This window comes from Comamonas antarctica (assembly GCF_013363755.1).
Classification (GTDB): Bacteria; Pseudomonadota; Gammaproteobacteria; order Burkholderiales; family Burkholderiaceae_C; genus Comamonas; species Comamonas antarctica.
This window is the reverse complement of sequence record NZ_CP054840.1, coordinates 2,492,707-2,548,466: the sequence shown is the minus strand read 5'-3', so window position 1 is coordinate 2,548,466 and position 55,760 is coordinate 2,492,707. Positions and strand designations below refer to the sequence as shown.

Genomic DNA, 55,760 nt, shown 5'->3' with positions numbered 1-55,760 from the left:
GCCTCGATCTTCCGCGAGAACAACAGCCGCTACATGGCGCTGAAGTTCAACGTCGAGAACCGCGATATCGGCTCGGTGGTCAAGGACACGCTGGCGGCCTTCAAGGCCAACGTCAAGGTGCCCGAAGGCTACCAGGCGGTCTGGGGCGGCGAGTGGGAGAACCAGCAGCGCGCCTCGCAGCGCCTGCAGGTGGTGGTGCCGCTGTCGCTGCTGATCGTGTTCGGCCTGCTGTTCGGCGCGCTGGGCCAGGCGCGCAGCTCCTGCGTGATCCTGCTGTGCGCGCCGTTCGTGATGGTTGGCGGCATCGCCGCGCTGCACCTCACCGGCATCGAGCTGTCGATCAGCGCCGCCATCGGCTTCATCGCGCTGCTGGGCCAGGTCGCGCTGGCCGGCCTGCTGGTGATCTCGGCGGTGGAGACGCTGCGCCGCGAGGGCCTGCCGCTCAAGCAGGCGCTGGTGCAGGGCACGGCCGAGCGCATGCGCTCGGTGCTGCTGGTCGCCACGCTGGCGCTGCTGGGCCTGCTGCCGATGGCGCTGTCCACGGGCGTGGGCAGCGAGACCCAGCGCCCCTTTGCCTCGGTGATCGTCGGCGGCATGCTGGTGCTGCCGGTGGTTGCGCTCGTGCTGCTGCCCGTGCTCTATGCCTGGCTCGGCCCCAAGACCTTGAAGAAACCGGATGAGTTGGATGAAAGCCATTAAGTCTATTGCGGCCGCCGTGGCGGTCCTCTGCGCCGGCGCCTGCCTGGCTGCCGCCCCGGCGGCAGCGGCTCCTGCGGCGCAAGCTCCCGCCGCTGCCGCGCCGGCCGCGCCGGCCTCCGCGCTGCCCGCGTCGCTGGGCCTGGTCGAATACCTGGCGCTGGTGCGCAGCTACCACCCGACGCTGCGCGCCATGCCGCTGCGCCAGCGCATGGAACAGGCCGACGTGCAGACCGCGTCGACCTGGGCCAATCCCAGCGTGCACTACTCGCGCAAGCCCGAGGAAAAGGAGTGGGGCGTGGAGCAGCCGCTGCCGATCTTCGGCCAGATCGGCATGCGCAAGGAAGCGGCCCAGCTCGCGGGCGCGACCGGCGAGGCCGAACGTGCGGCCCAGGTCCAGGAGATCATGAGCGAAGCCGCGCAGCGCTTTGCGCAGCTGCTGCTCGAACAGCAGAAGCTGGCGGCGAAGGAGCAGGCCATGGCGCAGCTCGACCAGGCCGTGAAGATCGTGCAGGGGCAGATCCAGCTGGGTGCGCGCAGCCGCTACGATGGCACGCGCGTGGACCTGCAGCGCGCGCAGATGCAGGTGCAGCTCGAGCAGCAGCAGGCGCAGACGCTGGCTGCGCGCGCCGCGCTGGCGCAGCTGGTGGCGCTGCCGAACTGGTCGCCCGAAGCCGTGGGCAGCCTGCTGCCCGCGCCGCTCGCCCAGGAGCAGAATTTCGATGCGATGTGGCTGCAGGCGCAGCCGCGGCTGCCGGCGCTGCAGGCCGCGCATGCCAAGGTGGTGCAGGCCGAGCAGTTCACGCGCCAGCAGGCGCGCGAAGCCTTGCCCACGCCCACCGTGGGCGTCACGCGCGTGCGCGGCCGCCAGGAGAGCTATGGCTACAACCAGCTCGTGGTTTCGGTCGAACTGCCGCTCTTCGACCGCAAGCAGGGTCCCATTGAACGCGCGCGCCTCGAACACGCGCAGGCCTTGCTCGAAGAAGACGCCGCGCAGTTGCAGGCACGCCAGCAGCTGCAGCAGGCGCTGCGCCAGCGCGACCTGCTGCGCAAGTCGCTGCAGGCCTTCGAGTCGCGCGGCCTGAGCCAGCTCGCGCCGCTGCGCCAGATGGCGCAGGATTCCTATCGCCTGGGCCAGAGCTCCATCATGGAGTGGCTCGACGCGATGGAATCGGTCTCCACGCACCAGCAGGAGTATCTGGACCTGACGCTGCAGATGTGGCAAGCCGAATGGCAGCTCGATGCGGCGCGCGGCCAGCTGCCCCTGACCGATGGGGTCGTGGGCACGGGCTGCGTGGCGCCGGCCTGTTTATAGTGCGAGGTCCTGCTTCAGCCGTTGTTCCGCCCATGCCGCGCTTTCTCATCATCGAAGACGATACCCAGAACGCCCGTTTCCTGGCCGAAGGCATGCGCGAGCTGCAGGCCGAGGTCTGCGTCTGCGCCGACGGCGTGCAGGGGCTGACCCAGGCCGTGACGGGCCACTGGGATGCGATCGTGCTGGACCGCATGCTGCCCGACGGCTTCGACGGCCTGAAGATCCTGCAGGCGCTGCGCGGCATGGGCAACACCACGCCGGTGCTGGTGCTGAGCGCGCTGTCGGCCACTGATGAGCGCGTGCGCTGCCTCAAGGCCGGCTGCGACGACTACCTGACCAAGCCGTTCGCGTTCTCCGAGCTGCAGGCGCGCCTCGAGGCGCTGCTGCGCCGAGTGCAGTCGGCGGCGCCGGCGCCGGTGCTCGAGGTCGGCGACCTGCGCCTCGACCTGCTGAGCCGCCATGCCGAGCGCGCCGGGCGCACGCTGATGCTGCAGCCGCGCGAGTTCCGGCTGCTCGCGTTTCTCGCGCGCCATGTCGACCAGACCGTCACGCGCACCATGCTGCTCGAATCGGTCTGGGACTACCGCTTCGATCCGCAGACGAATGTGATCGACGTGCACATCAGCCGGCTGCGCAACAAGGTCGACAAGGGCTTCGAGCAGCCGCTGATCCACACCGTGCGCGGTGTCGGCTACTGCCTGTCCACGCAGACGCCCGCGCCATGAAGGCGGTGACATCGGCCGGGCGCGCCTGGAGCTCGATGGCGTTTCGCCTGGCGCTGGTCTACGGCGGCCTGCTGCTGCTGACGCTGATCGTGGTGCTGACCATCTTCTATGTGCAGATGGTCTCGGTGTTCAGCCACCGCATCGACCAGGAGGCCAAGCTGGACCTGCAGCGCCTGCAGCAGCACGCGCTGCAGTATGGCGAGGATTCGCTGCGCCGCGAGATCGACCGCATGCTCAGCGATGGCGTCGACACCCAGACCGAGATCGCCATCCTGACCGATGCGGCCAACAACTACCTGGCCGGCAATGCGCGCATCCTGCCGCGGCGCACGCTCAGCACCTTCGGGCTGCGCGAGCTTCGTCTCGAGCGCCACGGCCGCGCAATGACCGGCCGCGTGGCCGTGGCCCAGCTGCCCAGCGGCAACCTGCTGATCGTCGGCCGCGACCTGGACGCGCTCGAGGACATTGAACAGCGCTTCATGAGCGCCAGCCTCACGGCGGTAGTGATCGTGCTGATCCTGGCGCTGTCGGGCAGCGTGGCGTTTCGCCGCCTGGTCGACGACCGCGCCGCGAGCATCCGCCACACCATGCTGCAAGTGGCCAACGGCGACCTGGGCCAGCGCATTCCGCTGACCGAGGGCAACGATGAATTCACCCAGCTGGGCCGCGACATCAACCGCATGCTCGAGCAGATCGAGCAGCTGATGGACGGCGTGCGCCATGTCTCCAACACCATTGCGCACAACCTGCGCACGCCGCTCACGCGCGTGCTGCTGCAGCTGCGCACCGCGCGCCACCTCGGCGGGCAGGAGCAGCAGCGCCTGCTCGAGCATCTGGAGCAGGAAGTGCAGGGCCTCGGCACGGTGTTCGACAAGCTGCTGCAGATCGCCGAGCTTGAATCGGGCATGCGGCGCCAGGAATTCACGGTGGTCGACATCCCCGGCCTGCTGGCCGACATCGCCGACCTGTATGCGCCCGTGGCCGAAGAAACCGGCTGCCGCCTTGAAGTCGCCGTCGACGGCCATCCCTGCGCGCTGGGGGACGGCGACCTGCTGGCCAATGCGCTGGCCAACCTGGTGGAAAACGCGCTCAAGTACGCGTGTTCCGAAGAGGGCGGCCAGATCCGCATCATGGCCTGGCAGCAGGGCGATGTGGTCGAGCTGCGCCTGCAGGACAACGGCCCGGGCGTGCCGCCGCAGCGCCTGCCCCACCTCACCGACCGCTTCTACCGGGCGCACGAGCAGCAGCCCGGCCACGGCCTCGGCCTGTCGAGCGTGCAGGCCATCGTGCAGCTGCACAACGGCACGCTGCAGTTCGCCAATCTCGATCCGGGTTTCGAGGTGCTGCTGCGCCTGCCAGCGGCCGCGGGCGCGGAGCGCCTCGCGCAAGTCACGCTCCCAGCATCCGCCAGCTTCTGAGCCTCGCAGCCGCGCGCGTGCGCCAGCGGGCCCTTGAAGGCGCAGCTGCGACTGCCGGCTCCTGCATCGCGGGCGCAGGGCGGCATTGCCAGGCGGCGCTGGCGTCCAGCGCCGTCAGCTGTATCCAGACCGCCGACGGCGCGCGCCAGCTCTGGCCGGCGCGCAACTGCAGCCGCACCCCGGCCACGTGATCGATACCGGCCAGCGCCGAGCTGCACAGGTGCAGCGTGCCGGCGGCGCAGAACAGTTCGTCGCCCGCGGCAAGCGCGCGCGTGAGGGTCTGGCCGGCGGCCAGGCGGGCAGAGGATGGGGCAGGGGTGAAGGAGCTCATGGGAACACGCGAACGCAGGCTGTTATGGTCCGCCAAGCGTATGCCGTGGCTGCTTTGCGCAACAGGCACAGCGGTGGGCATGCAGCACCGCAGCAGCAGCGATTCGCATCCTCTGTTATGGTCCGATTCCGGTCCATCTGTATCTGTTGCGCAACAGTGCGCAGGCGCATGATGGTGTGCCCATCTCCGCCCGCGATTTCCTCCATGCTGCTGCCCACTGCTTCCTCCCCCGACAAGGCCCTGCCGCTGTACCAGCGCATTGCCGCCGATTACGCCCACGCCATGGCCATGGGAACGCTGCAGGCCGGCGAGCGCATGCCTTCCGTGCGCGCGCTGATGCAGCGCCATGCCGTGAGCCTGTCCACGGCCCTGCAGATGCTGCGCCATCTCGAAGCCGGTGGCCACCTGGAGGCGCGCCAGCGCGTTGGCTACTTCGTGCGCAACGCCGAGGACCGCGCGCTCGCGCCGCCGCGCGAACCCGACCTGAGCCAGCCCGTCGAAGGGCTGGATCCGGCGCATTTCATTGGCATCAACGCGCATATCTCGCTGCTGCTCGAGCAGGGCCGGCAGGCGCATGTGCACACCGATATCGGCGGCTGCACGCCGCCGCCCGGGCTGTTCGACCACCAGGCGCTGAATCGCGTGGCCACCCGGCTGCTGCGCGAGGATCCCACCCTGCTGGTGCAGGGCCGCTCGCTGCTGGCCAATCAGGGCAACCACCCGGACTTCCAGCAGACGATGGCGCGGCACGCGCTCGCGTCGGGCATCCGCATCGCGCCCGCCGACGTGCTGTCGACCACCGGCAACTCCGAAGCCGTGAGCCTGGCGCTGGCCGCGGTGTGCGCGCCCGGCGACATGGTGGCCGTGGAGTCGCCCACCTACTACGGCCTGCTGCAGGTCGTCGAGTCGCTGCAGCTGCAGACGCTGGAGATACCCTGCAGCCCGCGCACCGGCATGTCGATCGAGGCGCTGGAACTGGCCTTCCAGACCCAGCCGCGGCTCAAGGCCGTGGTGGTGGTGCCGGAGCTGCAGATGCCGCTGGGCGCGCGCATGCCCGACGCACACAAGGCACGTCTGGTGGCGCTGTGCGCGGCGCATGGCGCGGCGCTGATCGAGGACGATTCCTATGGGCTGTTCGTCGAAAGCGAGCAGCCGGTCAGGGCGCTCAAGGCCTGGGACGGCACGGGCCAGGTGATCTACTGCCAGGCCTTCAACAAAAGCCTCGCGCCCGGGCTGCGCCAGGGCTGGATGAACGGCGGGCGCTGGCATGGCCGCGTGCAGATGCTCAAGTTCGCGCAAAGCCGCAATACGCAGACGCTGGCGCAGCGCCTGGTCGCCGAAGTACTGGGCTCGCCCATGCACCAGCGCAGCCTGGCGCGGCTCAAGCAGCAGCTGCGCGCGCAGCGCGAAGGCATGGCGCGGCTGGTGGCGCGCCACTTCCCCGTGGGCACGCGGCTGAGCCTGCCGCCCGGGGGCCTGTGCCTGTGGCTGGAACTGCCCGAAGGCTTCTCCAGCGCCGCGCTGTTCACGACCGCACTGGCCCAGGGCATCCGCATCGCGCCCGGCAGCATGTTCTCGAACTCGGGACGCTACGAGCACTGCCTGCGCCTGGCCTGCACGCATCCGGTGACACCGGCGCTGGAGGAGGTGTGCCGCACGCTGGGGGCGATGGCGTGCGTGCAGCTGGGGCAGGGCGTGCGGGCGTAGGAAGTTCCGTTCGTACTGAGCCTGTCGAAGTACGTCTTTACGCCAGTCTTTGCTCTATGCCCAACGCTGCATTGTTTTCATGAGCCCAGGCCGTCCATGGTTCGACGGGCCCGCCGAGAGAGGTTCACCACGAACGGGTTTTTGCCGCTCGTACTGAGCTTGGCTCCCGTTCGTACTGAGCCTGCTTCCCGTTCGTACTGAGCCTGTCGAAGTACGTCCTCACCCCCGGTTCTTCAACAGTGCCGACCCGCTGCTCGTCATCGCCAGCTCATGCGTGGTCTGCAGCAGCGCGGGCCCCAGGGCCTCCATGCGTTCCTCGGTCAAGCGCATCAGCGGGCCCGCAATGGTCACCACACCGATGACCGGGCCGTTGCCGCGGCGGATCGGCGCGGCCATGGCGCTCATGCCCGGCGCGAAGACTTCGACGATGCGGCTGAAACCATTGTTGCGCGTGTTTTCCAGGTGGGCCAGCAGCGCCTTCACGGTGGTGGGCGCGTTGGGGCCGAAGTCCGCAGGTTGGCCGAAGCCCTGGCGCGAGACCAGGGCCAGCGCCTGTTCGTCGCTCATGGTGGCCAGCCAGGCGTGGCCCGCGGCGCTGCAGGACAGGTTGACCGACAGGCCCATGTCGGGGTCGTAGCGCAGGCCGCGCAGCGCGCCCTGGGCCTTGGCGACAAAGGTCAATTCGTCGCCATCGACCACGCCCAGGCGCACCAGCTCGCCCGACTCCGCGGCGAGATGGTCGAGCAGCGGCTGGGCGATGTCGACGATGCCGCTGGCGCTCAGGAAGCCCAGCCCCAGCGAGACCAGCTTGATGGTCAGCATGTAGTTGCCCTGGCTGTGCTCCTGGCGCACGTAGCCGCAGCGGCTCAGCTCCGCGAGCAGGCGGTGGGTGGCGCTCAGCGGCATGTCGAGTTCCGCGGCCAGGCTCGAGATGGCTTTGCCTTCGGGATGGATGGCGAGATGTTCGAGGACTTTGAAACTGCGTTCCAGGATGTTGCTCATGGCAAGGACTTTCGGTCAGGGCAGGCAGGCGCCATGCCCATCTTTGTACGAGAAATGCGAATGAAATGATAAAGGGTTTCTACTGTGGAATCAGTTTCCACTTTTTAATTACCATCCGTATCAATCGCTGGGCCGATTGTGCCCGGCTCCCTTGGTAGTTCCCCTGGAGGTGTTTCCATGCGCATTCCTGTCCGCTTTGCCCTGGCCGCTGGCCTGTCCATGCTTCTTGCCCTGCCTGCGATGGCGCAGCAGGAACGCGTGATCCGTTTCGGCCATCTGAACAATGCCGACCATCCCGTGAGCTTCGGCGTCAAGCGCTTCGGCGAAATCTTGGCCACCAAGAGCGGCGGCAAGATGAAGGTCATGGAGTTCCCGGCCTCGCAGCTCGGCAACGAGATGCAGCAGCAATCGGCGCTGCAGGGCGGCGTGCAGCAGATGTCGGCGCCTGCCACCACCTCGCTGGCCGGCATCGTCAAGGAATTCGGCCTGGTCGACTTCCCGTTCGCCGTCGCCAACTATGCACAGGCCGACGCGCTGCTCGACGGCCCGCTGGGCCAGGCGCTGATTGCCAAGCTGCCGGAAAAGGGCCTGGTGGCATTGGGCTACTGGGACCTGGGCTTTCGCAACGTCACCAACAGCAAGCGCGCGATCACCAAGCCCGAGGACTTCGACGGCCTGAAGCTGCGCGTGATTCCCAACCCGGTGTTCCTCGACACCTTCAAGGCCTTCAAGGCCAACCCCGTGCCGATGCCGTTTGCCGAGCTCTACGGCGCGCTCGAGGCGCGTGCCGTCGACGGCCAGGAGAACCCGTTCGCGGTGATCCTGTCGAACAAGTTCTACGAAGTGCAGAAGTTCGTCAGCGCCACCAACCATGTCTATGCGGCCAACATCGTGCTGGTCAGCAAGAAGTTCTGGGACCAGCTCACGCCCGCCGAGCAGAAGATGATGCACGAGGCCGCCGACGAGTCGCGCGGCTACCAGCGCCAAGTCAGCCGCGCCGCCGCGCAAAAGGCCGTGGGCGAACTCCAGGCCAAGGGCCTGCAATACAACGAAGTTTCCCCTGCCGAACAAAAGCGCATGCAGCAGATCGCCAAGCCGGTGATCGACCGTTTCGCCGCAACCTATGACCCCGCCATCGTCAAGCTCTACAACGACGAGCTGGCCCGCATCCGCAAGTGAACCCAGGCAGCGCAGCATGAAAATTCTTGTTCTCAACGGTCCCAACCTGAACCTGTTCGGACGGCGTGAACCGCACATCTACGGCACCACCACGCTGGCGCAGATCAACGAGCGCCTTGAAAAGCTCGCCCAGGAGCTCGGCGTGACGCTGGAGATCATCCAGTCCAACCACGAAGGCGCGCTGATCGACTTCCTGCACGCCAACATCGACAGCGCACAGGGCGCGCTGGTGAACCCCGCCGGGCTCACCCAGCACGGCGTGCCGCTGCACGATGCGATCAAGGCCATGCCGTTCCCGGTCATCGAAGTGCACATGTCGAACATCGCCGCGCGCGAAGCCTGGCGCGTGCACTCGATCATCTCGCCGGCGGTGAAGGCCACGGTGCAGGGCTTCGGTCCGCATTCCTACTTTGCCGGCCTGCGTGCGCTGGTCGAAAGCCTGCGCGAAGCCGCCAAGGCCTGAGGCTTCGGCGCTCCGGCCCTGCACGCCTGCCGCGGGCGCCAGGGCTGCCGCCCAACCAAGCAAGGGGAATGACATGAATCTATGGATCGACCGCGCCTGCCGCGGTCTGGAGGCGGTGATTGCCGCCATGCTGGCCTTCATGGTCGTGCTGGTGTTCGGCAACGTGGTGCTGCGCTACCTCTTCAATTCGGGCATCACGGTGTCCGAGGAGGTCTCGCGCTGGCTGTTCATCTGGATGACCTTCCTGGGCGCCATTGTCGCGCTGCGCGAGCACGGCCATCTGGGAGTCGACATGGTGGTGCAGCGCCTGCCGGCCTGGGCCAAGAAGCTCTGCCTGGCGCTGGGCCATGTGCTGATGCTTTTCATCCTGTGGCTGCTGCTGCAGGGCAGCCTGGCGCAAACGCGCATCAACTGGGACGTCACGGCACCGACCACGGGCGCCTCGATGGCGATCGTCTATCTCTCCTGCGTAGTGTTCGCGGTGTGCGCCGGCTTCCTGCTGCTGCTCGACCTGTGGCGCCTGCTCACGGGACAGCTGGACGAGAACGAACTGGTGATGGTGCAGGAATCGGAAGAAGCGGTGCAGTTGCAGCAGATCCTCGCGGCCGAAGCCGGCGAACTGCCCGCGGCGGCTGCGCACGTCCGGAAAGGTGAAAAATGACGATCTTTGTTTTTGTCGGCGCGTTGCTGCTGGCCATGGCCATGGGCATTCCGATCGCGTTCTCGCTGCTGGCCAGCGGCGTGGCGCTGATGTGGCATCTGGACCTGTTCGATCCGCAGATCCTGGCGCAGAACCTGATCGGCGGCGCCGACAGCTTCCCGCTGCTGGCCGTGCCGTTCTTCATGCTGGCCGGCGAGATCATGAACGTCGGCGGCCTGTCGCGGCGCATCGTCGACTTCGCGCTGGCCGTGGTCGGCCATGTGAAGGGCGGGCTGGGCTACGTGACCATCATGGCCGGCTGCCTGCTGTCGGCGCTGTCGGGGTCGGCCGTGGCCGATGCCGCCGCGCTCACCGCGCTGCTGCTGCCGATGATGACCCGCGCCGGCCATGACAAGGCGCGCGCCGGCGGCCTGATCGCGGCCACGGGCGTGATCGGCCCGGTGATCCCGCCGAGCATCGGCCTGGTGATCTTCGGCGTGGCGGCCAACGTGTCGATCTCCAAGCTGTTCCTGGCCGCCATCGTGCCGGGCCTGCTGATCGGCGGCGCGCTGTGGGTCACCTGGGCCTACCTGGTGCGCAAGGAAAAGATCGTGCCGCCGCCGCGCAAGTCGGGCGCCGAGATCCTGCAGGCGGCGCGCAAGGCACTGTGGGCGCTGCTGCTGCCGGTGATCATCCTGGTCGGCCTGCGCATGGGGGTGTTCACGCCCACCGAAGCCGCCGTGGTCGCCGCGGTCTATGCGCTGTTCGTGTCGGCCGTGATCTACCGCGAGATCACCTGGGCCAAGCTCTACGCCATTTTCGTGGCCGCGGCCAAGACCAGCGCCATCGTGATGTTCCTGATCGCCGCGGCCATGGTCAGCGCCTGGCTGATCACGGTTGCCGACCTGCCCTCCAAGGTGGTCGCGCTGCTGCAGCCCTACATGGACAACAAGATCCTGCTGATGGTCGCGATCATGGTGCTGGTGATGCTGGTGGGAACGGCCATGGACATGACGCCGACCATTTTGATCCTGACGCCGGTGCTGATGCCGGTGGTCAATGCCGCGGGCATCGACCCGGTCTACTTCGGCGTGATGTTCATCATCAACAACTCCATCGGGCTGGTGACGCCGCCCGTGGGCACGGTGCTCAACGTGGTGGCGGGCGTGGGCAAGATGTCAATGGACGATGTCACGCGCGGCGTCGTGCCCTTCATGCTCGCGCAGTTCGCGATCATGTTTGCGATGGTGATCTTCCCCTGGCTGGTCACCGGCCCGGCGAAGTTCTTCTACCGCTGAGCCCCAAACGCGCCGCGCCGCCCCTGCTGGCGGCGCGGCGCGGGCGTTTCCCGCAAGCGTTGAAACACGCGCAAGATCAAGCGTAATTGGTCTATCCAAACCGGCGTCCAGGTGCTACAACGGCAACATACGGCAAGCGAATGCCTTGCAACTGAGCCGCACTTTCGCCTTGGGGTGTGGCCGCGGGAGGTCGTATGGATGTCATCAGCAATTCGGCTGCGCGGTACGTGAGGCTGCGCGAAGAGGAGATGTCGGTCGACGAGTACCTGGCCCTGTGCCAGCGTGATCCCACAGCCTACGACACCGCGGCCCAGCGCATGCTGCGCGCCATGGGCGATCCGGTCATGGTGGACACGCGCAACGACCCGCGCCTGTCGCGGCTGTTTGCCAACAAGACGATCAGGCGTTACCCCGCATTTTCCGAGTTCTATGGCATGGAGGACTCCATCGAGCAGGTGGTGAGCTTCTTCCGCCACGCGGGCCAGGGGCTGGAGGAGCGCAAGCAGATCCTCTACCTGCTCGGGCCCGTGGGCGGCGGCAAGAGCTCGATTGCCGAGCGCCTCAAGTACCTGATGCAGAAGGTGCCCTTCTATGCGCTCAAGGGCTCGCCGGTCAATGAATCGCCGCTGGGCCTGTTCGACCCGATGGAGGACGGGCCGGTGCTCGAGGAGCAGTTCGGCATTCCGCGGCGCGCGCTCCAGCATGTGCTGTCGCCCTGGGCCGTGAAGCGGCTGGACGAGCTCGGCGGCGACATCCGCCAGTTCCGCATCGTCAAACGCTATCCGAGCATCCTCAAGCAGCTGGCGATCGCCAAGACCGAGCCCGGCGACGAGAACAACCAGGACATCTCCAGCCTGGTCGGCAAGGTCGACATCCGCAAGCTCGAGAACTACGCCCAGGACGACACCGATGCCTACAGCTACTCGGGCGGCCTGTGCCTGGCCAACCAGGGTCTGCTGGAATTCGTCGAGATGTTCAAGGCGCCGATCAAGGTACTGCACCCGCTGCTCACGGCCACGCAGGAGGGCAATTACAAGGGCACCGAAGGCTTTGGCGCGATTCCGTTCGATGGCATGGTGCTGGCGCACAGCAACGAGAGCGAGTGGAAGGCGTTTCGCAACAACCGCAACAACGAGGCGTTTCTCGACCGCATCTACATCGTCAAGGTGCCGTACTGCCTGCGCGTGTCGGAGGAAGTGAAGATCTACGAGAAGCTGATCCGCGAATCCTCGCTGGCGCATGCCGTCTGCGCGCCCGGCACGCTGAAGATGATGGCCCAGTTCGCGGTGCTCACGCGCCTGGTCGAGCCCGAGAATTCCAGCATCTTCAGCAAGATGCAGGTCTACGACGGCGAAAGCCTCAAGGACACCGATCCGCGCGCCAAGAGCTACCAGGAGTATCGCGATTTCGCCGGCGTCGATGAAGGCATGTCCGGCATCTCCACGCGCTTCGCGTTCAAGATCCTGTCGCGCGTCTTCAACTACGACAGCACCGAGGTCGCGGCCAATCCGGTGCACCTGATGTATGTGCTCGAGCAGCAGATCGAGCGCGAGCAGTTCCCGGCGGAGCTCGAGACCAAGTACACCGGCTACATCAAGGAGTACCTGTCGCCGCACTACGCGGAGTTCATCGGCAAGGAGATCCAGACCGCCTACCTCGAGAGCTACAGCGAGTACGGCCAGAACATCTTCGACCGCTATGTGACCTACGCCGACTACTGGATCCAGGACAACGAGTACCGCGACAACGACACCGGCGAGTCCTTCGACCGCGCCGCGCTCAACGCCGAGCTCGAGAAGATCGAGAAACCCGCGGGCGTGGCCAATCCCAAGGACTTCCGCAACGAGATCGTCAACTTCGTGCTGCGTGCCCGCGCCAACAACCAGGGCAAGAACCCGGCGTGGACCAGCTATGAGAAGCTGCGGCTGGTCATAGAGAAGAAGATGTTCTCCAACACCGAGGAGCTGCTGCCCGTGATCAGCTTCAACGCCAAGGCCAGCGCCGAGGACGCGCGCAAGCACGAGGACTTCGTGCTGCGCATGGAAGCCAAGGGCTACACGCGCAAGCAGGTGCGCCTGCTGTGCGAGTGGTACCTGCGCGTGCGCAAGAGCAGTTGAGCAGTTGAACGGCACGCCGCTGGCGCACGCGCCGGCCCATGGAGGGGGCACAGATGGCTCTGCATATCATCGACCGCAGGCTCTCCGGCAAGAACAAGTCGGTGGGCAACCGCGAGCGCTTCGTGCGCCGCTACAAGCAGCAGATCGCCGAGGCGGTGCAGCGCGCCGTCGGCAAGCGCGAGATCCGGCATATCGAGCAGGCCGAGACCGTCACCATCCCGCGCAAGGACATCCGCGAGCCGCTGTTTCGCCATGGGCAAGGCGGCGTCTCCGATACCGTGCATCCGGGCAACAGCGAGCATGTGCGCGGCGACCGCATCGCGCGGCCGCAGGGCGGGGCCGGCAGCGGCTCGGGATCGCAGGCGAGCAACAGCGGCGAGGGCGACGACGACTTCACCTTCACGCTGTCCAAGGAAGAGTTCATGGAGCTGTTCTTCGAGGACCTGGCACTGCCGCGCCTGCTGCGCACGCACATCGCCAGCACCCAGCAGTACCGCCTGCGCCGCGCCGGCTACAGCCATGACGGCACGCCGCAGAACCTGGCGCTGCTGCGCACCATGGGCGGTGCGCTGGGCCGGCGCATCGCGCTGACCCGGGCGCCGCAGCGCGAACTCAAGCAGCTGCAGGCGCAGCTCGAAGCGCTGCTGGAGCAGGACGACGGCACCAGCGAGCCGCTGATCGAGTTGCGCCAGCGCATCGAGGCGTTGCAGGCGCGCATCGCGCGGGTCGCGTTTCTCGACCCCATCGACCTGCGCTTTCGCAGCCGCACGCGCGTGCCCGATCCCAGCAACCAGGCCGTGATGTTCTGCCTGATGGATGTCTCCGGCTCGATGGACCAGGCGCGCAAGGACCTGGCCAAGCGCTTCTTCATCCTGCTGTACCTGTTTCTCACGCGCCACTACGAGAAGATCGACATCGTCTTCATCCGCCACCACACCCAGGCCGCCGAGGTCAGCGAGGACGAGTTTTTCCACTCGCAGGAGACCGGCGGCACCATGGTCAGCAGCGCGCTGGTGCTGCTCGACCAGGCCATGCGCGCGCGCTATCCCGCGGGCGACTGGAACATCTACGTGGCCCAGGCCAGCGACGGCGACAACTTCACCGACGACAACGCGCAGTGCGCGAGTCTGCTGGCCGAGAGGATCCTGCCGCAGGTGCGCTACTACGCCTATGTGCAGGTGGTGCAGGAGGAGCAGGGCCTGTGGCACGCGTACCGCCAGCTGGCCCGGCAGCATGCGCACTTCGCGCTGCGCAAGGCATCGACGGCGGGCGAGATCTACCCGGTGTTCCGCGACCTGTTCAAGAAAGAGGGGGTGGCGGTATGAACCTGTCCCAATACCCGGTGCTGGCGCCGCGCGCCGGCGGCCAGGCCTGGCGTCCGTCGCCTGCGTCCGAGCGGCTTGCGGGCGGCGTGCCCCAGGCGCCGCTGCCCGCGGGCCAGCGCCCGGCGCAGCCGCTGCCCGATCCGAGTGACTGGACCTTCGAGCTGATCGAGCGCTACCACGCGGCAATTGCCGCCACGGCCGGGCGCTTCGGGCTCGACACCTATCCCAACCAGCTCGAAGTGATCTCGGCCGAGCAGATGATGGATGCCTACTCGAGCGGCGGCATGCCCGTGGGCTACCGGCACTGGAGCTACGGCAAGGACTTTCTCGCCACCGAGCGCAGCTACCGCCGCGGCCACATGGGCCTGGCCTATGAGATCGTGATCAACTCCAACCCCTGCATCAGCTACCTGATGGAGGAGAACACCACGGCGATGCAGGCGCTGGTGATCGCGCACGCGGCCTATGGGCACAACAGCTTCTTCAAGAGCAACTACCTGTTCGGCATGTGGACAGACGCCGGCAGCATCATCGACTACCTGGTCTATGCGCGCGATTTCGTCGCCCAGTGCGAGGAGCGCCATGGCGTGGAGACCGTGGAGCAGTGGCTCGACTCCTGCCATGCGCTGTCCAACCTGGGGGTGGACCGCTACCGGCGCCCGAGCCGCAAGAACCTGGCGCGCGAACGCGCCGAACGCGAGCAGCGCGAGGCCTATGCCCAGCAGCAGGTCAACGAGCTCTGGCGCACGCTGCCCACGCGCCCGGGCAAGGACAACGCGCTGCCCGGCAACGAGCGCTTTCCCCGCGAACCCGAGGAGAACCTGCTGTACTTCGTCGAGAAGAACGCGCCGCTGATGGAGCCCTGGCAGCGCGAGATCGTGCGCATCGTGCGCAAGATCGCGCAGTATTTCTACCCGCAGCGCCAGACCCAGGTCATGAACGAGGGCTGGGCCACGTTCTGGCACTACACGCTGCTCAACACCATGTACGACGAGGGCTGGCTCACCGACGGCGTGATGATCGAGTGGCTCTCGTCGCACACCAACGTCATCTACCAGCCGCCCGCGGGCCACCGCGCCTACAGCGGCATCAACCCCTACGCGCTGGGCTTTGCGATGTACCGCGACATCCGGCGCATCTGCCAGGAGCCCACCGACGAGGACCGGCGCTGGTTCCCTGATCTCGCCGGCACGCCCTGGCTGCCCGCGCTGCACCATGCGATGCAGAACTTCAAGGACGAGAGCTTCGTCGGCCAGTACCTGAGTCCGCAGCTGATGCGCGACATGCGGCTGTTTTCCATCCACGACGACGCCAGCCAGCGCGAGCTGCTGGTCAGCGCCATCCACAACGAGGAGGGCTACCGCACGCTGCGCCAGACGCTGTCGCAGCAATACGACCTGGGCGCGCGCGAGCCCAATATCCAGGTCTGGAACGTGAACCTGCGCGGCGACCGCGGCCTCACGCTGCGCCATATCCGCCACCAGGGCCGGCCGCTCACCAGCGACGTGCAGGAAGTGCTCAAGCACGCGGCGCGGCTGTGGGGATTCGGGGTGCAGCTTGAAAGCGTCAATGCCGATGGCGAGACGCCAACGCTGGTCTATGCCGTGCCCGCGCCGCCGGCCTGAATTCAAGCACCGCGCAGCACCTCGTCGAGAATGCCCAGCGCGCGCTCGAACAGCGCGTCCTCGATGGTCAGCGGATAGAGAAAGCGCAGCACGTTGCCATGCAGTCCGCAGCTCAGCAGCAGCAGGCCCCGGGCCTGCGCGGCCTGCACGATCGCATTCACGCGTTCGGCATCGGGCGCGCCGCTGCCAGGTTTGCGGAATTCGGCCGCGACCATCGAGCCCAGGCCGCGCACTTCGGCCAGGCCGGCGTCCGCAGCCTGCACTTGTTTCAGGCACGCCTGCAGCCGGTCGCCCAGCACCTGGGCACGCGCGCACAGCTGCTCGTCCTCGATGATGTCCAGCACCGCATGCGCCGCCGCCACTGACAGCGGGTTGGCCGCATAGGTACTGCCCAGGCCTCCGGGCGGCGGTGCGTCCATGAGCGCGGCGCGGCCCACGACAGCGGCCAGCGGCAGGCCGCCGCCCAGGCTCTTGGCCATGCAGATCAGGTCGGCGTGCACGCGGTGGTGCTGCATCGCAAACCAGCGGCCCGTGCGCGCGAACCCGCTCTGGATCTCGTCGGCAATCAGCACGATGCCATGCGCATCGCACTGCGCGCGCAGCGCCTCGAGCAACGCCGGCGGCGCGGGATAGAAGCCGCCTTCGCCCTGTACCGGCTCGATGATGATCGCGGCCACGCGCTGCGGGTCGACATCGACCTTGAACAGCCGTGCCAGCGCATTCAGCGCATCGTCCACATCCACGCCCAGCGCCGGCGCGGGAAAGGGCAGGTGGTAGGCCTCGGGCAGCATGCTGCCGAAGCCGGCTTTGTAAGGAACGACCTTGCCGGTCAGCGACAGCCCTAGCAGCGTGCGCCCGTGGAAGGCGCCGCTGAACGCCATCAGCGCCGAACGTCCAGTCGCATGGCGCGCGATCTTCACGGCGTTCTCGACGGCCTCGACGCCGGTGGTGAACAGCGCGGTCTTGGCCGGACCGTCGATGGGCTCCAGCGCATTGAGGCGCTCGGCCAAGGCAATGGCGCTTTCATACGGCACGACCTGGAAGGCAGTATGCGTGAAGCGTTCGAGCTGCTGCGCGACCGCGGCGACGACGCGCGGGTGGCGGTGGCCGGTGTTGAGCACCGCGATGCCGCCCGCGAAGTCGATGAACTGCCGGCCCTCGGCATCGGTAAGCAGCGCATTGTCGGCTTGCACGGCGTGGAAGTCGCACAGCACGCCGATGCCGCGGGGCATGGCGGCAATGCGGCGTTGCGTCAGCTCGGTGTTGGTGCCCATGTGGGAGCCTCCGTTGCCACGATGGTGCGCATTGCCGCCGATTGCGTGGTGTAAGGCCTTGTACCGTGGGCATGCAGGACCGCAGCCAGAGGCGAGAACACGCATTTCTATTTCAGTTCTTTCTGAATAAAGAAAAACTTTTGAAAACAAGCTGTGAGGGATATTTGCGACCTGGGCAGCAAAAATAACCAATGAGTACAATTCTTCTATAAGAGTTACGGCCCGCTGGCCGTATTTCCGTTTTCACGCCTGGTGTCGATAGCGCCGGGCATTGACCCGTCCAAAGGTTTTCCATGGCAAATTCATCTTCCTCTCCACCGTCAAGAGGCTGGGCGGCGCCCGTGCTCGGCGCCGTGCTGGCCCTGGTGGGCCTGGCGCTGGCGTATGGCGGCGTGCAACTCGCGCTGCTCGGCGGCTCGTGGTTCTACCTGCTGGCGGGCATCGCCTCGCTGGTCTCCGGCGGCCTGCTGTTCAAACGCAAGGCCTTGGGTGCGCAATTGTTCCTGCTGGTGGTTCTTGCCACCGTGCTCTGGGCGCTGGCCGAGGTCGGCACCAGTTTCTGGGGCCTGGTGCCGCGCCTGGCGCCGATGCTGGTGCTGGGCCTGCTGGCCGCGGTCGTGCTGCGCACCCTGCGTGCGTCGAGGATCGCACTGCCGGTAGCCGGCCTGCAGGCGCTGGCGCTGGTCGCGGGGGCGGCCGCGCTGTTCACGCCGCACGGCAGCATCGAGAACACCGCGCACAAGGGCACGGCCATCGTCAACGACATGCCCGCGGTGAAGGATGCCACGAGCGACGCCAACAGCTGGAAGCACTACGGCCGCGATGCCGACAGCACCCGCTTCGCGCCGTTCGACCAGATCAACGCGAAGAACGTCAATCAACTGGAAGTCGCCTGGACCTACCGCACGGGCGCGCAGACCGGCGGCGGCAACGAAGACCAGAACACCCCGATCCAGGTCGGCGATTCGGTCTATCTGTGCACGCCGCAGAACAAGGTCATCGCGCTGAATGCCGAAACCGGCGCCGAGAAGTGGGTCTTCGACCCCAAGGCGCAGGAAAACAAATGGTGGAGCCGCTGCCGCGGCGTGGCGTACTACGAAGTGCCCAAGGTCCAGGACGCCGCCGGCGCCCGGCCCGCGGGCAAGTGCGATGCCCGCATCATCACCACCGACAAGCAGGGCCGGCTGTGGGCGCTGGACGCGAAGTCGGGCGAAGTCTGCGAGGGCTTCGGCGATACCGGCAAGGGTTACAGCGACCTGAGCACCGGCATGGGTCCCTACCAGGACTTCTACTACATGCCCACGTCGCAGCCCCTCGTGGCCGGCGACCGCGTGGTCATTGGCGGCTGGGTGTGGGACGGCAAGAAGACCAACCAGCCTTCGGGCGTGGTGCGCGCCTACAGCCTCAAGGACGGCACGCTCGACTGGGCGTGGGACCTTGGCAATGCCGCCACTACCAAGCTGCCCGCAGACGGCGAGAGCTATACCGCGGGCACGCCCAACTTCTGGTCGCATGGCGCCTATGACGCCAAGCTGGGCCTGATCTACCTGCCGCTGGGCAACGCCACCCCGGACTTCTGGGGCGCGCATCGCACCGAGGCGATGAACAAGTATTCCACGTCCGTGGTCGCGCTCAACGCCGATACGGGCCGTGAAGCCTGGCACTTCCAGTCCTTGCGCATGGATACCTGGGACTACGACAACGGCACGCCGCCGACGCTGGTCGATGTGCCCGATGGCCAGGGCGGCAGCGCACCGGGCCTGGTGCTGGCGACGAAGACCCACCAGCTGTTCCTGCTTGACCGCGCCACCGGCAAGCCGCTGGCCGACGTGCAGGAGCGCGCCGCACCCCAGGACGTGATGACGGGCGATGCGCCGGCCGCTGCAACCCAGCCCTGGTCGGTGGGCATGCCCCAGGTCGCGAACCTGCAACTGCGCGAGAAGGATATGTGGGGCGCGACCCTGTTCGACCAGCTGTACTGCCGCATCAAGTTCAAGCAATTGCACTATGAGGGCCCGTACACCAAGCTGACCGAGAAGATGACGCTGATCTACCCCGGCTACTACGGCGGCTTCAACTGGGGCGGCCACACCTACGACAAGCGCACGGGCATGCTCATCGTCAACGACATGGTCATGCCGCAGATCGGTTTCCTGCATCCCCAGCAAGGCGCGGCCGAAAAGCTCGCCGAACTGAAGAACAACGACATCACCCACGCCTCCTGGGCGACCCATTTGCAGGAAGGCACGCCCTACCAGGCGTTGCGCGGCGCATTCAATTCCTTCCTGGGCCTGCCGTGCCACCAGCCCTCGTGGGGCAACCTCACGGCCATCGACATGAACACCAAGTCGATTGCCTGGCAGGTCCCGCTGGGCACCGTCGAAGACAGCAAGCTCGAGGGCGTACGCTTCGGCCTGCCCGTGCCGGTGGGTATGCCTTCGCTGTCGGGCCCATTCTCCACGGCGGGCGGCCTGACCTTCTTTGCCGGCAGCCAGGATTACTACCTGCGCGCGTTCGACAGCGCGAGCGGCAAGGAACTGTGGAAGAGCCGCCTGCCCGTGGGCGCGCAGGCCACGCCCATGACCTATCTGTCGCCCGAATCGGGCCGCCAGTTCGTCGTGGTGTCCGCCGGCGGTGCGCGCATGACCGCCGATCGCGGCGATTACGTGATTGCCTATGCCCTGAAGAAGTAAGCTGCGGGCAGCCGCGCAAAACCCGCTTTTCCGCCAGGAGGAGCGGGTTTTTTCATGCCGGCCTGGCTTCAGCCAAGCGCGCCGAACAGCGCATCGATCTGGTGGCGTGTGAGTTCGGCGGGCATCGTGCCCGGTTGCGCCGGGCCATGCAGGGTGTCATGCGCGATCGACAGCCAGAAGGGCGCGCCCAGCAGCAGCGAGGCCGCGGCAGGTGCGATGCCGCGCAGCTCGCCTTCGTCCACGGCCTGTTGAAGCAAGGCCTCGAAATGCCGGTGCCAGGGCGCGAACACATGTTCGCGGTAGAAATGCGCAAGGCCCGGATAGCTGCGCGCTTCACCCAGCATCAGCCGCGCCAGCTCGCCGCGCCCCGAGCCATGGAAATTCTCCATGGTGGGCAGCAGGATGCGGGTGATGTGGCTGCGCACGGTTTCGCCGGCTTTGCGCGGCTGGTGCATGGTGGCCAGCGCCGAAGTGCCTATGGTCTCGTCGAGCGCGCCCTGCAGCAACGCTTCCTTCGACGGGAAGTACAGGTACAGCGTGGCCTTCGACAGGTCCGCGCGGCGCGCGATCTTGTCCATCGTGGCGCGTGCGATACCGACCTGCGTGAACTCTGCCAGCGCCGCCCTGACGATCTCCTGGCGCGTCAGATCGGTTTTCTGCGGGCTCGGTCCGCGGTGCCGGCGCACGGGGGGATTGCTTGCAGTCATGGCAAAGGCGGCGATGCAGGCCGCAGGTGGGGAGAGCGCCATTGTCGCCCAGCGCCGGCGCTAGGGTAAGCTCTGCGCGGGCCGGGCGGGGCTGTGTCTAAAATCCCCGTTGCAGTGCAGTGGGCGCCACGCCCGGAGGAGTCAGCCGTGCAAGAGAACCAGACATCGACCGCCCAGAACAGTCCCCGGGCGCGCGTCATCAAGAAATACCCGAACCGCCGGCTCTACGACACCGATACCTCCACCTACATCACGCTGTCCGAAGTCAAGGCGCTGGTCATGGCCAGCGAGCCCATCGTGGTGCGCGACGCCAAGACCGGCGACGATCTCACGCGCAGCATCCTGCTGCAGATCATTCTCGAGGAAGAAGCCGGCGGCGCGCCGATGTTCACCGAGGCCGTGCTGGCCAACATCATCCGCTTCTACGGCCACGCGATGCAGGGCAGCATGGGTGCGAGCCTCGAGCGCAACGTCCAGATGTTCAGCGACTTCCAGGCGCGCATGGCGGAGCAGGGTGCCACACCCGAGCTGTGGAGCCAGTTCCTGCGCATGCAGCCCACGGTCATGCAAGGCATGGTCAGCAGCTACCTGGGGCAGTCGCAGGCGATGCTCACGCAGATGCAGGAACAGATGCACAAGCAGACCGAGCAGATGCTGGGCGCGATGGGCTTGAAGCGCTAAGCCGCGCCGCGGCCGTCCTGCCAGCCCGGGCGGGCCAGTTCGGCGACCCCGGCGCGCAATGCATCGCGCAGGCACAGGCCCGCGCCTTCGAGCGGGCGGTCCCGCGGGCTGACCAGCGACAGCGCCGCATCGTCCATGGTCTGCAAGTGCCGGGCCACCAACCCCATGCGCTGCGCGTAGCGCGCGCCCAGCGATTCCACCACCGCCACGCCCAGTTGCTGGCCCGCGAGCTCGCAGGCGGTGAAGGATTGGGCGACTTCCATCAGCGGCCGGTAGTCGAGCCCCTGTGCCTGGAACGCCTGCTGCGTGGCCAAGCCCGCGGGCAGCGCCGGCGACAGTGCGATCAAGCCCAATGCCCCGACCTCGGCCAGCGTCAGCGCCGCGGCCTGCGCGCGCGGGTGCCCCGGGTGGAAAATCGCAAACAGGCTGACCGCGGCCAGCGCCTCCTTGCGCACGCGCGCGTTGGGCGCCGATGAACCGATCACGATGCCCAGGTCGATGCGGTGGTCGACCGCCATCTCGACGATCTCCAGACCCGAGCCCGCGCGCACCGCGAAGGTAATGCCCGGGTAGGCGCGGCGCACCGTGACCAGCGCCTGCGGCAGCAGCATCGAGGACGCCACCGCCACGGCGCCAATGCTGAGGCGATCCGACGCGCCCTTGCGGATGTCGCCCGCGAGGCGGTCGACGGCTTCCATACCGGTCAGTGCATTGAGCACCTCGGGAATCAGCGCGCGGCCCTGGCTGGTCAGATGCAGGCGCCGGTTCTCGCGGCTGAACAGCGCAAAACCCAGGCGCGTTTCCATGTCCTTGAGCAGCGCGCTTGCGGCCGGTTGGGTCATGTGGATGGAATGCGCTGCGGCGGTGACCGTGCCTTGCTGGTACATCGCGCGCAGCAGCAGCAGTTCGCGGCGGCTCAACATATGAATTTTGTATGAAATGAGTGTGTTTAGCTATTTGACCATAGGATATGGCGCGCGAAAAATAGCCCATCCGCCATTACTGCCAGTGCCCATGCCCGCCAACACCATTGCCTCGCTCACCTGCATTCCCATGCGCCTGCCGTTCCACCACTGGAGCCCGCCGCCGCTGTTTGCGGGCCGGCCGCGCGACAAGCTCGACAGCGCGCTGGTGCGTATCGAGACCGAGGACGGCACGGTGGCCTGGGGCGAGTCCTACTGCGTCGAGCCGCGCGCGCTGCAAGCCATCTTCGAGACCCTGGTGGCGCCTTTGGCATGCGGCCGGCAGGCCGACGACGCGGCCTTGCTGCCATCGATGCAGCGCATGCTGCACAACCTGGGACGTTCCGGCCCCGTGGTGCACGCGCTGGCCGGGTTGGATATCGCGCTGTGGGACCTGCGCGCCAAGCGCGCCGGCGTGCCGCTGTATGAGATGCTGGGCGGCAAGCGCCGCAACCGCGTGCGCGTCTATGCCTCGCTGCTGCAGTACTACGCCGATGCCAGCCTGCTCGAGCAGGTGACGCAGCGCGCGCTGGCCGAGGGCTATACCGAGATCAAGCTGCACGAGCGCACCGCGCCGGCGCTGGCCGCGGTGCGCCGCGCGGTGGGCCGCGATATCCCGGTCATGGTCGACACCAACTGCGCCTGGCTGCCCGAAGAGGCCGAGGACGCGATCGCCGAGATGCTGCCCCACGACCCGTTCTGGATCGAGGAGCCGATCTGGACGCCCGAGAACGACCAGGCGCTGGCCGCGCTGCGCGCGCGCGTGGACGTGCCACTCGCCGTGGGCGAGAACGCCAGCTGCGCGCTGGCGCTGCAGCGCATAGTCGAAAACGCGACGGTGCAATACGTGCAGCCCAGCGTGATCAAGCTCGGGCTGAGCGCCGCCTGGGACATCGCGCAAGCCTGCGAGGGCACGCGCGTGACCTGCGCGCCCCAGGTGGCATTCTTCGGGCCCGGCTTTCTCGCCAGCCTGCACCTAATTGCCGCGCAGCGCAGCGAAGTGTCGCTCGAGCGCCTCTATGTCGAGCTGGCGCACGTGCCCTATGGCCGCAGCGTGCCGATCGAACGCGGCTGGCTGCAGGTGCCGGACGGCCCGGGGCTGGGCGCCGATCCCGAGGCCGATCTGGTCCAGGGCCGGTACGCCTGCTGAGCCGCCCGGAATTCAATGCACAACAAGGAGACAGACATGCACCGCAACCGCCGCAGCTTCATCCACCACTGCACCGCGCTGGCGCTGGGCAGCGCCGCGCCATGGACCTTTGCCGCCGCCGGCGCCTATCCGGACAAGACCGTGCGCATCATCATTCCCTATCCCGCGGGCGCCGCGACCGATACGCTGGGCCGGCTCGCGGGCCAGGCGCTGCAGCAGGCCCTGGGCCAGTCGTTCATTGCCGACAACAAGGGCGGCGGCGGCACGACCATAGGCACGCGCGCGCTGGCGCAGTCCGAACCCGATGGCTACACGCTGGGCATGGTCGACAGCAGTTTCACCATCAATCCCGGTCTGCTGGGCAGCAAGCTGGCGTACGACACGCAAAAGGACTTCACGCCGATCAGCCTGATCGCCACCGCGCAGTTCGTGCTGGTGACCCATGCTTCGGTGCCGGTGAAGGACCTGGCCGGCTTCCTCGCCAAGGCCAGGGCCGAGCCGGACACGCTGGCCTATGGCTCGGCCGGCGTCGGCAGCGGCCCGCACCTCGCGGGCGCGCAACTGGCGCAACAGGCGGGCATCAAGGTCGTGCACATTCCCTACAAGGGCGGCGGCACCGTCATCACCGACCTGCTGGGCGGCCAGGTGCAGTTTGCATTTGCCACGGTGCCGACGCTGGCCGAGCACATCAAGGCCGGCAAGCTGCGCGCCCTGGCCGTGACCGGCGCGCGGCGCTCGGCGCTGCTGCCCGAGGTGCCGACGTTTGCCGAGGCCGGGCTGCCCGGCGTGGACATCACGCCGCTGTTCGGCCTGGTCGCGCCCAAGGGCATTCCGGCGGCGGCCGTGGACCGCATCAGCCAGGCCTTGCGCGCTTCGATCCGCGGCGGCGAGATGCAGTCGCGGCTCAAGGCCATGGGCTTCGAGCCCGTGGGCAGCACGCCGGCCGAGTTCGCGCAGCGCATCCAGGAAGAGACCGCGAAATGGAGCGAGGTGATCCGCAAGAGCGGAATCCGGCCGGAGTGAGCGCGCGCATGCGCGCCCGGGGTGCCGCTCAGGTGCTGTCGCGCACCACCATATGGAAGCCGACATCGACGACCGGCTCGGCCACGGGCCGGCCCTCGGCGCGCGCGATCATCAGCTCCGCCGCCAGGGCGCCGATGCGTGTGCCGTCGAGCCGCACGGTGGTCAGCGCGGGCTGCGCGTCCTGCGCGAAGCTCTGGTCGCCCAGGCCGACGATGGCCAGCTGCTGCGGCACGCGCCGGCCCTGGTGCTGGGCTTCGATCAACGCGCCCAGCGCCAGGCTGTCGGAGCTGCAGAACACGCCGGTGATTTCGGGCGCCGTCTGCAGCAGCGTGGCCAGGCCCTTGCGTCCCGCGCCCACGGTGCTGGGGGCGGTGGTGAGAAAGCATTGCGCCGACTGCGCGCCCAGCGCCTTGGAGCGTTCCATGAATGCCGCGGTGCGTGCCTGGGCGCGGGCATCGTTGGCGGTGATGATGGCCACATGCCGATGGCCGCGGTCGTGCAGGAATTGCGCCACCGACGCGCCAATGGCGCCATGCGAGAAACCCACCAGCATGTCGATGGGATGGTCGGTGAAGTCCCAGGTTTCAACGACTGGAATGCGCGACGCGAGCAGCGCATTGCGCGCGCCCGGCGATGAGACCAGTCCCACCAGCACGATGCCGTCGGGGCGGCGCTGGATGATGGTCTTGATCAGTTCCTCTTCCTGGGCCGCGTCGTAGCCCGCCTGCCCGATCATCAGCTGGTAGCCGCTGCGCTTGAGCGACTCGGCCAGCGACTCGACCAGCTCCTGGAACACCGGTCCGACCAGCGTCGGCAGCAGCGCGGCCACCATGCGCGCACGCGCCATGCGCAGGCCGCTGGCCATGGCATTGGGCACATAGCCCAGCGCATCCACTGCCGTCCTTACCCGGGCGAGGGTCTCGGGCGTCACCTTGCCCGGCGCGTTCAGCGCACGCGAGACCGTCATGGCCGACACTCCGGCGAGCTGGGCGACATCCTGAACGGTAGCGGGCTTGTGGGACAAAACGATTCCTGTTGGCAGCGGGGCAGCGCGGAAATGGGCCACCTGGAGATTGCAACCCCTGCGTGGGGGCGGTGAAGCAGCGGAGGCTCGCGCGATTGTATTCAGCCCACGCACGGCTTTCGCGAGGCCATGAGAGCCAGAAATTCGCTTGAACTAGGGTTAGCACTGATTCAAACGGTTATGTTCACGTTAACAATCGGCTTTTGACGAAATGTTATCGATATCTGTACTTTTTTAATAACCGGCTGCGCTGGGAAAACCCTGTGGGCCATTTCGGAGACAAACAGATGAAAGCATTGAAGACTGCGACCGCTGCCCTGTGCGTCGGCTTGGCCGCCCTGGGCGCAAGCGCGCCCGCATTTGCCTGGCCCGACAAAAGCGTGAACGTCATCGTGCCGTTCCCCGCGGGCGGCGCCACCGACACCATCGCGCGTGCCGTGAGCAACCATCTGGGCACGCAGTTCAAGCAGACCTTCGTGGTCGAGAACAAGGCCGGCGCCACGGGCAGCATAGGCGCGGCCCAGGTCGCGCGTTCGCCCGCCGATGGCTACACGCTGCTGGTGTCGTCGCTGGCGCCGTTCGTCGTCGCTCCGCACTTGATGAAGAACCTGCCCTACGATCCGCTCAAGGATTTCACCTATCTCACCGTGGCCGTGCAGGCGCCCAATGTGCTGGTGGTGAACCCCACGCTGGCGCCCAAGCTCAACAACCTGCAGGACGTGATTGCCATGCTCAAGGCCAAGCCCGGCGCGGTGAGCTTCGCCACGTCGGGCGCGGGCTCGTCGGACCATCTGACGGCCGAGCTGTTCTGGCAGAAGGCCGGCGCCAAGGGCCTGCACGTGCCCTACAAGGGCGGCGCGCCGGCCATCACCGACCTGCTCGGCGGCCAGGTCGACATGTCGTTCCAGAACGTCAATGCCGTCGTGCAGCACATCAAGGCCGGCAAGCTCAAGGCCATTGCCGTCACGGGTGACAAGCGCTCGCCGGTCCTGCCCGATGTGCCGACGATTGCGGAATCGGGCCTGCAGGGCGTCGAGGTCTATTCGTGGCAGGGCATTGCCGCGCCGCGCAACCTGCCGGCCGATGTCAAGGCCAAGCTGCAGGCTGGTATCGTCAAGGCCTTGAAGGACCCGGCGCTGACCAAACAGTTCACCGATGTCGGCCTGGAAATCGTGGGCAACAGCCCCGAGGAGTTCACGCAGTTCCAGGCGCGCGAGTTCGCGCGCTGGAAGCAGGTGATCGAGACCGGCGGCATCACGGCCAACTGACGCATTTTTTCCCTCCGGGCCTGGATGACCTCCGGGCCGCTTCTCTCTTCATTCGATTCCACCATGGCCGTCTCGCAAGCAAGCTCCTCCACTCCCGTCGTGACCCAACTGCGGGTCATTCCCGTCGCCGGCTATGACAGCATGCTGCTCAACCTGAGCGGCGCGCACGCGCCGTTCTTCACGCGCAACCTGCTGGTGCTCACCGACAGCGCGGGCAACACCGGCGTCGGCGAAGTGCCGGGCGGCGAGAAGATCCGCCAGACGCTCGAAGATGCGCGCCAGCTCATCGTCGGCCAGCCCGTGGGCAACTACAACGCCGTGCTCAATGCGATGCGCAGCGAATTCGCCAACCGCGACAGCGCGGGCCGCGGGCTGCAGACCTTCGACCTGCGCACCACCATCCATGCGGTCACGGCGGCCGAATCGGCGCTGCTGGACCTGCTCGGCCAGCACCTGGGCGTGCCCGTCGCGGCGCTGCTGGGCGAGGGCGTGCAGCGCACCTCGGTGCAGATGCTGGGCTATCTGTTCTATGTGGGCGACCGCAAGCTCACGGACCTGCCCTACCAGATCGACCCGGGCGCGGCCGACGACTGGCTGCGCCTGCGCCACGAGAAGGCCATGACGCCCGAGGCCATCGTGCGCCTGGCCGAGGCCGCGCATGCGCGCTACGGTTTCGAGGACTTCAAGCTCAAGGGCGGCGTGCTGCGCGGCGAGGAAGAGGTCGAAGCCATCCGCGCGCTGCACGAGCGCTTTCCGCAGGCGCGCGTCACGCTCGACCCGAACGGCGGCTGGCTGCTCAAGGACGCGGTGCGCCTGATGCGCGACATGCACGGCGTGCTGGCCTATGCCGAGGACCCGTGCGGCGCCGAAGACGGTTTCTCGGGGCGCGAAGTGATGGCCGAGTTCCGCCGCGCCACCGGCTTGCCCACGGCCACCAACATGGTCGCCACCGACTGGCGCCAGATGGCGCATTCGCTGTCGCTGCAATCGGTGGACATTCCGCTGGCCGACCCGCATTTCTGGACGATGGCCGGCTCGGTGCGTGTGGCCCAGTTGTGCCAGGCCTTCGGCCTGACCTGGGGCTCGCACTCCAACAACCATTTCGATGTGTCGCTGGCGATGTTCACGCATGTCGGCGCCGCTGCGCCGGGCCGGGTCACGGCCATCGACACCCACTGGATCTGGCAGGACGGCCAGCACCTCACCAAGGAGCCGCTGCAGATCCAGGGCGGCTACATCGCGCTGCCGCAGCGCGGCGGCCTGGGCATCGAGCTGGACATGGACGCGGTGGAACGCGCCCACCAGCTCTACCTGCGGCATGGCCTGGGCGCGCGCGATGACGCCACCGCGATGCAATACCTGGTGCCCGGCTGGACCTTCGACAACAAGCGCCCCTGCATGGTGCGCTGACTTTTCGCGCGCCGCCCGGGCCCTTGCATGGAAAATCGCGCCGTCACGGCCGGAAAGCAGGGAAATAGGCGCCATAGCGGCCCTCTGTCACAATTTGAGGCATAGTTGAGGGTTTACACCGAAGCGGCACGGGCCGCCGGTAGGCTCCATTGACGCCTGCACCTTCACCGGTGCGGGCGCTTTTCCTTTTCCATCCAACGCGCGCGGGCAGGCCCGGTCTTGCACTGCGCCAAAGCACATTCATGATCGACATTCGGGGGCTTTCCCAGATCTACCAGGGTCCGACCGGGCCGGTCGAGGCCTTGCGCGGCATCGACCTGCATATCCAGCCGGGCGAGGTGTTCGGCATCATCGGCCGCAGCGGCGCGGGCAAGAGCTCGCTGGTGCGCTGCATCAACCTGCTCAACCGTCCGACCGAGGGCGAAGTCATCGTCAACGGCCGCGACCTGACCAAGCTGGGCGACACCGATCTGCGCGCCGCGCGCCGCGACATCGGCATGGTGTTCCAGCATTTCAACCTGCTGTCCTCGCGCACGGTGTTCGACAACGCCGCGCTGCCGCTGGAGCTGGTGGGCATGTCCAAGGAAGCGATCCGCGCGCGCGTCGAGCCGCTGCTGGAACTGGTGGGCCTCACGGCGCTGCGCGACCGTTATCCGGCGCAGATCTCGGGCGGCCAGAAGCAGCGCGTGGGCATTGCGCGCGCGCTGGCAAGCAATCCCAAGGTGCTGCTGAGCGACGAAGCGACCTCGGCGCTCGACCCTGAGACCACGCGCTCGATCCTCGACCTGCTGCGCAAGGTCAACCGCGAGCTGGGCCTCACCGTGGTGCTGATCACGCACCAGATGCAGGTCATCAAGCAGATCGCCGACCGCGTGGCGGTCATCGACGCGGGCCGCATTGCGGAAATGGGGCCCGTCATCGACGTGTTCACGCGCCCGCAGCAAGCCATCACCAAGAGCCTGATCGACGAGATCCTGCCGCAGGAGCTGCCGGTGAGCGTGCTGGCACGCGTGCGCACGCTGGCTGCCAATCTGCAGGGCGCCTCGGGGCAGCTGCTGCGCCTGTCGTATGCGGGCGAGAGCGCCTACCAGCCCATCCTGTCGCAGATGATCCGCGACTTCGGTCTGGACCTGAGCATCCTGCATGGCCAGATCGACGAGATCCAGGAGCAGACCTTCGGCTCGCTGGCCGTGTTTGCGAGCGGCGACGCGGCGCAGATCCAGGCCGCCGTCGCGCACCTGCGCGCGGCGGGCGTACAGGTCGAAACCGTGCAGATCGAGGGTTGAGCGATGTTTGAAAATTTCTCTGAAATGATGCTGGAGCTGTTTGCCATCTCGCTGTGGGAAACCATGGTCATGGTCGGCATCTCGGGCCTGGTCGGCGCGCTGCTGGGCATTCCGCTGGGCGTGTTCCTGCGCCTCACCGACAACGGCGGCGTGCTGGAAAACGGCCCGCTGAACAAGACCGTGGGCTGGATCGTCAATGCCGTGCGCTCGACGCCGTTCATCATCTTGCTGGTGGCAATCATCCCGTTCACGCGGCTGATCACCGGTTCGTCGATCGGCACCGGCGCCGCCGTGGTGCCGCTCACGCTGGCGGCCGCGCCCTTCATTGCGCGCCTGGTTGAAACCGCGCTGCGCGAGGTCGACAACGGCCTGGTCGAAGCCGCGCAGGCCATGGGCGCGACCACCAGCCAGATCGTCTGGAAGGTGCTGCTGCCCGAAGCCCTGCCGGGCATCGTGGCCGGCCTGACCATCAGTTTCGTGAGCCTGACCGGCTACTCGGCCATGGCCGGCGCCATCGGCGGCGGCGGCCTGGGCGACCTGGGCATCCGCTATGGCTACCAGCGCTTCCTGCCCGACGTCATGCTGGCCGTGGTGATCGTGCTGATCTTCTTCGTGCAAGCCATCCAGAGCCTGGGCGACTGGGCGGTGCGCCGCCTTAGCCATCGTTGACCCACCGCTGACCCACCGCTGAGCGCGGCGCGGGCCGCATGGCAAAGGGAAGCTGCGGCTTCCCTTTTTTTTCGCCTGCCGCGGCTGGCATGGGCCTTTGGCCTGCGCCTACCGCCGCGCCACGTCGCGCGGGCGCAGCATGGAACTCCACCGCCATTGCGGGAGAGCCCCATGGAACACCATCGCTATGTGATTGCCGTGCATGGCGGCGCCGGCGCCATCGCCTCCGATCCGGCCGACGCCAGCCCCTACCACCGCGCGCTGAAGGCGGTGCTGGCGGCTGGCACCGAATTGCTCGAGCACGGCGCCGCGGCGCTGGACGCGGTCGAGGCGGCGGTGGTCCTGCTCGAGGACTGTCCCCTGTTCAACGCCGGGCGCGGCGCGGTCTATACGGCCGATGCGCGCCACGAGCTGGATGCCGCGGTCATGCGAGGGCAGGACCTGGCCGCGGGCGCCGTGGCCTGCGTGCAGGGCGTGCGCAATCCGGTGGCGCTCGCGCGCAGCGTGATGCAGAGCTCGGGCCATGTGCTGATGGTGGGCGCGGGCGCGCGCTGCTTCGCGCAGCAGATGGGTCTGGCCATCGAGTCAGACGCCTGGTTCCACACCGACGAACGGTTGGCCGAGCTGCGCCGCGCCCAGGGCCGGCAGGTGCCGTCCGCGGCCCCGGCGCCGCTGCTGGCCCAGGGCACACAGGGCACACAGGGCACGGTGGGTGCCGTGGCACTCGATGTTTCGGGCCACCTCGCGGCCGCGGTATCGACCGGCGGGCTGACCAACAAGCGCCCGGGCCGCGCCGGCGACTCGGCGGTCATCGGCGCCGGCATCTATGCCAATGACCTGAGCTGCGCCGTGGTGGCCACCGGCACCGGAGAGCATTTCATCCGCTGCGCGGCCGCGCATGACATCCATGCGCGCATGCTCTACCGCGGCCAGGCAATGCAGGAAGCGGCAGCCGATGTGGTGTTTGGCGAGCTGCAACGCATGGGCGGTGTGGGCGGCGTGATCGCGGTCGATGCGCACGGCGCGGTGAGCATGCCGTTCAACAGCGCCGGCATGTACCGCGGGCTGCAGCGCCAGGGCGAGGCCGCATGGACGGCCATCTTTCCCGAGGACTACAGCGGCATGTGAGTCGGGCTCGGGCCTCAGGCTTTCGCCGGCGCCGGTGTCTCGGCAGCCAGCGCCGGGTCGGGCGCGCGCCGCGCGTAGCGCCCCGCGAGCCAGGCCGACACCAGCAGCTGCATCGGGTGGAAGATCATCAAGGGCAGCACGATGCCGCCCATGACGCTGGGCGCAAACAGCACCTTGGCCATGGGCACGCCGCTGACCAGGCTCTTTTGCGCGCCGCAGAACACGATGGCCACTTCGTCTTCCTTGGAGAAGCCGAAGCGCCGCGCCAGCCAGATGCTGAGACCCATCGACAGGGCCAGCAGCAAGGCGCAGACCAGCACCAGCGCCGCCAGCGCCAGCGGCGGAATGCGGCTCCAGAGCCCAGCCACCACCGAGGCGCTGAAAGCCGAGTAGACCACCAGCAGGATGGAGCTCTGGTCGATGCCCTTGATGCGCGCCGCGTGGCGCTGCAGGAATGGCGAGACCCAGGGCCGCAGCAAATGGCCCAGCGCGAACGGCAGCAGCAATTGCAGCGCAATGCGGCCCATGGCCTGCAACGGGTCGCTGCTGGTGGCGGTCTGCGCCAGCAACAGTCCGACCAGCAGCGGCGTGAGCACGATGCCCATCAGCGTCGAGCCCGATGCGCTGCAGATCGCGGCCGGCATGTTGCCGCGGGCGATGGCCGTGAGCGTCACGGCCGACTGCACCGTCGCGGGCAGGGTGCAGAGGAACAGCACGCCCAGATAGAGATCGGGCGTCAGCAGCGGTTCGAGCACCGGGCGCAGGCCCCAGCCCAGCAGCGGAAAGACCACGAAGGTGATGGCCGTGACCATCAGGTGCAGCCGCCAGTGGCTGATGCCGGCCCAGATGGCCTGGCGCGACAGCTTGGCGCCATGCAGGAAGAACAGCATGAAGATCAAGCCCACGGTGACCCACTCCAGGCCGCGCGCGACGCTGCCGTAGACCGGCAGAAAGCTCGACAGCAGCACGGTGGCCACCAGCATCAGGGTGAAATTGTCAGGGAGGAATCTGGGTCGGGCCATGCCGGGCTTTCAAGGATTGCAATGCGCCGCGGGCGCGAACATGGCGCCGATTGGACTGCATCCGCATTCAAAAGTGAAATGTATTTATCTGATTGTTCTATACTTTTTTCTCATGAATGTAACTTTGCGCCAGCTGCGCGTGTTTCTTGCCGTCGCGCACGAGCGCAATTTCAGCCGCGCCGGCGAGACCGTGGGCCTGACCCAACCCGCCGTGAGCCGCAGCATCACCGATCTCGAGCAGCAGCTGGGGCTGGAGCTATTGCACCGCAGCACGCGCGAGGTCGAACTCAGCGATGCGGGCCGCATGCTGCAAGGGCGCATCACGCGCGTGCTCGATGAACTCGATGCGGCGCTGCTGGAAGTGCGCGGACTTGCCACGCAGCCGCATGGCCGGGTGCGCGTGGCCAGCAGCCCCACGCTGTCCGCGCACCTGATGCCGCAGTGCATTGCCCTGTGCGCGCAGCAGCACCCGGGCTTGCAACTGCAGCTGCTCGACCGCATCCAGCAGGGCGCACTCGACAGCGTGCGTGCCGGCGAGGTCGACTTCGGCGTGGTGATCGACCCCACCGAACCCGAGGACCTGCATTGCGAAACCATTCTGAGCGAACCCTTTTGCCTGGTGTGTCCCGCAGACCACGCGCTGGTGCAACTGCCCGAAGTGCATTGGCGCGATCTGGCGGGCCACCCGCTGGTGCTGCTGGACCATGCGTCGGGCAGCCGCCGTCTCATCGACCGCGTGCTGGAGCAGCATGCGCCGGGCTGCCAGGTGGTACAGGAGGTCGGGCACACGACCACCATCTTCAGCATGGTGCAGGCCGGACTGGGCGTGGCCGTGGTGCCGCAACTGGCGGTGGCCGAGCAGGGCGTGGCCAGTGCCCAGCTGGCGCACCGCCTGCTGCTGCCGGCCGTCGAAAGACAGATCATGCTGGTACACCGGCGCCACCGCCGGCTGGCACCCGTGGTGCAACGCGTCTGGGACCTGGTGCGCGGCGTTGCGCATGCGCGTGCGGCTGTGCCGGTGGCCGCCGCACCGCGGGCGCGGGGCCAAGCGTGAATGCGCGGCTTTTCATGCGGGCAAGGCAGCGGGCCGGGTATGATATGGCCCCTGGGCAGCGCGGCCACGCGCCGTAGACCGCTGCCCCGCACCGCACCGGCGTTCTGCCTGTGCACCTCCCGTGGTGGCGTTAGCTCAGTTGGATAGAGCAACAGCCTTCTAAGCTGTGGGTCACTGGTTCGATTCCAGTACGCCGCACCACTTTCCCCATGGCGTTGCCTTTCAAGGCGGCGTACAGGCTTCGTTCAAGCCGACCATTCCCGAAATCTTCTGCAGCCGGCTGCGCTGGTCCAGGCAGGCCTGGTATCTCTCCTGGGCGGCTTTTTGCTGTGCCTGCTGCAGCGCCTGCGCGCGTTCGGCCTGCAGCTGCGCGATGCGCGCGCGGATCTGCGGCATGGCCGCCAGCGCCGCCTTCTCGCCCTCGAGGATGGCGCTGCCGCGCTGCGTGAAGTCGGCGGCGCCGATGTCCAGCACCTTGGGGCGGATCACCACGTCGGCGCGCGCCAGTTCGGCCTGGCCGAGCTTCTGGCCCATGATCGCAATCGACTGGCCCAGCGTGCCCAGCATGTCGCCGGGCGACTGGCCGCGCGCCTTGCTGGAGATGTCGACCGCCACCACGATGTCGGCGCCGAGCTGGCGCGCCGCATCCACGGGGACGGGGCTCACGACGCCGCCGTCGACGAAGTGGTACTTGCCTATGGTCACGGGCTGGAACACTCCCGGCACGCTGCTCGAGGCGCGCACCGCCTGGCCGGTGTTGCCGCGCGCAAACACCGTGCGTTCGCCGTCCTCGAGGCGCGTGGCCACGGCCACGAAAGGCTTGGCCAGCTTCTCGAGCGGGCGGCGCTGCACCTGCTCGTTCACATAGTCTTCGAGCTTCTGGCCCTTGACCAGTCCGCCCGAGGAAAACTGCAGGTCGCGGATGCTGGTCTCATCGAGTCCGACAGCCTTTTCCTGCAGCGCGAACGCATCCATGCCGCTGGCATACAGCGCACCGACCACGCTGCCGGCACTGGTGCCAGAGACGACGGCTGGGGTCAAGCCGTTGGCCTCGAGCATCTTGATCACGCCGATGTGCGCAAAGCCCTTGGCCGCGCCGCCACCCAGCGCGATGCCGATCTTCAGCGGCGCGGGCGCCGTTCCCGCAGGCGCTGCGGCGTTGGGGTCCTGGGGGGCGGACCGGGGTGCGCTGCCGCAGGCGGCCAGGCCGGCCACGGCAACGAGCACGAGCGGGTACAGGGCGTTCAGGCGCATTGACGGATCATTCCTCGAACACCAGCGCCGGGCGCACCATGACGCGGGCCACATCGCTGAGATTGCCAATGACATGGTTGGCAAAGAAGCTGAAGTCCGTGTCGGGCTCCAGCGCCGCCGCCGCGAGATGGGCCGCGGGCTGGTTCATGGGCACGTAGTAGCTGCCCGGAGCCGCCTCGACGCCGCCGCGCGTGGGGGTGACCTGTACCCGGCGCACGCTGCCGCCCGCAGGCGCCGAGGCACCGGGCGTGGGCGTGAAGTTGTCGGCGATCAGCGGCGCGCCCTCGGCCACGCGCAGCACCTGCACGCCCAGCAGTTCCAGGCGTTCCACGGCCGTGGCCGCATCGGCGGCGAGCCAGTAGCCGCAGGGGCGCACGCGCGAGGCCAGCGGACGCAGCGCCAGCGACGAGTTCCAGTCGACCTTGACGCCGTAATCCGCGCCGGTCTCGGGATTGAGCATGACCACGTCGCGCTGGCCCGGCGTCTGCTCGGCCTGCACCAGCATCTGCTGGCGGCAGGCCTGGGCGGCGATGTCGCGGCGCACGAAGGACTGCACCTGGGCCAGTTCCGACGCGCGGTCGGCGGTGCTGCGCAGCGCGCTGCTCATGGCCACGACCTGGCTGTGCACGCGGCGCTGCAGATGGGCGCGGCCGATGCCGACGCCGCGCGTGCGCACCATCAGGCCCAGCGAATTGCGCAGCGCGCTGGCATTGCGCAGGGTATCGGGGGCAATCGAGCCCATCGACAGCGTCATCACCTGGGAATCGGGCGATGTCGTGGCATACCAGTCACTGCTCAGTTGCGCATTGGTCAGCGCCGTCGACACCGGCTCCTGTATCCATTCGCGCACCGCCTTGGTGACGAACTCGTGCACATTGGCCGTGCCCGCATATTGCAGTTGCACGTCGGGGCGCTGCAGCGCGCGGTATTTGCGCAGATAAGGGCCCGCCACTTCGAACTCGCCCGCATCGATCACGACCGTCGGGCGGTAGTCGCGCACCAGCCCGGCCAGGGCCTGCGCCTCGGGGGTGCGCAGCAGCAGGTGGTCGTGGGTCATGTCGACGCCATTGGCCGTCGCCCGCTGGCCGCTGAGCGCGCCGTCCGGATTGGCACGTGGCACGACCACCACGTTGATGCGCGCCAGCAGCGGCTCGAGCAGGCCGCCGGGCGCGAGTTCGCGCGCCAGCGCCAGCAGCGCTTCGCTGCCCGCAGGCTCGTCGCCGCGCTGCTGGGCGACCAGCAGAACGGTCGGGCGGTCGAGCGCGTCCAGCGCGCGTGGCTCTATGCTGCGCGCGCGCGTCGCCACCAGAGCCTGAATGGGTTCGCCGCGCTGTGAGGTGCCGGCCGTCACCACACCCAGCAGCGTACCGCTGCCCAGCGATTTGCTGGCGATGTCGCGCAGCCACTGCGCGATCTCGGCCTGGGTCGTGAAGTTGTTGCGGTTGTCCTGCAGGCCCGGCGTCTCATAGCGCACCGACGGGTCGGGAAAGCGCGCGGCAACCGCCTCGTTGTAGGGCAGCGCCTGCGCGGGACGCGCGCCAGGCAGCGACGTGCCCAGGATGGGAGGAGGGGCCACGGGCGTGACCGTGGCGGCCGGGCCGGGCGCCACCGGGACGCTGGGCACGGCAGGGCGCGAAGGGGTGACCGGGCCGGGGCCGGGCCAGGGAGGCAGCGGCGTGCTGCTGCAGGCCGCAAGCAGTGCAGCCATCGCGATGGCGGAAAGACGCACGGTCCAGCCCAACTGCGGAACGCAGTTCAGCCGGCCGGAGAGGGCGGGGTGCGGTTGCATGGTGAGGGCCTTTTTATTCCGAAAGCCGACCGTAGGGGGCGGAGGTCTGAGGTGCAGGGATGTTAACCCGCTCAAACATGCTTTCGATGTCAGCGCAAACCGTGCAACGCATCGAGCGAGCGGTGGCTACCGGCAGACGCGGGCAGCGCGCGCCAGGCCGATGCCACGCGCCGCTGGGGCGCGTGGCAACAGCCAGAAATGGTGGGGCGCCGGCACGCAGCGCCCCCGGAGCCCAGGGCTCAGCGGCCGAAACCGCCGCGGCCGCCGCCGCCACCGCTGCGGCCGCCGCCGCCAAAACCACCGCCACCGCCGCTGCGGCCGCCACCAAAACCGCCGCCACCGCCACCGTTGCGGAAGCCTCCGCTGCGGCGGCCTGCCTGGGCCATGCTGTCGACGCTGGTGCGCATCGGATCGGGCTGGCCGCCCGCCGAGCTGCCGCGCGGCGTCACCGGGCGGCCCAGCTGGGTGCCCAGGTGCGCGTTGGCGCGCGGCGGCTGGTCGTCAAAACGCGAGTTGCCGCCTTCGCGCGGAGGGCGCGGCGCGCGGTGCTCGTCATGGCGGCCTTCGGCATGGCGATCGCCGCCAAAGCCCTGGCCACCCTGGCGCGGACCATTGCCGCGCGCACCGGCGCCACGGCCGCCATTGCCACGCGCGCCGTTGGCGTTGCGCGGACCGTTGCCGGGCGCACGGGCTTCGCCGTTGGCCTGGGCCGCGCCGCGGCCGCCCGAGCGGCCACCGCCATTGCCCTGCGCGCCGCCGCCCTGCGGCTTGGCGCCGCGTTCGCCGGCGGCGGGCTTGTTGGCGCGGATGCGCTCCATCATCTCGGAGCGCGCGGCCTTGGCGGCCGCCTGCATCACGTCGCGGCTGGGCGGCTTGCCCGCGCCGCCCCAGATGGTCTGGCGGCCCATGGCAATGGGTTCGGCCTTCTCGCCTTCCTCGGGGCCGAAGCCTTCGAGCACCTGCACTGGGATCTCCTGCTTCGTGAAGCGCTCGATGTCCATCATGAAGCCTTCTTCATCCATGCAGACCATGCTCACCGCATGGCCCTCGCGGCCGGCGCGGCCCGTGCGGCCGATGCGGTGCACGTAGTCTTCCGAGACGTTGGGGATTTCGTAGTTGACGACGTGGGGCAGTTCGTCGATGTCGATGCCGCGCGCAGCGATGTCGGTGGCCACCAGCGCACGGATGTCGCCGCTCTTGAAGCCGGCCAGCGCCTGGGTGCGCGCGCTCTGGCTCTTGTTGCCGTGCAGCGCCATGGCGCTGACGCCGTTCTTGGTCAGGAAGTCGGCCACGTTGTTGGCGCCGAACTTGGTGCGCGTGAACACCAGCACCTGGCTCCAGTCGTGTTCCTGGATGATGTGCAGCAGCGCCTGCTTCTTCTTGCCGCGGCCCACCGGGTGAATGATCTGCGTGATGCGCTGCACCGTGGTGTTGCTGGGCGTGACCTGGATGCTCTGCGGGTTCTTCAGCAGCGTGTTGGCGAGTTCGCGGATCTCGTCGCTGAACGTGGCCGAGAACAGCAGGCTCTGCTTGTTCTTGGGCACCAGTGCCAAGACCTTCTTCACGTCATGGATAAAGCCCATGTCCAGCATGCGGTCGGCTTCGTCCAGCACCAGGATCTGCACCGTGGACAGGTCCAGAAACCCTTGCTGCTGCAGGTCCAGCAGGCGGCCGGGCGTGGCCACCAGAATGTCGACGCCGCGCTTGATGCGGTCGATCTGCGGGTTCATGCCGACGCCGCCGAACACCACCGTGGAGTTGATGCCATCGAGGTATTTGGCATAGGCGCGGACCGATTCCTCGACCTGGGCCGCGAGTTCGCGCGTCGGCGTGAGAATCAGCGCGCGCACACCCTTGTTGCCGAACTTGCTCGTCGCCGGATCGCTGTCCAGCAGGCGGTTGAGCATGGGCAGCGCGAAAGCCGCGGTCTTGCCCGTGCCGGTCTGTGCGCCGGCCAGCAGATCCTGGCCCTGCAGCACGGCCGGAATGGCCTGGGCCTGGATGGGCGTGGGGTTGTTGTAACCCTGTTCGAGCACGGCCTTCAGGATGGCAGGAGCCAGATTCAGTTCTTCAAATGTCATGTGGTCAGGTGCGCCCGTCCTGGGCGCGGGGGTATCAGCCTGTCATGGCAACCTTTGGGCGGTTGCCGCCAGTCCTAGGCAGATGAGGTTCAAAGATGGGAGCCCGGCACTGCGTCCATTGTCCCCAGCTGGAATGCTGATGTTGCGGGCAACTGGAACCCGTAACTGAGGGTATTGTCGCATGCGCGGATAATCGCGGTTGGCGTGCAACCATTTTGTTGCCCAGTTTTTGAAGAATCAACAGACAAATCCATGGCCCAATACGTTTTTTCGATGAACCATGTCACCAAGACCGTGCCGCCCAAGCGGCAGATCTTGAAGGACGTTTCTCTCAGCTTTTTCCCCGGCGCAAAGATTGGCGTGCTGGGCCTTAACGGCTCCGGGAAGTCCTCCTTGCTGAAGATCATGGCAGGGGTGGACAAGGAAATCGAAGGCGAAGCCATTCCCATGGCTGGCCTGTCGATCGGCTACCTGCCGCAAGAGCCTCAGCTCAACCCCGAGCACACCGTGCGCGAGGCCGTCGAGGAAGCGATGGCCGACGTCAACCGCGCGCGCCAGCGCCTCGACGAGATCTACGCCGCCTACGCCGAGGAAGATGCCGACTTCGACGCGCTGGCCACCGAGCAGGGCGAGATGGAGGCCATCATTGCCGCGGCCGGCACCGACTCCGAGCACCAGCTTGAAATCGCCGCCGACGCGCTGCGCCTGCCGGCCTGGGACGCCGTCATCGGCAAGCTCTCGGGCGGTGAAAAGCGCCGCGTGGCGCTGTGCAAGCTGCTGCTGTCCAAGCCCGACATGCTGCTGCTCGACGAACCCACCAACCACTTGGACGCCGAATCCGTCGACTGGCTCGAGCAGTTCCTGCACCGCTTCACCGGCACCGTGGTGGCCATCACCCACGACCGCTACTTCCTGGACAACGCCGCCGAGTGGATTCTCGAACTCGACCGCGGCCACGGCATCCCCTACAAGGGCAACTACTCCGAGTGGCTGATCCAGAAGGGCAACCGCCTCGAAGCCGAAAACAAGGGCGAGGAAGCCCGCGCCAAGGCCCTGAAGAAGGAACTCGAGTGGGTGCGCCAGAACTCCAAGGGCCGCCAAGCGAAATCCAAGGCGCGTATCGCCCGCTTCGAGGAGCTGAGCGACCACGAATACCAGCAGCGCAACGAAACGCAGGAAATCTTCATTCCTGTGGCGGAGCGCCTGGGCAGCAAGGTCATCGAGTTCAACAACGTCACCAAGAGCTTTGGCGACCGCGTGCTGATCGACAACCTGAGCATGAACGTGCCCGCGGGCGCGATCGTCGGCATCATCGGCCCGAACGGCGCGGGTAAATCCACGCTGTTCAAGCTGATCGCCGGCAAGGAGCAGCCCGACAGCGGCACGGTCGACATCGGCCAGACCGTCAAGATGGCCTTCGTCGACCAGTCGCGCGATGCGCTGTCCGACGAGAAGACCGTGTGGGAAGACATCTCGGGCGGCCTCGACATCATCAACGTCGGCAAGTTCCAGATGGCTTCGCGCGCCTACGCGGGCCGCTTCAACTTCAACGGCCAGGACCAGCAAAAGAAGGTCGGCAACCTGTCCGGCGGTGAACGCGGCCGCCTGCACCTGGCCAAGACCCTGATCCAGGGCGGCAACGTGCTGCTGCTTGACGAACCCTCGAACGACCTGGACGTCGAAACCCTGCGCGCGCTGGAAGACGCGCTGCTCGAGTACGCGGGCACGGTGATGGTCATCTCGCATGACCGCTGGTTCCTCGACCGCATCGCCACCCACATCCTGGCTGCCGAAGGCGACTCGCAGTGGGTGTTCTTCGACGGCAACTACCAGGAATACGAAGCCGACAAGAAGCGCCGCCTGGGCGAAGAGGGCGCCAAGCCCAAGCGCATGCGCTACAAGGCCTTGAAGTAATCAGTGGGGCCTGCGCTTGCGCAGGCCGTTGGGTCGAAGGACAGGCTCCCTGGTGGAGCCTGTTTTCGTTGCGCTTTACATCTTTGAGTGCAGGCCCTTCACCCTTCGACAGGCTCAGGGCGAACGGGATCGAAATGTAGTGCTGAGCCTGGCTTCACCGTTCGTTGCGAGCTTGTCTTTACCGTTCGTGGTGAGCTTGTCGAACCATGGACGTCCCGCCCTAGAGATCCCCCGCCGCCGGCAGCCACAGCCCGTCCGCCGTCGTGATCCCCCGCGCGCAAAGCACCGCCCTCAGCGTCGCCACCGCCGTCACCTCGGCCGCCATCGTCGCCAGCGCCATCATGCCCAGCGCCCTGCCGCTGGCGCCCGTGCCCAGCGTGAACAGCGTGTCGCCGTCCGACATGGTGTGCACCGGGTTGATCGCGCGCGCCAGTCCGTCGTGCGACACCACGGCCAGGCGGTGTGCCTGGGCCTTGGTGATCTGCGCATCGGTGGCAATCACGCCAATCGTGGTGTTGGTGCCGGCCAGCACCGGCTTGGGCAGCTCGCCGCGCAGCAGCGCGCGCCGCGTGTCGCGCAGCTGCCGTCCGCCTTCGGTGCGCGCGCCTGCAATCACCGCGCCGGTATCCGGGTCCACCACATCGCCCAGCGCATTGCAGGCGATCAGCGCACCCACGGTGACGCCCTCCACCGTCACCGAGGCCGTGCCTATGCCGCCCTTCATCGCGTGCCCCATGCCGAACACCTTGCCCACGCAGGCGCCCGCGCCCGCGCCGACATTGCCTTCGGCCGGCGGCTCGGAACTGGCGGCGGCGCAGGCCGCATAGCCCGAAGCCGCATCGGGGCGGATGCGCGCATCGCCCACGCCCAGGTCGAACAGCACCGCGGCCGGCACCAGCGGCAGCCGGGCGTAGCGCACATCGAGGCCCACGCCTTGCTCCTCCAGCCAGCGCACCGCGCCGCTGGCCGCATCGAGCCCCCACGCGCTGCCGCCGGCGAGCAGCACGGCATGCACCCGCTCGACCAGGTTGGTCGGGTGCAGCAGGTCGGTTTCGCGCGTGCCCGGCGCCGCGCCGCGCACATCGACGCCGCCCACGGCGCCCGCGCGTGCGATCACCACGCTGCAGCCCGTGGGGCGGCGGGTATCGGTATGGTGGCCGACTTCGATGCCCTGCACACGCGTGATGCTGCCAGGGGAAAGCGCAAGGCGCGCGGCAATGGTCGATGCGTTCATGGCGCCATTATGGGCAGCCGCCGCCAATGGCCCCGCACCGCGCTCGCCCTGCCGGGCTTCGGAGACAATCTCGCCCATGAGCGACATGAGCGAAAACAATCCCCCCGCGATCCTCCACGAATCCAACCCCGACCTGCCACCCGGCTGGCTCGAGGTGCAGTCCATGAACATGGACGCCCAGGGCGTGGCGCGCCAGCCCGACGGCAAGGTGGTGTTCATCGATGGCGCGCTGCCCGGCGAATGGGTCAGCGCCAACGTGCACCGCAAGAAGAACAACTGGGAATCCGGCACGCTGACGGCCGTGCACCGTGAATCCTCGCAGCGCGTCAGGCCCGGCTGCCCGCATTTCGGGCTGCACGACGGCGCCTGCGGCGGCTGCAAGATGCAGCACATGCATGTTTCCGGCCAGGTCGCCGTGAAGCAGCGCGTGCTCGAGGACAACCTGTGGCATCTGGGCAAGATCAAGGCCGACATGGTGCTGCGCCCGATCGAAGGCCCGGCTTGGGGCTACCGCTACCGCGCGCGCCTGTCGGTGCGCTATGTGATCAAGAAGCAGAAGGTGCTGGTCGGCTTCCACGAGCGCAAGAGCCGCTACATCGCCGACATGGAAGTCTGCCGTGTGCTGCCGCCGCATGTCGACAACATGCTGATGCCGCTGCGGGCGCTGGTGGCCTCGATGGATGCGCGCGAAACGCTGCCGCAGATCGAGGTCGCGTGCGGCGACGACGTCACCGCATTGGTGTTGCGCCATCTCGAGCCGCTGTCCGATGCCGACCAGGAGCGGCTGCGCGCGTTTGCCGCCGAGCACAGCGTCCAGTGGTGGCTGCAGGCCAAGGGACCGGACACCGTGAAGCTGATGGACCCGCCGCTGCAGCAGTTGTCCTATGGCCTGCCGGACTTCGGCATCACCATGCCGTTCAAGCCCACCGACTTCACCCAGGTCAATCCACACATCAACCGCGTGCTGGTGACGCGCGCGCTGCGATTGCTCGACGTGCAAAAGAGCGAGCGCGTGATCGACTGGTTCTGCGGCCTGGGCAATTTCACGCTGCCGCTGGCGACGCAGGCGCGCGAAGTGCTAGGCATCGAAGGCAGCGAGACGCTGGTGGCGCGTTCGCGCGAGAACTTCGCCGCCAACCAGGCGCAGCGCGCGCCCGGCGACGCGCTCGCACCCACCGACTTCGTCGCGCGCAACCTGTTCGACATGACCCCCGCGATGCTGATTGCCGACGGCACGGCCGACAAGTGGCTGGTCGACCCGCCGCGCGAAGGCGCGTTCGCGCTGGCCCAGGCCCTGGCCGCCATCCACCAGGCGCGCATCGGCGCCGAAGACGCCGAGCCCTTGCCCGAAGGCAGCGAAGCCTGGCAGCCGCCGCAGCGCATCGTCTACGTGAGCTGCAACCCGGCCACGCTGGCGCGCGACGCGGGCCTGCTGGTGCACCGCGCGGGCTACCGCTGCGTCAGCGCGGGCGTGATCAACATGTTCCCGCACACCGCGCACGTCGAGAGCATGGCGGTCTTTGAGCGGGTCTGAACCTTGACTCCGGTCAGGCGTGGGATGCCCTGACCGGGGCCGCCTGGGCCCCGTGCGCCATCAGCTGCGGCCGCGTGCGGCCGATGGCCGCAGTTCGGTCTCGATGTCGTCGTCCTTGGCGCGCGCGGGCTTTTCGCGTTGCGTGATGACCGAGGGCACGCCCTCGATCTTGTTCTCGCGCATGTACTGGTCCATTTCCTTCCAGCCGGCAAACACCTGCGCCTTGACGGCTTTCGGGTTCAGCACATAGCAATCCTCGAGGCCGCGCATGGCGTGGCGGCAGGCGCTGCCCACGGCCTTGGCTTCGCTTTCGCGCGCCAGCGCCTGGGGCGTCGGGCCCAGGCCCGGAATGTCGCAGCCGGCCAGCAGCAGGGGAAGGGCGAGGAGGGCGGAGCGCATGGGGGGAAGGGCGTATTTGTGCATGTCCCCTGCATTATCGGCAGCCGGTGTGAAAAGTTGAGAGCGATGTTTTTGCCGTGACAACGCAGCCGCCATGAAAAAAGGCCCCGCAGGGCCTTTTCGCTGGAAGCGAAGCGCGTTATTCGCGATCGCCACCCATGATGCCCAGGAAGGACAGCAGGAACTGGAACACGTTGAACAGGTCCAGGTATAGCGCCAGCGTGGCGCTGATGTAGTTGGTCTCGCCGCCGTCCATGATGCGCTTGAGGTCATAGAGCATGAAGGCGCTGAAGATGCCGATGCCGGCCACCGAGATCACCATCATGCCCACGGACGAGCCGACGAACATGTTGACGATGATGCCGACGAACAGCACCAGCGCGCCGACGAACAGCCACTTGCCCATGCCCGACAGGTCGCGCTTGATCACGCTGGCCACGCTGGCCATCACGAAGAACACGCCGGCCGTGCCCGCGAACGCGGTCATGACCAGTTCGGAGCCGTTCGTGAAGCCCAGCACCTGCGCGATCAGGCGCGACAGCATCAGGCCCATGAAGAAGGTGAAGCCCAGCAGCACGGGCACGCCCGCGGCCGAATGCTTGGTCTTCTCGATGGCATACATGAAGCCGAAGGCGCCGCCCAGGAAGACAACGAGCCCGACCACGCCGCTCAGCGATGCCGTGATGCCCGTGGCAACGCCTACCCAGGCGCCGAGTACCGTTGGCAGCAGGCTCAGGGCGAGCAGCCAGTAGGTATTGCGCAAGACCTTGTTGCGCTGTTGCTGCGAGACACCGTAGCCCGCAGAGCCCAGTGTGGTGACTTGTTCATTCATTCGGACGTTCTCCTTCGTTCATGCGTGATTGCATAGCCCATTCTAGGTGGCGATGGCAAACGGCCATTTCAATACCCGGTTGCGCTCAATTGGTTTTAGTTGTGAATCTTTTGCGCTGGAAGTGCCGAGTTGGCGGCGGTTTGCCCGTTATGCTGTGAGTTTTCGCCGATCTCAACTGGAGCCTTTTGCATGAAGACCAAGCACGAACTCGAACTCGCCGACGTGAAAGCCATTGCCGCTGCGGCAGAAGCCGAAGCCCTGAAAAACAAGTGGGCCGTGAGCATTGCCATCGTCGACGACGGCGGTCATCTGCTGTGGCTGCAGCGCCTGGACGGCGCGGCCGCGATCTCGGCGCAGATCGCTCCCGCCAAGGCCAACACCTCGGCCCTGGGCCGCCGCGACTCCAAGATCTACGAAGACATCGTCAATGGCGGCCGCACCGCCTTCCTGAGCGCTCCCGCGCTGCAAGGCTTGCTCGAAGGCGGCGTGGCCATCGTCAAGGACGGCCAGGTGATCGGCGCCGTCGGCGTGAGCGGCGTGAAGTCGCACGAAGACGCACAGATCGCGCGCGCCGGCATCGCTGCCATCGGACTGTAAGAAGCACCCCCTGAGCGGCTCACGCGGCAGGCGCCGAGCCCCGCTTCCCCCTCTCATCCTTCGGTGGAGGGGGGCGCCCGGCTAGGGACGACACCATCGTTGCGGGGGGGGGCCGCCCAGGCGCGGCCCTTGCTCGGTGTCCTTTGCTGGTACATGCCAGATTCATAAGACAGTAAACGGGGCAATCACTTAAAGCATCAGCAAAAAAGCCGGTCATTGACCGGCTTTTTGCATGGTGCCGTGAGGGAAAAAAAGCCTGGCTACGCGGACAAGCGCCGTTGGCTGGCAAAACGACCCGGACCGGCACTGCTGCCGGGGAGTCGCCCCACGATGAAACTGGTTTACTTGGTCAGGATCAGCTTGCCCAGCTTGGTTGCCTGCAGGCGATAGGGCATGCCGTTGTGCAGGATGGTGACGGATTTGCGTCCCTGCAGCAGTTCGGAACTGTTCATGCCCAGCGCATTGTCCGCGAGCGTTGCGGGCTGGGACATCTGCAGGGAGATCTGGCTGGCTTGGCCTGTACGGGGCAGGGAAAGGGTAGCGGGCATGGGGTTGATCCTCAGGTCGATGTGTACGCTAATGATATTGATTCTCAATAACATGTCAACGCTTTGGCGCATGGCTTTTGTAAATAAGTTAAACAGCCATGCAGGCCGGCGCTGCGCCATGGAAAAAAGCCCTGGCTCCGGGCTGGAGGCAGGGCTTGTCGCGAAGTGCGGGCAGGGGCAGGGGTTACTGCGTCGGGTCGGTCACGAAGCCGATCTTGCGCACGCCCGCGCGCTGCGCGGCCGCCATGGCCTGGGCCACGCGCTCGTAGCGCACGTTCTTGTCGCCACGGATATGCAGGTCGGCCTGCGGCTCCTTCGCGCCCTCGGCCTGCAGCTGGGCCACCAGCGCCTCGTCCGTGATCGGCTGGGCGTTCCAGTGGTACTGCCCCTGGGCATCGATGCTCAGGTTGACGGTCTCGGGCTTCACGTTCTCAGGCTGGTTGGTGGCCTGGGGCAGATCGACGTTGACCGAATGCTTCATCACCGGAATGGTGATGATGAAGATGATCAGCAGCACCAGCATGACGTCGACCAGCGGCGTCATGTTGATCTCGTTCATCACCTCATCGGCATCGTCCTGGGTTCCGAACGCCATGGTCAGGCACCTTTCTTCAGCGGCAGCACCTTGGCTGGCTCGCCGTCATTCTGGATGTTCACGCGGGCACCGGTCACGAAGTAGGCGTGCAGGTCGTGCGCAAAGCTGTTGAGGTTGTTGAGGATCGACTTGTTGCCGCGCACCAGGGCGTTGTAGCCCAGCACCGCGGGAATGGCCACGGCCAGGCCCAGGGCCGTCATGATCAGCGCTTCGCCGATGGGGCCGGCGACCTTGTCGATGGTCGACTGGCCGGTCGAGCCGATGGCCACCAGCGCGTGGTAGATGCCCCAGACCGTGCCGAACAGGCCGATGAACGGAGCGGTCGAGCCCACCGAGGCCAGGATGGCCAGGCCGCCTTGCAGGCGCGCGGTGAACTCGTTGATGCAGTTGCGCAGCGAGCGCGTGACCCAGTCGCTGATGTCCAGCGCGTCATGCAGGTGGGCGCTGCTCTTGCGGTGGTGGGCCGTGGCTTCGCGGCCTTCGAGGGCCAAGTGGCGGAACGGGTTGGCCGGGTCGGTGCCGAGCTTGTCCATGCCGGCGCTGAAGTCCTCGCTGTGCCAGAAGTCATGGGCGGCGCGCGCGAACTTGCGGTACTTGAAGATGTCGAGTGCCTTGAGCAGGATGACGATCCACGACACGAGGGACATGCCGATCAGAATGACGGCGATGGCGCGGGTGACGAAGTCCCCCTGGGTCCAGACGTTGGCAATGCCGAAATGGGAATCCATGAATACTCCTGAAAATTATTCGAGAACAAAATTGATGGGCACGATGTTCCACATGGCTTCGGGAACACCATTGCGCTTGCCGGGCACGAAGCGCCAGCGCTTGACGGATTCGACGGCCTGCTGGTCCAGGCGTTCATAGCCGCTCGACTCGCGGATCTCGATGGTCTGCGGCCTGCCTTCGGCGTCGATGAACACGCGCAGCACGACCTTGCCCTGCTCGCCCATGCGCCGGCTGATCGACGGATAGTTGGGTTTGGGATTGTTCAGATAGGCCGCATTGCTCGACGGCAACTGGATCACGGGCGGCGCCGGCGGCGCGGGCGGGGCCGGTGGCGCTGGCGGGGCCGGAGGAGCGGGGGGCGCTGGTGGCGCTTCGTGCACCGGCGCGGGTTCGGGATCGACCACGCCCACGGGCGCTTCGGGGCGCGGTGTCGGAGACACCACGGCCTTGGGCATGGGGGCCTTGCGCACGACCGGCTTCTGTTGCGGCTTGGGCGGGGGTGGAGGCGGCGGCGGTGGCGGCGCGACTTCGGGCGCGGGCGGAGCAATGAACTCGGCCAGCACTTCGGCCGGCACCACGATTTCAACGGCCTTGCGCATCAGGCCGCTTTGCAGGGCCCAGATACCGGCCACATGCAGCGCCACCACGGAACCGGCAATGACCACATTGCGGCTCATCCCCCCGGAAGGGGCAAATCTATCAGACTGGGACATATACGAGAGGGTGGGTCAGCGCGCAGTGCACCCGGGCAGCTGGATGAAGGCGGATCTTACTGGCGGAAGATCCACCAGGTGCATCCTACGACAAGGATCAGGCTGCCGAGCAGAACGCAGAAGAGGGCCATGCTTTGCTTTCCAAGATATTGTTGGCAAGCTGGATCGGCTGGGTTGCGTTCTGGATCAGGGCAACCGCTCCCGATGCACTGCACTGCGCCACCACGTCGCGCGCGCAGCTTTCGCAGCGTCCGCATTGCGTGGCAACACCGAGTTCAAACTGGATTTCATCAAAACTCATGCCCGCGTGCGCGTGGCGTGCGATTTCGCGGTCAGAAACCCGGCGGCAAACACAGACGATCATGGCAGCAGGCAGTGGTGGCTGGCTATTGAGGGAATAGCGCAATTATAAATGAGAACCTATCGCATTCGTAATCCTGGCGTGCACTACCTTGTTCGATCAAGGGCTTTCATCGCCGAAAAGTGCCTCGGTAGCGTCCGCCAGCGTGGCGCATCCGGTCAATGCCATGGCGATTTCCAGCTCGTCGCGCAGCAGCCGCAGCACATGCGCCACACCGGCAGCGCCCGCATTGGCAAGGCCCCAGATCACCGGGCGTCCGATCATCACGGCGCTGGCGCCCAGGGCGATCGCCTTCAGCACATCGGTGCCGCGGCGGATACCCCCGTCGACGAGAATGGGGAGCGCGTGGCCGCCGGACCGTAAAGCCTGGACGACGCGCGGCAACGCGGTGGCCGTAGCAGGCGCGCTGTCCAGCGTGCGACCGCCATGGTTGGAAACGATGATGCCAGCGGCTTGCAGGCGTGCGGCTTGCAGCGCATCGCGCGAGCGCAGAATGCCCTTGAGCACAACGGGTAGTCGAGTCTGCGACTGGAGCCAAGCCAGATCGTCCCAGCTGGGCGCGTGGCGAAGCATGCCGGCACACATGCCATCGTCTCGGCTTGCAGGCAGGCTGGAGAGGCCCTGCAGGTTGACCGCGGAAACGCCTGCTGGAAGTCGAAAGCCCGCACGACGTTCGCGGTCGCGTACGCCCGAGACCGGCGCGTCCACCGTCAGCACCAGCGCTTCGTAGCCTGCGCTCTCGACGCGCTGCAACAGTTCACGTGTGAAACCCCGATCATGCTGGAGATACAACTGAAACCACAGCGGGCCACGCCCGGTGGTCTCCAGCACCGCACGGGCTGGCAATTCCAGCGCCAAGCTTGACTGCGTGCTCAGCGTGAAGCCGGCGCCCAGTGCCGCCGCAGCGTAGGCAGTGGCTAATTCACCATCGGCATGGGCCAGACGTTGGAAAGCCATTGGCGCCACAAGCAGTGGATGGGCATACTCCTGTCCAAGCAAGGTGACACGCGTATGTCCTTCTGCGAGAGGGCGCAGCACATTCGGCCATAGCGCCAATGCGTCCCAGCCGCTGCGATTGGCTTGCAGGGTGCGCTCGTCGCCCGCGGCGCCGCTGAAATAGGCCCAGGCATTGCTGTGCAGTACTTCGGCGGCGCGCCGTTCATGGTCGCCGAGGCTGACGATGTCGGCGGCGATGGCCTGCAGTGCGGGGAGGGAAGATGCCATGACCGGGTTGCTGCGAATTCAGACGTCGGCCCAAAGCCGCAGCAGATTGTGATAGGTGCCGGTAAGCTGCACCATGCTTGGGTGCTTCTCGCCGACCTCGGAGCGCAGCCTGAGCAGCGCCATGTCCATATCGAACAGCATCTGCCGCTGTTCGGTGCTGCGGACCATGCTTTCGATCCAGAAGAAGCTCGCGATACGCGCGCCGCGTGTGACAGGTGCGACCTGGTGCACGGTGCTGCTTGGATAAAGGATCATGTCGCCAGCCGGCAGCTTGATGCGACGCTCGCCCAGAGGCTCCTGGATCAGCAGCTCGCCACCGTCATATTCCTCGGGTGCGCTCAGAAACAAGGTGCACGAGATATCGCTGCGTACCCACTGCGCCGGGTTTTGCGAATGCAAGACGGCGCCGTCGATATGCGCGCCGTAGAAATTGGAGTCACCGCTATAGCGGTTGAACAAGGGGTTGAAGATGCGTTTGGGCAGGGCCGCCGAGAAAAATAGCGCGTCCCGGCCCAGCGCGGCCTGTACCTGGGCCTGCAACTGCTGCGAGACATCGCTGCCTTGCGCCAGTTGCTGGTTTTGCTTCGAGGCCTGGGCCTGTCCGCCCGCGCTGGCCCTGCCATCCACCCAGGGTGCGTCCGCGCCCAGCAGCAGGCGCGCGCTTTGGACTTCGTCCGGAGTGAAAACCTGTTTCAGGTGCAGGAACATGGCGGGCAGGCAAGGCAGGATCAGAAGCGGGTCTTGACGCTCAGTTGCACCGCGCGTGCGGCGCCCGGTGCATAGAAACCACGGTACAGCGTGTCGGCATACAGCTTGTCGCTGACGTTGGTGACATTCAGCTTGAGCGATGTCTTTTCGTCGAAAGTGTACTCAGCCATGGCATCAATGGTGGCAAAGCCGCTGGCCGTCGTGTTGCGCGACAGGTCGGGGTTCTGCTTGTCACGGTAGGTCACGCCCGCACCCAGTCGCAGCTTGGACGTCAGTGCATAGGTGGTCCAGACGCTGCCGCTGTGCTTGGGTGTCAGGCCGGGGCGGTCGCCCTGGACCTGTGCACCACCGCCGCCAGCTGCAGGTCGGACTGCGCTGCGGTCGATCTTGGCGTCAGGAATCCAGGTGTGGTTGAAAAAGATGTCCCACTGCGGCGTGATGTGGCCTGCCAGGTTGAACTCCATGCCGGCCGCGTGGCGCTTGCCAGACAGCAGGTAGACGGGAGCATCCGGATCGGTATTGCGCTCGTTGTACTTCTCGCTGTAGAAAACCGCGGCGCCAAACAATGCCCGGCGCTCGAACAACTCCCATTTACCGCCGATTTCCAGATTGCGGCTCTTTTCGGGCGGAGTGTTGGCCAGCGATTCCGTACTGGCCTGGGTCGCGCTGCCTGCCGTGATACCACCAAACTGGTACGTGTCGCCAGAAGTGTTGTACGAGGTGCCGAACGACACATAGTACGAGCTCAGTTCGTCGGGCTGGAAGATGGCGCCCACACGCGGGCTCCACAGGCCGTCGGACGTGGAGTCGCTCAGTGCGCCCGTGGCATTGCGGTAATCGGCTTTGAACTGGTCATAGCGTAGACCGCCGACCAGCTTGACGGTCGAGGTCAGGTCCATGGTGTCCTGCAGATATAGGCCGATGTTCTGTGCCTTGAAGGTGTTGAACGCCGGAGCTGCGCGGCGATCCGGGGCCGAGGCGCCATCGTTGGGCGAGCCAACGGTGGTCAGCAGGCTGGGATTGGTGGAAGAGTTGCCCGCCGCGTTCGAGTACTGTGGAATGCGCTGGGCGTCGTCGTGGTAGTAATCCAGGCCGGCCAGAATCTGGTGCTTGCGGCCACCCCAATCGAAGGTATTGGAGTAATCGCTCTGGATCTGGGTCAGCGTGCTTTCGCCGATACGGCCCTTGGAAGTGCGCGAAAGCGGGGTGCTGCCGGTGATCTGTTCCAGCGCCGTGGGGCGGGTGCCGGCAAAGCCGATTGCGCTGGCCAGCAGATCGCGCTCGTACTTGCCGTGGCGCAGTCGCGTCTGCAGTTCGCCGCCATTGTCGAAGCGGTGAATATGTCCCAGCGTCAGGTATTGCGCCGAGGTATTGAGGTGGTCACTGGCAAGTCCGTAGTAGTTCTTTGCCGGCAGGGTCGGAATGATCTTGCCGTTGCTGACGATCCAGGGGTGGTTGTAGTTTGGTCGGCCCTTGATGTCGAGGTAATACAGGCCCACCGAGAACTCGTCGCGCGTGCCGATGCCCCAGGAAAAGCTCGGTGCAATGCCGCGCTTATCCTGCTTGGCACCGTAGTTGTCCGAGTCGTGGATCATGGCGTTGACGCGCAAGGCCGCATTCTCGCCCGTCTTGAAATTGAAGTCGCCTTGCAACCGGTTGAATTTGCCGGTACCCAGCGTGTACGAAAGCTCATGCTGGTCGATGAGCAAAGGCGCCTTGTTGACCTGGTTGACCACACCACCGGTCGAGCCCTTGCCGAACAGCATGGACGCCGAGCCCTTGAGCACTTCAATGCGGTCGTTGTTGAAGGTATCGCGCTCATACAGAGGAGCATCCTTCATTCCGTCAATGTAGATGTCACCAGCCTGAGCCAGCGAAAAGCCGCGCAGCCGCACGTCCTCTTCGCCGGTTTCGCCGGCCTGGAAGGTCACGCCAGCCGTGGTGCGCAGCACTTCGCGGAAGTCGTCCTGATTGCGATCTGCCATCAAGCGCTCTGTGAACACTGTGACGGACTGGGGAATGTCCTTGATATCCTGCGTGCCCTTGCCGATCGTGGTCTTCTTGACGAGCAAGCTATCCTTGCTCTGCACTTCCGCGGTTTCGCGCACGGTCACCGTACCCATGGTGGCTTCGGAGGCCGGCACCTGGGCCCAGCTGCCGACGGAGGCGGCCAGCATCAGTGCGCCCAGGGGCAGCAGGGCTTTTTCGGCGGGGGACGCGGGAAGGGAGGCGGTGCTGCAATCGGCAGCCGCCATGGGCGCTGTGGTCTTCAAGATAATGCTCCGGAACTGATATTGGGCCTCTCTGCGAGAGGCCGCTTGATATTGGGGCCGTGGCGCTTTGCATCCAGACACCTGCATGGATGCCGCTTCTCCGGCCGGAGCGAATCATAGGTGCAAATAGGATCGATTCGCATTGTGTAGTTTGTTTTACACAACGCTTTTGCCAAATTCCGGGCAAAAAAAAGCCGGCTTGCGCCGGCTTCTTGAGAGCAGGGTGAATTACTTCACGTGCTTGCCGATCAGGCCGGCCATTTCGAACATCGAAACCTGGGGCTTGCCGAAGACTTCCTTGAGCTTGGCGTCGGCGTTGATCATGCGCTTGTTGGACTCATCCTGCAGCTTGTTGGCCTTGATGTAGACCCACAGCTTGCTGATGACTTCCGTGCGTGGCAGCGGAGCCGAGCCCACGACCGCGGCCAGGGCCGGGCTGGGGGTCAGCGGTTTCATGAAGGCGGCGTTGGGGGTACGTTTCTTAGCGGGTGTCGCAGAAGCTGCGGCCGGTGCCTTCTTTGCAGTTGCCATGTTGCTTTTCCTAGTTGGTGAGAATTCTTGACCAATGCCAAGCAGGTGCTTCTTATCGGTTCAGCAGATGCTACTGTGAAAATTTCGCCTTTCCAAGTAGCGCATACGCTTTTTTGCCTCGAATTGTTGCGCCAGTGCACTGTAAATGCCTATGGCGCGGCGGTGTCCGCCATTTGTCCATGGTTTTCCCGGGGCGCCAATGCCGGCGGGATGTGTATCGGCTGGCGGGGAAGCGGGTCCAGGCCGTGGGCCCGCGCTCCACCGTGCGCCAGCGTAGGGACCGCGACGCATGGGATGTATGGCGCGCCGCGCCATGCCGTGGCGACGCTAGGCGCACGCTGACAAAAATCTCTTCCATGGACGCGCGCAAAGCGGGCTGCGGTCCGCCACAATGGGGCGTCACGATCAGGAAATTCCATGCAATTCAGCCAATTTGCCTTCCTGCCTCTCGTCCTTTCCCTGGTTGCAGGCGTGCTGGTGCCCGGCGCGGCGACCGCAGCCAAACCGGTCGCGCAGAAGAAGTCCGCCGCCGAAACGCCTGCCCCGGAGCCCTTGGCCGGGCAATCCGTGGTGGAGGGCGGCGTGCCGGCCATCCCGGCCAAGGCATGGCTGCTGATGGACTACGACTCCGGCGCGGTGCTGGCCTCGGCCAATTCCGATGAGCCGCTGCCGCCCGCGTCGCTGACCAAGATGATGACCAGCTTCCTGGTCGAACAGGCGCTTCGCTCGGGCAAGCTCAAGAAAGACGATCTGGTCTCCGTCAGCGAGAGCGCCTGGTGCCGGGGTTCGAGCACCGAGTCGTGCATGTACCTGCCGCTGAACGGCCAGGCCACGGTCATCGATATCCTGCGCGGCATCGTCATCCAGTCGGGCAACGATGCGTCCAAGGCCATCGCCGAGCACCTGGCCGGCTCGGAAGATGGCTTCGCCAAACTCATGAATGCCGAAGCCAGGCGCCTGGGAATGACGCACACGAATTTCGTGAACTCCACGGGCCTGCCCGACCCGGCGCACAGGTCTTCGGCACTCGATCTCGCCATTCTCGCGCGGGCGATCATCCGCGACAGCTCCGACTACTACCCGCTCTACGCCGAGCGCGAGTTCAAATACAACGGCATCAAGCAGGGCAACCGCAACGCCTTGCTCTATACGGACTCCACGGTGGATGGGCTCAAGACCGGCCACACCCAGGAGGCCGGCTACTGCCTGGTCACCTCGTCCAAGCGCAACGACATGCGCCTGATCACCGTCATCCTCAATACCCACAGTGCCAAGGCGCGTGCCGACGAGAGCCGCAAGCTGCTGGGCTGGGGTTTCAGCCGCTTCGAGAAAGCCACGCCTTTTGCGCCCGACGCCGTGGTCACGAATGCCAAGCTCGGCTTCGGCAAGGCCGACACCGTGGCCGCCGGCCTGGGTGCGCCATGGACGCTGACCGTACCGCGCGGGCAAAAATTGCAGACTTCGGTGCAGTTGAAGCCCGAGCTCGAGGCGCCGGTCGCCAAGGGTGCCGTGATCGGCAAGGTGATCGCCGAGTCGAACGGCAAGCCGGTGGGCGAAGCGCCGCTGGTTGCGCAGGCCGATGTGGAACGCGCCGGCTTCATGCTGCGCATGTGGCAGCACCTGGTCAAATAAAGGCCCCAACGCCGCCGTGGGGCGTGCGCCAACACCGCCAACATGCGGGCGCGCGCGGCAACGCAGAAGCGCGCCATGGGGTGATGCCGTCTGGATAAGGGAAATTCCGGGGTCTGGCTTACAATACTTGCCCCACCCATCCGCCAGGTCGCCCTGCGAAAAACAATGAGATCAGATACTTTCGACGCAGTCGCGACGTCCGGCAGCGCATCCATTCCAAAGATCGGCTTCGTCAGCCTGGGCTGCCCGAAGGCATTGACCGACTCCGAACTGATACTCACGCAGCTCAGCGCCGAAGGCTATTCCACGTCCAAGACCTTCGATGGCGCCGACTTGGTGATCGTCAACACCTGCGGCTTCATCGACGACGCCGTCAAGGAAAGCCTGGACACCATTGCCGAGGCGCTGGCGGAAAACGGCAAGGTCATCGTCACTGGCTGCCTGGGCGCCAAGACCGGTGCCGACGGTGGCAACATGGTGCAGCAGATCCACCCCAGCGTGCTGGCCGTGACCGGCCCGCACGCCACGCAGGAGGTCATGGACGCGGTGCACACGCACCTGCCCAAGCCGCATGACCCCTTCGTCGATCTGATTCCCGGTGCGTTCGGCGAGGCCGGCCTCAAGCTCACGCCCAAGCACTACGCCTATCTGAAGATCAGCGAAGGCTGCAACCACCGCTGCACCTTCTGCATCATTCCTTCGATGCGCGGCGATCTGGTCTCGCGTCCTGTCGGCGATGTGCTCAAGGAGGCCAAGGCGCTGTTCGAGGGCGGCGTCAAGGAACTGCTGGTCATCAGCCAGGACACCTCGGCCTATGGCGTCGATGTCAAGTACCGCACCGGTTTCTGGGACGGCAAGCCCGTCAAGACGCGCATGCTGGAGCTGGTACAGGCCTTGGGCGAACTGGCCGAGCCGCATGGCGCCTGGGTGCGCCTGCACTATGTATACCCGTACCCCAGCGTGGACGAGATCATTCCGCTGATGGCGTCGGGCCGCGTGCTGCCCTATCTTGACGTGCCGCTGCAGCACAGCCACCCCGATGTGCTCAAGCGCATGAAGCGCCCCGCCAGCGGCGAGAAGAACCTCGAGCGCATCCAGCGCTGGCGCGAGATGTGCCCGGACCTGATCATCCGCTCGACCTTCATTGCCGGCTTCCCGGGTGAGACCGAGGAGGAGTTCGAGCACCTGCTGGACTTCATCCGCGCGGCCGAGATCGACCGCGCCGGCTGCTTTGCCTACAGCCCGGTCGAAGGCGCGACCGCCAACGACATTCCCGGCATGCTGCCGCCCGAGGTGCGCGAGGCGCGCCGCGCGCGCTTCATGGAAGTGGCCGAGGAAGTCTCGGCCAACCGCCTGCGCCGGCGCATCGGCTCGACCATGCAGGTGCTGGTCGATTCCGCGCCCGCGCTGGGCCGCAAGGGCGGCGTGGGCCGCAGCTACGCCGATGCGCCCGAGATCGACGGCGTGGTGCATCTGCTGCCGCCCGAGAAGATCAGCAAGACCATGAAGGCCGGCGAGTTCACGCGTGCGCGCATCGTCGGCACCCAGGGCCACGATCTGGTCGGCGTGCCGATCTGATCTGGCGGATACCCTGCGTGCAGGGTCACCGGATGAACAACA

The 55,760-nt window shown here is 66.6% G+C and carries 50 protein-coding genes and 1 tRNA gene (1 of these 51 running past the window's edge); 28 read left to right on the top strand and 23 right to left on the bottom strand.

What is annotated here, in order from left to right:
* The 4 genes in view from HUK68_RS11880 to HUK68_RS11865 are tightly spaced (at most 32 nt apart) and all read left to right on the top strand, a layout consistent with a single transcriptional unit that may run on beyond the window.
* Positions 1-699, top strand: partial view of an efflux RND transporter permease subunit gene (locus tag HUK68_RS11880; RefSeq protein WP_175504335.1) — the 3' portion only. 2,406 nt of this gene lie to the left of the window's left edge; 699 of the gene's 3,105 nt are visible here — the last part of the coding sequence; the start codon falls outside the window, past its left edge; it ends in the stop codon at positions 697-699.
* Positions 686-2,011: a TolC family protein gene (locus HUK68_RS11875; RefSeq protein WP_175504334.1), complete on the top strand. Its 1,326-nt coding sequence runs from the start codon at positions 686-688 to the stop codon at positions 2,009-2,011. The genes HUK68_RS11880 and HUK68_RS11875 overlap by 14 nt, the downstream gene beginning before the upstream one ends.
* A 32-nt stretch (positions 2,012-2,043) precedes the next feature.
* The gene (locus HUK68_RS11870) at positions 2,044-2,736 is read left to right on the top strand and encodes a response regulator transcription factor (protein ID WP_175504333.1); all 693 of its coding nucleotides are present in this window, start codon (positions 2,044-2,046) and stop codon (positions 2,734-2,736) included.
* Positions 2,733-4,154, top strand: a complete 1,422-nt coding sequence (locus HUK68_RS11865; protein ID WP_175504332.1) for a sensor histidine kinase — start codon at positions 2,733-2,735, stop codon at positions 4,152-4,154. The genes HUK68_RS11870 and HUK68_RS11865 overlap by 4 nt, the downstream gene beginning before the upstream one ends.
* On the opposite strand, the gene HUK68_RS11860 is transcribed toward HUK68_RS11865, so the two are convergent.
* Positions 4,126-4,485 carry a hypothetical protein gene (locus HUK68_RS11860; RefSeq protein WP_175504331.1) on the bottom strand — a complete coding sequence of 120 codons (360 nt, stop codon included), beginning with the start codon at positions 4,483-4,485 and terminating at the stop codon, positions 4,126-4,128. The genes HUK68_RS11865 and HUK68_RS11860 overlap by 29 nt on opposite strands.
* Before the next feature lie 204 nt (positions 4,486-4,689).
* Between HUK68_RS11860 and HUK68_RS11855 the strand changes: the two genes are divergently transcribed.
* Positions 4,690-6,192 (top strand): aminotransferase-like domain-containing protein, encoded by a 1,503-nt coding sequence (locus HUK68_RS11855; protein WP_175504330.1) that lies wholly within the window; start codon positions 4,690-4,692, stop codon positions 6,190-6,192.
* A gap of 219 nt (positions 6,193-6,411) precedes the next feature.
* On the opposite strand, the gene HUK68_RS11850 is transcribed toward HUK68_RS11855, so the two are convergent.
* Positions 6,412-7,194, bottom strand: coding sequence for an IclR family transcriptional regulator (locus HUK68_RS11850; protein WP_175504329.1), 783 nt, complete (start codon positions 7,192-7,194; stop codon positions 6,412-6,414).
* A gap of 177 nt (positions 7,195-7,371) precedes the next feature.
* On the opposite strand from HUK68_RS11850, the gene HUK68_RS11845 reads away from it, so the two are divergent.
* The 7 genes from HUK68_RS11845 (at position 7,372) to HUK68_RS11815 (ending at position 15,841) form a co-directional block, all read left to right on the top strand.
* Positions 7,372-8,373 carry a TRAP transporter substrate-binding protein gene (locus HUK68_RS11845; protein ID WP_175504328.1) on the top strand — a complete coding sequence of 334 codons (1,002 nt, stop codon included), beginning with the start codon at positions 7,372-7,374 and terminating at the stop codon, positions 8,371-8,373.
* Between the two features lie 16 nt (positions 8,374-8,389).
* Positions 8,390-8,836, top strand: coding sequence for a type II 3-dehydroquinate dehydratase (locus HUK68_RS11840; protein ID WP_175504327.1), 447 nt, complete (start codon positions 8,390-8,392; stop codon positions 8,834-8,836).
* A gap of 73 nt (positions 8,837-8,909) precedes the next feature.
* Positions 8,910-9,497: a TRAP transporter small permease gene (locus HUK68_RS11835; RefSeq protein WP_175504326.1), complete on the top strand. Its 588-nt coding sequence runs from the start codon at positions 8,910-8,912 to the stop codon at positions 9,495-9,497.
* Entirely contained in the window at positions 9,494-10,774 is a 1,281-nt protein-coding gene (locus HUK68_RS11830; RefSeq protein ID WP_175504325.1) for a TRAP transporter large permease, read from the top strand. Before HUK68_RS11835 ends, HUK68_RS11830 begins: the two co-directional genes overlap by 4 nt.
* Before the next feature lie 194 nt (positions 10,775-10,968).
* Complete coding sequence (locus HUK68_RS11825; RefSeq protein WP_175504324.1) at positions 10,969-12,891, top strand: PrkA family serine protein kinase; 1,923 nt, start codon at positions 10,969-10,971, stop codon at positions 12,889-12,891.
* Between the two features lie 53 nt (positions 12,892-12,944).
* Positions 12,945-14,216: a YeaH/YhbH family protein gene (locus HUK68_RS11820; protein ID WP_175504323.1), complete on the top strand. Its 1,272-nt coding sequence runs from the start codon at positions 12,945-12,947 to the stop codon at positions 14,214-14,216.
* Positions 14,213-15,841 (top strand): SpoVR family protein, encoded by a 1,629-nt coding sequence (locus tag HUK68_RS11815; protein ID WP_175504322.1) that lies wholly within the window; start codon positions 14,213-14,215, stop codon positions 15,839-15,841. The genes HUK68_RS11820 and HUK68_RS11815 overlap by 4 nt, the downstream gene beginning before the upstream one ends.
* Before the next feature lie 2 nt (positions 15,842-15,843).
* Here the strand turns inward: HUK68_RS11815 and gabT are convergent, their stop codons facing one another.
* On the bottom strand, positions 15,844-17,115 hold the full coding sequence (gene gabT, locus HUK68_RS11810; protein WP_175504321.1) for a 4-aminobutyrate--2-oxoglutarate transaminase: 1,272 nt from the start codon (positions 17,113-17,115) through the stop codon (positions 15,844-15,846).
* Between the two features lie 293 nt (positions 17,116-17,408).
* Between gabT and HUK68_RS11805 the strand changes: the two genes are divergently transcribed.
* Positions 17,409-19,808 (top strand): membrane-bound PQQ-dependent dehydrogenase, glucose/quinate/shikimate family, encoded by a 2,400-nt coding sequence (locus HUK68_RS11805; RefSeq protein WP_175504320.1) that lies wholly within the window; start codon positions 17,409-17,411, stop codon positions 19,806-19,808.
* A 68-nt stretch (positions 19,809-19,876) separates the two neighbouring features.
* On the opposite strand, the gene HUK68_RS11800 is transcribed toward HUK68_RS11805, so the two are convergent.
* Complete coding sequence (locus HUK68_RS11800; protein WP_175504319.1) at positions 19,877-20,515, bottom strand: TetR/AcrR family transcriptional regulator; 639 nt, start codon at positions 20,513-20,515, stop codon at positions 19,877-19,879.
* Positions 20,516-20,662: 147 nt separating this feature from the next.
* Here HUK68_RS11800 and phaR point away from each other — a divergent pair, with 147 nt between their 5' ends.
* A complete protein-coding gene (gene phaR / locus HUK68_RS11795; RefSeq protein ID WP_244146153.1) occupies positions 20,663-21,196 on the top strand; it encodes a polyhydroxyalkanoate synthesis repressor PhaR in 534 nt (177 codons plus the stop codon).
* Here phaR and HUK68_RS11790 read toward each other — a convergent pair.
* Positions 21,193-22,119, bottom strand: coding sequence for a LysR family transcriptional regulator (locus HUK68_RS11790; protein WP_175504318.1), 927 nt, complete (start codon positions 22,117-22,119; stop codon positions 21,193-21,195). The two genes, phaR and HUK68_RS11790, sit on opposite strands and share 4 nt — an antisense overlap.
* A gap of 91 nt (positions 22,120-22,210) precedes the next feature.
* Here HUK68_RS11790 and HUK68_RS11785 point away from each other — a divergent pair, with 91 nt between their 5' ends.
* Positions 22,211-23,308 carry a mandelate racemase/muconate lactonizing enzyme family protein gene (locus HUK68_RS11785; RefSeq protein WP_175504317.1) on the top strand — a complete coding sequence of 366 codons (1,098 nt, stop codon included), beginning with the start codon at positions 22,211-22,213 and terminating at the stop codon, positions 23,306-23,308.
* Positions 23,309-23,344: 36 nt separating this feature from the next.
* Entirely contained in the window at positions 23,345-24,331 is a 987-nt protein-coding gene (locus HUK68_RS11780; protein ID WP_175504316.1) for a Bug family tripartite tricarboxylate transporter substrate binding protein, read from the top strand.
* Positions 24,332-24,359: 28 nt separating this feature from the next.
* Here HUK68_RS11780 and HUK68_RS11775 read toward each other — a convergent pair whose 3' ends face one another.
* Positions 24,360-25,355, bottom strand: coding sequence for a LacI family DNA-binding transcriptional regulator (locus HUK68_RS11775; protein ID WP_244146152.1), 996 nt, complete (start codon positions 25,353-25,355; stop codon positions 24,360-24,362).
* A gap of 287 nt (positions 25,356-25,642) precedes the next feature.
* On the opposite strand from HUK68_RS11775, the gene HUK68_RS11770 reads away from it, so the two are divergent.
* From HUK68_RS11770 to HUK68_RS11750, 5 genes are all read left to right on the top strand, one after another.
* Positions 25,643-26,623 carry a Bug family tripartite tricarboxylate transporter substrate binding protein gene (locus HUK68_RS11770; protein ID WP_175504315.1) on the top strand — a complete coding sequence of 327 codons (981 nt, stop codon included), beginning with the start codon at positions 25,643-25,645 and terminating at the stop codon, positions 26,621-26,623.
* A 63-nt stretch (positions 26,624-26,686) separates the two neighbouring features.
* Positions 26,687-28,033: a glucarate dehydratase gene (gene gudD, locus HUK68_RS11765; protein WP_208458663.1), complete on the top strand. Its 1,347-nt coding sequence runs from the start codon at positions 26,687-26,689 to the stop codon at positions 28,031-28,033.
* A gap of 242 nt (positions 28,034-28,275) precedes the next feature.
* The gene (locus HUK68_RS11760; RefSeq protein ID WP_175504313.1) at positions 28,276-29,319 is read left to right on the top strand and encodes a methionine ABC transporter ATP-binding protein; all 1,044 of its coding nucleotides are present in this window, start codon (positions 28,276-28,278) and stop codon (positions 29,317-29,319) included.
* A 3-nt stretch (positions 29,320-29,322) separates the two neighbouring features.
* On the top strand, positions 29,323-29,988 hold the full coding sequence (locus HUK68_RS11755; RefSeq protein WP_175504312.1) for a methionine ABC transporter permease: 666 nt from the start codon (positions 29,323-29,325) through the stop codon (positions 29,986-29,988).
* Positions 29,989-30,159: 171 nt separating this feature from the next.
* Complete coding sequence (locus HUK68_RS11750; RefSeq protein ID WP_175504311.1) at positions 30,160-31,116, top strand: isoaspartyl peptidase/L-asparaginase family protein; 957 nt, start codon at positions 30,160-30,162, stop codon at positions 31,114-31,116.
* 14 nt (positions 31,117-31,130) lie between these two features.
* Here the strand turns inward: HUK68_RS11750 and HUK68_RS11745 are convergent, their stop codons facing one another.
* The gene (locus tag HUK68_RS11745; RefSeq protein ID WP_175504310.1) at positions 31,131-32,138 is read right to left on the bottom strand and encodes a bile acid:sodium symporter family protein; all 1,008 of its coding nucleotides are present in this window, start codon (positions 32,136-32,138) and stop codon (positions 31,131-31,133) included.
* Between the two features lie 112 nt (positions 32,139-32,250).
* On the opposite strand from HUK68_RS11745, the gene HUK68_RS11740 reads away from it, so the two are divergent.
* Positions 32,251-33,192 (top strand): LysR family transcriptional regulator, encoded by a 942-nt coding sequence (locus tag HUK68_RS11740; RefSeq protein WP_175504309.1) that lies wholly within the window; start codon positions 32,251-32,253, stop codon positions 33,190-33,192.
* Positions 33,193-33,316: 124 nt separating this feature from the next.
* A tRNA-Arg gene (locus tag HUK68_RS11735) sits at positions 33,317-33,393 on the top strand.
* A gap of 21 nt (positions 33,394-33,414) precedes the next feature.
* On the opposite strand, the gene HUK68_RS11730 is transcribed toward HUK68_RS11735, so the two are convergent.
* The 4 genes from HUK68_RS11730 to HUK68_RS23270 form a co-directional block, all read right to left on the bottom strand.
* Positions 33,415-34,446: a patatin-like phospholipase family protein gene (locus HUK68_RS11730; protein ID WP_175504308.1), complete on the bottom strand. Its 1,032-nt coding sequence runs from the start codon at positions 34,444-34,446 to the stop codon at positions 33,415-33,417.
* A gap of 7 nt (positions 34,447-34,453) precedes the next feature.
* On the bottom strand, positions 34,454-36,154 hold the full coding sequence (locus HUK68_RS11725; protein ID WP_244146151.1) for a M14 family zinc carboxypeptidase: 1,701 nt from the start codon (positions 36,152-36,154) through the stop codon (positions 34,454-34,456).
* A 320-nt stretch (positions 36,155-36,474) separates the two neighbouring features.
* On the bottom strand, positions 36,475-38,316 hold the full coding sequence (locus tag HUK68_RS11720; protein WP_175504306.1) for a DEAD/DEAH box helicase: 1,842 nt from the start codon (positions 38,314-38,316) through the stop codon (positions 36,475-36,477).
* An 89-nt stretch (positions 38,317-38,405) separates the two neighbouring features.
* Positions 38,406-38,723: a hypothetical protein gene (locus tag HUK68_RS23270; RefSeq protein WP_244146373.1), complete on the bottom strand. Its 318-nt coding sequence runs from the start codon at positions 38,721-38,723 to the stop codon at positions 38,406-38,408.
* Between HUK68_RS23270 and ettA the strand changes: the two genes are divergently transcribed.
* Positions 38,611-40,230, top strand: a complete 1,620-nt coding sequence (gene ettA / locus HUK68_RS11715) for an energy-dependent translational throttle protein EttA (protein ID WP_244146345.1) — start codon at positions 38,611-38,613, stop codon at positions 40,228-40,230. The two genes, HUK68_RS23270 and ettA, sit on opposite strands and share 113 nt — an antisense overlap.
* 220 nt (positions 40,231-40,450) lie before the next feature.
* Here ettA and HUK68_RS11710 read toward each other — a convergent pair whose 3' ends face one another.
* Positions 40,451-41,464 carry a P1 family peptidase gene (locus tag HUK68_RS11710; protein ID WP_175504304.1) on the bottom strand — a complete coding sequence of 338 codons (1,014 nt, stop codon included), beginning with the start codon at positions 41,462-41,464 and terminating at the stop codon, positions 40,451-40,453.
* Positions 41,465-41,540: 76 nt separating this feature from the next.
* Here HUK68_RS11710 and rlmD point away from each other — a divergent pair, with 76 nt between their 5' ends.
* The gene (gene rlmD / locus HUK68_RS11705) at positions 41,541-42,998 is read left to right on the top strand and encodes a 23S rRNA (uracil(1939)-C(5))-methyltransferase RlmD (RefSeq protein ID WP_175504303.1); all 1,458 of its coding nucleotides are present in this window, start codon (positions 41,541-41,543) and stop codon (positions 42,996-42,998) included.
* A 60-nt stretch (positions 42,999-43,058) separates the two neighbouring features.
* On the opposite strand, the gene HUK68_RS11700 is transcribed toward rlmD, so the two are convergent.
* Together HUK68_RS11700 and HUK68_RS11695 are read right to left on the bottom strand one after the other, a co-directional pair.
* The gene (locus HUK68_RS11700; protein WP_175504302.1) at positions 43,059-43,421 is read right to left on the bottom strand and encodes a hypothetical protein; all 363 of its coding nucleotides are present in this window, start codon (positions 43,419-43,421) and stop codon (positions 43,059-43,061) included.
* Between the two features lie 115 nt (positions 43,422-43,536).
* On the bottom strand, positions 43,537-44,229 hold the full coding sequence (locus tag HUK68_RS11695; protein ID WP_175504301.1) for a Bax inhibitor-1/YccA family protein: 693 nt from the start codon (positions 44,227-44,229) through the stop codon (positions 43,537-43,539).
* Positions 44,230-44,418: 189 nt separating this feature from the next.
* On the opposite strand from HUK68_RS11695, the gene HUK68_RS11690 reads away from it, so the two are divergent.
* A complete protein-coding gene (locus HUK68_RS11690) occupies positions 44,419-44,826 on the top strand; it encodes a GlcG/HbpS family heme-binding protein (RefSeq protein ID WP_175504300.1) in 408 nt (135 codons plus the stop codon).
* 341 nt (positions 44,827-45,167) lie between these two features.
* Here HUK68_RS11690 and hemP read toward each other — a convergent pair whose 3' ends face one another.
* The 9 genes from hemP to HUK68_RS11645 all read right to left on the bottom strand — a co-directional run bounded on the left by hemP (position 45,168) and on the right by HUK68_RS11645 (position 52,508).
* Entirely contained in the window at positions 45,168-45,317 is a 150-nt protein-coding gene (gene hemP, locus HUK68_RS11685) for a hemin uptake protein HemP (protein WP_244146344.1), read from the bottom strand.
* Between the two features lie 241 nt (positions 45,318-45,558).
* Complete coding sequence (locus HUK68_RS11680; protein WP_175504298.1) at positions 45,559-45,969, bottom strand: ExbD/TolR family protein; 411 nt, start codon at positions 45,967-45,969, stop codon at positions 45,559-45,561.
* A 2-nt stretch (positions 45,970-45,971) separates the two neighbouring features.
* Positions 45,972-46,697, bottom strand: a complete 726-nt coding sequence (locus tag HUK68_RS11675; protein ID WP_175504297.1) for a MotA/TolQ/ExbB proton channel family protein — start codon at positions 46,695-46,697, stop codon at positions 45,972-45,974.
* Positions 46,698-46,712: 15 nt separating this feature from the next.
* Positions 46,713-47,411, bottom strand: a complete 699-nt coding sequence (locus tag HUK68_RS11670) for an energy transducer TonB (protein WP_175504296.1) — start codon at positions 47,409-47,411, stop codon at positions 46,713-46,715.
* Between the two features lie 97 nt (positions 47,412-47,508).
* A complete protein-coding gene (locus HUK68_RS11665; RefSeq protein ID WP_175504295.1) occupies positions 47,509-47,775 on the bottom strand; it encodes a (2Fe-2S)-binding protein in 267 nt (88 codons plus the stop codon).
* 96 nt (positions 47,776-47,871) lie between these two features.
* Positions 47,872-48,996 (bottom strand): alpha-hydroxy acid oxidase, encoded by a 1,125-nt coding sequence (locus HUK68_RS11660; RefSeq protein WP_175504294.1) that lies wholly within the window; start codon positions 48,994-48,996, stop codon positions 47,872-47,874.
* An 18-nt stretch (positions 48,997-49,014) separates the two neighbouring features.
* The gene (locus tag HUK68_RS11655) at positions 49,015-49,704 is read right to left on the bottom strand and encodes a Fe2+-dependent dioxygenase (protein WP_175504293.1); all 690 of its coding nucleotides are present in this window, start codon (positions 49,702-49,704) and stop codon (positions 49,015-49,017) included.
* Positions 49,705-49,724: 20 nt separating this feature from the next.
* Complete coding sequence (locus HUK68_RS11650; protein ID WP_175505828.1) at positions 49,725-51,959, bottom strand: TonB-dependent receptor; 2,235 nt, start codon at positions 51,957-51,959, stop codon at positions 49,725-49,727.
* Between the two features lie 246 nt (positions 51,960-52,205).
* On the bottom strand, positions 52,206-52,508 hold the full coding sequence (locus tag HUK68_RS11645; protein WP_175504292.1) for an SWIB/MDM2 domain-containing protein: 303 nt from the start codon (positions 52,506-52,508) through the stop codon (positions 52,206-52,208).
* A 417-nt stretch (positions 52,509-52,925) separates the two neighbouring features.
* On the opposite strand from HUK68_RS11645, the gene HUK68_RS11640 reads away from it, so the two are divergent.
* Together HUK68_RS11640 and rimO are read left to right on the top strand one after the other, a co-directional pair.
* Positions 52,926-54,140 carry a D-alanyl-D-alanine carboxypeptidase family protein gene (locus HUK68_RS11640; RefSeq protein WP_175504291.1) on the top strand — a complete coding sequence of 405 codons (1,215 nt, stop codon included), beginning with the start codon at positions 52,926-52,928 and terminating at the stop codon, positions 54,138-54,140.
* 165 nt (positions 54,141-54,305) lie between these two features.
* Positions 54,306-55,718, top strand: coding sequence for a 30S ribosomal protein S12 methylthiotransferase RimO (gene rimO / locus HUK68_RS11635; protein ID WP_175504290.1), 1,413 nt, complete (start codon positions 54,306-54,308; stop codon positions 55,716-55,718).
* The last annotated feature ends 42 nt before the right edge of the window (positions 55,719-55,760 follow it).

Excerpts from the sequence above, each read along its gene's own strand:
- HUK68_RS11875 (WP_175504334.1), top strand. The coding sequence starts at position 686 with ATGAAAGCCATTAAGTCTATTGCGGCCGCCGTGGCGGTCCTCTGCGCC.
- HUK68_RS11870 (WP_175504333.1), top strand. The coding sequence starts at position 2,044 with ATGCCGCGCTTTCTCATCATCGAAGACGATACCCAGAACGCCCGTTTC.
- HUK68_RS11865 (WP_175504332.1), top strand. The coding sequence starts at position 2,733 with ATGAAGGCGGTGACATCGGCCGGGCGCGCCTGGAGCTCGATGGCGTTT.
- HUK68_RS11860 (WP_175504331.1), bottom strand. The coding sequence starts at position 4,485 with ATGAGCTCCTTCACCCCTGCCCCATCCTCTGCCCGCCTGGCCGCCGGC.
- HUK68_RS11855 (WP_175504330.1), top strand. The coding sequence starts at position 4,690 with ATGCTGCTGCCCACTGCTTCCTCCCCCGACAAGGCCCTGCCGCTGTAC.
- HUK68_RS11850 (WP_175504329.1), bottom strand. The coding sequence starts at position 7,194 with ATGAGCAACATCCTGGAACGCAGTTTCAAAGTCCTCGAACATCTCGCC.
- HUK68_RS11845 (WP_175504328.1), top strand. The coding sequence starts at position 7,372 with ATGCGCATTCCTGTCCGCTTTGCCCTGGCCGCTGGCCTGTCCATGCTT.
- HUK68_RS11840 (WP_175504327.1), top strand. The coding sequence starts at position 8,390 with ATGAAAATTCTTGTTCTCAACGGTCCCAACCTGAACCTGTTCGGACGG.
- HUK68_RS11835 (WP_175504326.1), top strand. The coding sequence starts at position 8,910 with ATGAATCTATGGATCGACCGCGCCTGCCGCGGTCTGGAGGCGGTGATT.
- HUK68_RS11830 (WP_175504325.1), top strand. The coding sequence starts at position 9,494 with ATGACGATCTTTGTTTTTGTCGGCGCGTTGCTGCTGGCCATGGCCATG.
- HUK68_RS11825 (WP_175504324.1), top strand. The coding sequence starts at position 10,969 with ATGGATGTCATCAGCAATTCGGCTGCGCGGTACGTGAGGCTGCGCGAA.
- HUK68_RS11820 (WP_175504323.1), top strand. The coding sequence starts at position 12,945 with ATGGCTCTGCATATCATCGACCGCAGGCTCTCCGGCAAGAACAAGTCG.
- HUK68_RS11815 (WP_175504322.1), top strand. The coding sequence starts at position 14,213 with ATGAACCTGTCCCAATACCCGGTGCTGGCGCCGCGCGCCGGCGGCCAG.
- gabT (WP_175504321.1), bottom strand. The coding sequence starts at position 17,115 with ATGGGCACCAACACCGAGCTGACGCAACGCCGCATTGCCGCCATGCCC.
- HUK68_RS11805 (WP_175504320.1), top strand. The coding sequence starts at position 17,409 with ATGGCAAATTCATCTTCCTCTCCACCGTCAAGAGGCTGGGCGGCGCCC.
- HUK68_RS11800 (WP_175504319.1), bottom strand. The coding sequence starts at position 20,515 with ATGACTGCAAGCAATCCCCCCGTGCGCCGGCACCGCGGACCGAGCCCG.
- HUK68_RS11790 (WP_175504318.1), bottom strand. The coding sequence starts at position 22,119 with ATGTTGAGCCGCCGCGAACTGCTGCTGCTGCGCGCGATGTACCAGCAA.
- HUK68_RS11785 (WP_175504317.1), top strand. The coding sequence starts at position 22,211 with ATGCCCGCCAACACCATTGCCTCGCTCACCTGCATTCCCATGCGCCTG.
- HUK68_RS11780 (WP_175504316.1), top strand. The coding sequence starts at position 23,345 with ATGCACCGCAACCGCCGCAGCTTCATCCACCACTGCACCGCGCTGGCG.
- HUK68_RS11770 (WP_175504315.1), top strand. The coding sequence starts at position 25,643 with ATGAAAGCATTGAAGACTGCGACCGCTGCCCTGTGCGTCGGCTTGGCC.
- gudD (WP_208458663.1), top strand. The coding sequence starts at position 26,687 with ATGGCCGTCTCGCAAGCAAGCTCCTCCACTCCCGTCGTGACCCAACTG.
- HUK68_RS11760 (WP_175504313.1), top strand. The coding sequence starts at position 28,276 with ATGATCGACATTCGGGGGCTTTCCCAGATCTACCAGGGTCCGACCGGG.
- HUK68_RS11755 (WP_175504312.1), top strand. The coding sequence starts at position 29,323 with ATGTTTGAAAATTTCTCTGAAATGATGCTGGAGCTGTTTGCCATCTCG.
- HUK68_RS11750 (WP_175504311.1), top strand. The coding sequence starts at position 30,160 with ATGGAACACCATCGCTATGTGATTGCCGTGCATGGCGGCGCCGGCGCC.
- HUK68_RS11745 (WP_175504310.1), bottom strand. The coding sequence starts at position 32,138 with ATGGCCCGACCCAGATTCCTCCCTGACAATTTCACCCTGATGCTGGTG.
- HUK68_RS11740 (WP_175504309.1), top strand. The coding sequence starts at position 32,251 with ATGAATGTAACTTTGCGCCAGCTGCGCGTGTTTCTTGCCGTCGCGCAC.
- HUK68_RS11730 (WP_175504308.1), bottom strand. The coding sequence starts at position 34,446 with ATGCGCCTGAACGCCCTGTACCCGCTCGTGCTCGTTGCCGTGGCCGGC.
- HUK68_RS11725 (WP_244146151.1), bottom strand. The coding sequence starts at position 36,154 with ATGGCTGCACTGCTTGCGGCCTGCAGCAGCACGCCGCTGCCTCCCTGG.
- HUK68_RS11720 (WP_175504306.1), bottom strand. The coding sequence starts at position 38,316 with ATGACATTTGAAGAACTGAATCTGGCTCCTGCCATCCTGAAGGCCGTG.
- HUK68_RS23270 (WP_244146373.1), bottom strand. The coding sequence starts at position 38,723 with ATGATCTTCAGCAAGGAGGACTTCCCGGAGCCGTTAAGGCCCAGCACG.
- HUK68_RS11710 (WP_175504304.1), bottom strand. The coding sequence starts at position 41,464 with ATGAACGCATCGACCATTGCCGCGCGCCTTGCGCTTTCCCCTGGCAGC.
- rlmD (WP_175504303.1), top strand. The coding sequence starts at position 41,541 with ATGAGCGACATGAGCGAAAACAATCCCCCCGCGATCCTCCACGAATCC.
- HUK68_RS11700 (WP_175504302.1), bottom strand. The coding sequence starts at position 43,421 with ATGCACAAATACGCCCTTCCCCCCATGCGCTCCGCCCTCCTCGCCCTT.
- HUK68_RS11695 (WP_175504301.1), bottom strand. The coding sequence starts at position 44,229 with ATGAATGAACAAGTCACCACACTGGGCTCTGCGGGCTACGGTGTCTCG.
- HUK68_RS11690 (WP_175504300.1), top strand. The coding sequence starts at position 44,419 with ATGAAGACCAAGCACGAACTCGAACTCGCCGACGTGAAAGCCATTGCC.
- hemP (WP_244146344.1), bottom strand. The coding sequence starts at position 45,317 with ATGTCCCAGCCCGCAACGCTCGCGGACAATGCGCTGGGCATGAACAGT.
- HUK68_RS11680 (WP_175504298.1), bottom strand. The coding sequence starts at position 45,969 with ATGGCGTTCGGAACCCAGGACGATGCCGATGAGGTGATGAACGAGATC.
- HUK68_RS11675 (WP_175504297.1), bottom strand. The coding sequence starts at position 46,697 with ATGGATTCCCATTTCGGCATTGCCAACGTCTGGACCCAGGGGGACTTC.
- HUK68_RS11670 (WP_175504296.1), bottom strand. The coding sequence starts at position 47,411 with ATGTCCCAGTCTGATAGATTTGCCCCTTCCGGGGGGATGAGCCGCAAT.
- HUK68_RS11665 (WP_175504295.1), bottom strand. The coding sequence starts at position 47,775 with ATGATCGTCTGTGTTTGCCGCCGGGTTTCTGACCGCGAAATCGCACGC.
- HUK68_RS11660 (WP_175504294.1), bottom strand. The coding sequence starts at position 48,996 with ATGGCATCTTCCCTCCCCGCACTGCAGGCCATCGCCGCCGACATCGTC.
- HUK68_RS11655 (WP_175504293.1), bottom strand. The coding sequence starts at position 49,704 with ATGTTCCTGCACCTGAAACAGGTTTTCACTCCGGACGAAGTCCAAAGC.
- HUK68_RS11650 (WP_175505828.1), bottom strand. The coding sequence starts at position 51,959 with ATGGCGGCTGCCGATTGCAGCACCGCCTCCCTTCCCGCGTCCCCCGCC.
- HUK68_RS11645 (WP_175504292.1), bottom strand. The coding sequence starts at position 52,508 with ATGGCAACTGCAAAGAAGGCACCGGCCGCAGCTTCTGCGACACCCGCT.
- HUK68_RS11640 (WP_175504291.1), top strand. The coding sequence starts at position 52,926 with ATGCAATTCAGCCAATTTGCCTTCCTGCCTCTCGTCCTTTCCCTGGTT.
- rimO (WP_175504290.1), top strand. The coding sequence starts at position 54,306 with ATGAGATCAGATACTTTCGACGCAGTCGCGACGTCCGGCAGCGCATCC.